This is a genomic window from Ruegeria sp. BF8, from assembly GCF_056538625.1.
Genome location: NZ_JBQFTL010000001.1, coordinates 1,008,611 through 1,063,746, shown reverse-complemented (window position 1 = coordinate 1,063,746; position 55,136 = coordinate 1,008,611). Strand labels below are relative to the sequence as shown.

Sequence of the window (55,136 nt, the reverse complement as noted above, 5' to 3'; positions counted from 1 at the left end):
GATCGGGCCCGTATTCAGGTCGGACGGATCTCGGGCTTTGGCCTGCTGGAGATGAGCCGCCAGCGCCTGCGCCCAGGAATGCTTGAGGCAACCACACAGCCTTGCCCGTCCTGCCATGGCACCGGTCTGATCCGCTCGGACGACAACATGGCTCTGTCGATCCTGCGTCAGATTGAAGAGGAAGGCACACGCCGCCGCTCGCGCGAGGTGCTGGTGCGGTGTCCGGTCAGCATTGCGAACTTCCTGATGAACCAGAAGCGCGAGCATATCGCGCAGATCGAAGCCCGCTATGGCCTGTCGGTTCGGATCGAAGGCGACATTCATCTGGTCAGCCCTGACTTCTCGATGGAAAAGTTCAAGACGGCCAGCCGGATCGTTCCCGAAGCGTCTGCGCCGGTGGTGTCCGCGACGGCATCGCTGATGGATCTGGTGGATTCCGAGGACGAGGTTGAAGACAGCGCCGTCGAGCCGGAACAGGCGGAAGAGGAAGCTAAGCCGAAGCGCAAGCGCCGCCGGCGTCGCCGCAAGAAGAACGGCGGTAACGGCGAGCAGGCCGAGGCAACCAGTTCTGACGAAGCTGCGGAAGACAAGGCGACCACCGAGGCGCAACCCGAGGAGTCCGGGACGGAAAAGACCGCAGAGTCTGAATCCGCTACGGCTGAGGCCGCAGAAGCTGGCGCCGAAAACGTGACCGAGGGTGAAGCGGAACAGGCCGAAGAAAAATCGGCCAAGCCCAAAAAACGTCGGGCACCGCGCCGCAAGAAGACGGTCGAAGTCGAAGGGGCGCCCGCGCCGGAACCCGAGGTGGCCGAAGAAGCGGTTCAGGCGGCCGCAGAAACGCCTGCTGATGAGGCTGCGGGTGCTGAGGACAATGCCCCCGAAGCGCAAGCCGAGGAGCCGGTCGAAGAGAGTGAGCCCGAGGTAACGGCAGAAGTCGAAACGCCAGATGCCGGGCCCGTGGCGGAAGCGCCGGAAGCCGCAACAGAAGACAAAGCCGAGGACACCGCAGAGCCGGTGCTTGAGACGGTAGCGGAAGAACCCGAGCCGTCCCCGGCCAAGCCCAAGCGGCGCGGTTGGTGGTCACTGGGCCAATAAGACAACAAAGGCGGACAGTATTGTCCGCCTTTTTTCTTTCAGGTCCCGCCGTTTTTCCGAATAAGATAGACGTGGTGATCCGCAGCTTCTTCCATCCCGATCAGCTCGTGCCCGGACTCCGAGCAGAAATGAGGCACATCGACGATTGCGGCCGGATCGTCGGCAAGGACCCTGAGAAGGGAGCCCGCAGGCATGGCCTTGAGCCGTTTGCGGGCTTTCAGGACGGGCAGGGGGCACAGCAGGCCCAATGCATCCAGTGTTTCGGCTTCTTGTGTCATGGCTCTCAGATATTTGCATGGCGCACAGCTGTCCAGCCGGCAACCACGAGGATGTGACCGAATGGCCCCGTGACGCGCCCCACTGGATATCCTATGTGCAGTGGCATGTTCGGAATCGATATCATCGACGCAGGGCTGCTGCCCGCCATGTTCATCGCGCTGGTCGGCGGGTTGATCAGTTTTCTGTCGCCCTGCGTGTTGCCGATCGTGCCGCCTTATCTGGCCTACATGAGCGGCGTGACCATTCACGAGATGCAGGATCAGGCGCAGGCTAGACGCAAGGCGACTCTGTCAGCGCTGTTCTTCGTTCTTGGACTGTCGACGGTGTTCCTGCTACTGGGCTTCACGGCCTCGGCCTTCGGCGCATTCGTGCTGCAGAACCAGGAACTATTCGCCAAGGCCTCGGGTCTGGTGGTGATCGTGTTCGGCCTGCATTTCCTGAACGTGTTCCGAATTCCGATCCTGGACCGCGAAGCGCGGCTCGAAACCGGGGACTCCGGCGGATCGGTCTTTGGGGCTTACATCCTGGGGTTGGCTTTCGCATTCGGCTGGACCCCTTGCATCGGCCCCCAGCTTGGCGCGATTCTGTCGCTGGCCGCGTCCGAGGCCTCGGTGGCGCGGGGCACGCTGTTGCTGGGCGTCTACGCGGCGGGTCTGGGCATACCGTTCCTGCTGGCTGCGATGTTCCTGAACCGTTCAATGGCGGTGATGAACAAGCTGAAACCGCATATGGGAACGATCGAAAAAGTCATGGGTGGCTTGTTGCTGGTCGTCGGCATCATGCTGGTGACGGGTCTGTTCACCGAGTTCAGCTGGTGGCTGCTTGAGACGTTCCCGGCATTGGCCACTCTGGGCTGACGCGGCGCCCGGTCGCGATGATCGGGCCTTACCTTGGCCACATCGCTGCGCTAACCTGCCCGCAACAAGGGCAAAGGCATGAGCAGTCAGGTTCCGCAATCTGGGGTACAACGACGCCGGGTGTTCTATATCCCCGGCTATGATCCGATCCATCCCCGCCGCTATCGCGAACTCTATCGGAAAGAGGGGCGCGCGCAGTCAGCGATTTCCGGGTATCGGTTGGAGGTCTCGGCCAAGACGGGCGATGGCCCCTATGGCTGGCACGTCCGGTCGGAGCAGGACGGGGCCGAAGTAGATACGGATGTCGAGGTTCTAGTCTGGTCCGACATCGTGCGCGACAGCATGGACAGCTCGATCCCGGCGACCTACTGGCAACTGCTGTGCACGGCCTCGATCTACATCTCGACTGGCACGCTGTGGCGGCTGATGCGGCTGCGCAAAGGACCGGTGATCGCCGCACTCTATCCGGTGGCGATGTTGCTGGGGCAGTTGGCGCTGGCGGGATTGGTCTTCTACGGTGTGGCAATGTTGTCCGAGTCCGCGATGCATTGGTTGGTTGAAGCTGTGGAAGGACCCGCGCTGTTCGGTCCCTATTTTGCGGCGCGGATGTATCTCAGCCTGGCTATTGGCGTGTTGGCGGGCTGGTGGGTCTTGCGCTGGTTCCGAAAGATCGACAACCGCCTGTTCGCCTATTACCTGATGCACGACTATGCCTATTCTGCGCGGCTGCGGGGAGAAACGCCGCCCGAGTTGCAGGCTCGGCTGGACGAATTCCGTGCCACTATTGCGGCAGCGCTACGGTCGCCCGTCGATGAGGTTCTGGTGGTGGGCCACAGTTCCGGCGCCCATCTGGGGGTTTCGGTTCTGGCCGACCTGCTGCGGCGGGGCGAGGTGCCACCGGATGGCCCGGTCCTGTCGTTCCTGACATTGGGGCAGGTGGTGCCGATGGTGTCATTCCTGCCGCGGGCCGGCCGGTTGCGGTCCGACCTGCAATTGCTGTCGCAGACCGAGCAGTTGACATGGGTCGATGTCTCGGCACCCGGGGATGGCTGCGCCTTTGCCCTATGTGATCCGGTTGCGGTCAGCGGGGTTGCCGGGCCGGGCAAGCGGTGGCCGCTGGTTCTGTCAGCCGCTTTTACGCAAACCCTGTCGCCCGAACGTTGGGCCGCGTTGCGCTGGCGGTTCTTCCGTTTGCATTTCCAGTATCTTTGCGCGTTCGACCGGCCTAGCGACTATGACTATTTCCGCATCACGGCCGGCCCGCTGACACTGGGCGCTCGGTTCGCCGGCCGGGCGCCGTCGAAATCGCGGATCGAGCGGGCGGTGTCCAAGTACCGGACGGTGCGCGCATGACCCCGCCCAAGCCGCCCGCCAGACCGGACAAGGTATCTCTGTGGCAATACCTGCGCATGTTCCGGCGTGACATCCTGTCGGCCCAGCCGCAACGCCTGTACCGCGCCTGGATGGCCGAGTTCCGCACCCCGTTCTTCCGGTCCTACCTGATCAACCAGCCCGAGCTGATCGACCGGGTTCTGAAACACCGTCCTCAGGATTTCCCGAAATCCGGCCGGATCAGCGAAGGCCTGCGGCCCCTGCTAGGCCAATCGGTATTCCTGACCAACGGCGCGACCTGGGAGCGCCAACGCCGCATCATCGATCCGGCCTTCGAGGGCGGGCGGCTGAAACAGACCTTTCCCGCGATGCTGGCCTCGGCCGAGGCTTGCGCCGATCGCCTGCGCGACAGGACGGGCGTGCCGGTCGAGATCGAAGAGGTCACCAGCCATGCCGCCGCCGACGTGATCTTTCGCACCTTGTTCTCGGTGCCTATCGAGCACGAAATCGCCGCACAGGTGTTCGAGAAATTCCGCGCCTATCAGCGGCAGCAACCTCTGCTGAACCTTGCGGCTTTCGTGCCGCTGCCCGGCTGGGTGCCTCGGTTCCACCCGCGCAAGACCCGCCGTGCGGCGGCTGAAATCCGCGCCTTGATCGCCCGCATGACCCGCGAGCGGGCCGCGCAGATCGCCGCCGGCGCCGCGCCCGACGATCTGGCCACCAAGATCATGACCACGTCCGACCCCCTGACCGGGCAGTGTTTCGATACCGATGAGATGATCGATCAGGTGGCCATCTTCTTTCTGGCCGGGCACGAGACCAGCGCCTCGGCCCTGGCATGGACGCTGTACCTGATGGCCGCCTATCCTGACTGGCAGGACCGCGTGGCCGAGGAAGCCCGCGCGCAGGATGAAATCAGTTTTGCCAGCATGTCCCGCCTCAAGCTCAGCCGGGATGTGTTCCGCGAGGCGCTGCGCCTCTATCCCCCGGTGCCGATGATGGTGCGCGAGGCCACATGCCCCGAACGTTTCCGCGACCGCGACGTGCCCAAGGGCGCTCAGATCGTGCTCAGCCCGTGGCACCTGCACCGACATGAACGGTTGTGGGAGGACCCCGACAGCTTTGACCCGTCCCGCTGGGCGACCGAAAACGGCAAAGCCTGCCAGCGGGCGGCCTTCATCCCGTTTTCGGCCGGGCCGCGCGTCTGTACCGGGGCGGGGTTTGCGATGGTCGAGGGGCCGTTGATCCTGTCGTCCCTGCTGCGCCGATACCGGTTCGAACCTGTCGAGGGCCGCTCCCCGGTCACGGTGGCGCATCTGACGGTCCGGTCCCGCGACGGAATTTGGCTGCGCGTGGTTGAGCGCTAACAAACTATCATCGCCCCGCGCCATGCTGTATGCGGTTGGAAAAGCGGAATCATTACTGAACGGGAAAGTGTTATGTCCAAGGCTGAACAGCGCGAACAGATGATCAACGGTGCGGGTTTTATCGCGGCTTTGGATCAGAGCGGCGGCTCGACGCCCAAGGCGCTGGCGTTGTACGGGGTGCAGCCGTCCGACTATGGCTCGGACGAGGAAATGTTTGCCGAGATCCAGAAGATGCGCGCCCGGATCATCCTGGCCGATGACTTCACCCGCGACAAAGTGATCGGCGCGATCCTGTTCGAACGCACGCTGAGCGAGGAAATCGACGGTCGCAAGGTGGCCGATTACCTGTGGTCGGTCAAAGGCATCGTGCCGTTCCTCAAGATCGACAAGGGGCTGGAGGACACCGCCAACGGCGTGCAGCTGATGAAGCCCATCCCGGGCCTGGCCGAGACGCTGGCCAAGGCCGAAGGTGTGTTCGGCACCAAGGAACGCTCGGTCATCCACGAGGCCAATGCCGAGGGCATTGCCGCCGTGGTGAAACAGCAATTCGACGTGGCCCGCGAGGTGATCGCCGCCGGCATGGTTCCGATCATCGAGCCCGAGGTGAACATCAAGTCGGACACCAAGGCCGAAGCGGAAGAGATCCTGAAAGCCGAAATCCTCAAGAATCTCGACGAGTTGGACGAGGGGCAGGACGTCATGCTGAAGCTGACCCTGCCCAGCAAGGCCAACCTGTATGACGAGGCCGCCGATCATCCGCGTGTTCTGCGGGTAGTGGCGCTGTCGGGCGGCTATTCGACCGACGAGGCCTGTGACCTGCTGGCGCAGAACGGCAAGATGATCGCCTCTTTCTCGCGCGCGCTGACCGAGGGGCTATCGAAACAGCAGTCGGATGCCGAGTTCAACGCGGCCCTGGGCAGCAATATCGACAAGATCTATCGCGCCTCGGTCTGAGGTCAGACCGGTTTGATGAACGAGCGGCGCATCTGCGCCGCTTTTTCGCGCATGGCGCAGCCGGTGGCGTGGTCATTCACCAGCCCCATCGCCTGCATGAAGGCAAACACCGTGGTGGGGCCGACAAATTTCCACCCGCGCTTTTTCAGATCCTTGGACATGGCAACCGACTCGGGCGAAGTCGAGGCCGTCTGCGGCGCAGGAGGGGTCTCGGGCTCGAACCGCCAGACATAGGCCGCCAGCGAGCCGGTTTCGGCCACCAGCTCCTGTGCGCGGCGGGCGTTGTTGATCACCGCCTCGATCTTGCCGCGATGGCGGATGATACCGGCATCTTGCAGCAGTCGTTCAACGTCCGCTTCAGAAAAACCGGCCATCACGTTGAAATCAAAATCGGAAAAGGCTTTGCGGAAATTCTCGCGCTTGGCCAGAATGGTGCGCCAGCTGAGGCCGGATTGAAAGCTTTCAAGGCAGAGTTTCTCGAACAGGCGCTGGTCGTCACCTACCGGATAGCCCCATTCATTGTCGTGATAGTCGAAGAATTCCGGCGCGGCCTGACACCAACCGCATCGCGGTTGGCCATCCGGCCCGGTCACGAGATCGCGCATCAAATGTACCCCTTTTGTTCACATCCAGCCTAGACACCGACGGGGATCAGATCAAGCGCTGCGATCGGGTGACCGGTACCAGTTCAGAACAAAGACACGAATGGCCGACGCCAATCCAGTCTCGGGGTCGCGCGCGACATCAATTTCCGAGGCCAAGACATTGACCGGCAAGCCTTTTGCCTTGGCGATGTCTCGGAACGCCTGCCAGAACTCATCCTCGAGCGAAACCGAAGTGCGGTGCCCCTTGAGCGTCAGCGAGCGTTTGACGGGCGGGCCGCTCATTCATCCAGCTCGTGATTGTCCAGATCGCGGCGGGCCTTATCGGCACGGGCCTCGTCCAGCTGCTTTTCCGCCTTGCTGCGCCCGAACGCCGCCGCGTTCCGGTCGGCGCGGGCCTTTTTCTCGGCCCGCGCCTTTTCCTTGCGATACCGGTTCAGATTGACCGGCTTGCCCATCAGTCCTTGGGCCCGATCATCTGCTCGGGGCGCACGACGGCGTCAAAGGTCGCCTCGTCGACGAAGCCCAGCTTGATGGCCTCTTCCTTCAGCGTGGTCCCGTTCTTGTGCGCAGTCTTGGCGACCGTGGTTGCGTTGTCATAGCCGATGGTGGGGGCCAGGGCGGTGACCAGCATCAGCGATTCCTTCATCAGCTTGTCGATGCGCGCCTCGTTGGCCTTGGTGCCCAGAAGCATGCGTTCGGTGAAGCTGTCCGTCGCGTCGCCCAGCAGCTGGATCGACTGCAGCAGATTGTAGGCCATCATCGGGTTGTAGACGTTCAGTTCGAAATGGCCCTGGCTGCCGGCGAACTTGATCGCAGCGTCATTGCCCATGACGTGGGCTGCGACCTGGGTCAGCGCCTCGGCCTGGGTCGGGTTGACTTTGCCCGGCATGATCGACGATCCGGGCTCGTTCTCCGGCAGGATCAGCTCGCCCAGACCCGAACGCGGCCCCGACCCGAGGAAGCGGATGTCGTTAGCGATCTTGTAGCAGCTGCCCGCGACGGTGGCCAAGGCGCCCGAGAGGAACACCATGGCGTCATGAGCGGCCAGCGACTCGAATTTGTTAGGCGCGGTGACGAAGGGCAGGCCGGTGATTTCGGCCATGTTGGCGGCGACGGCCTCGGCCCAGCCTTTCTGGGTGTTCAGCCCGGTACCGACGGCGGTGCCGCCCTGTGCCAACTCGTAGATGCCCGGCATGGCGGCGTTTACACGGGCGATGCCCTGACGGATCTGGTGGGCATAGCCGCTAAATTCCTGGCCCAGGGTCAGCGGGGTCGCGTCCTGCGTGTGAGTGCGGCCGATCTTGATGATGTCCTTGAATTCCGCCGACTTCTGCCCGAGCCCGGCGGCCAGCTTTTCCAGCCCCGGCAGCAGCACGTCACGCACGCTCATAGCGGTGGCGATATGCATGGCGGTGGGGAATGTGTCGTTCGATGATTGTCCCATGTTGCAGTGATCGTTCGGGTGCACCGGATCCTTCGAGCCGATCACGCCGCCCAGGATCTCGATCGCGCGGTTCGCGATGACCTCGTTGGCGTTCATGTTCGACTGGGTGCCTGATCCGGTCTGCCAGACGACCAGAGGGAAATTGTCGTCGAACTTGCCCTCGATCACCTCGCCGGCGGCCTGGATGATGGCGTCGGCGATGCGTGCGTCCAGCTTGCCCGTGGCCTTGTTCTGCATGGCGCAGGCCTTCTTGACCACGCCCAGCGCGCGCACGATGGCGACGGGCTGCTTCTCCCATCCGATGGGGAAGTTCATGATCGAGCGCTGCGTCTGCGCCCCCCAATACTTGTCGGCAGGAACCTCGAGCGGGCCAAAACTGTCGGATTCGGTGCGGGTCTGAGACATCTGTCACTCCGTCTGGTATGCAGTCGCATGCCGTTTAACCGCAGCTAGGCTATGGTTCAATCGGCCAGTTGCGCGCACCTTAGTCCGAAGGGCAAAAAAGGTATAGCCATGCGGTGTGCGTCACTTTTCTTGGTTGGTCACAGGTCCGTACCATTGTGCCCGTTCCCGGCTGAGCTAAGATATAGAAGGCAACCGCGGAGAAAGAACCATGAATCGCTCAGACCGGACCTCATTTTTCGCGCAAATGGCCCGATGGCTGTCGATACTGGCGTTTGGAGTTTTGTTGGCGTCTCCGGGATGGGCGCAGGACATTGGTCCCTTTGTCGGCGACTATGTCGGATCTGCCGACGTGGTCGATGCAGACGGATCGTCGACCCCGCGCGACATGAGCGTTTCCATCGCAGAGACCGGCGAAGGGTTCGTGGTCAAGTGGAAGACTACCACCTACAAAGCCGACGGCCGGGTGAAAGAACAAAGCTTTTCGGTCGAGTTCCGACCTTCTGATCGGAACAACATCTATTCCGCAGCCATGAAGCGGAATGTCTTCGGTCATGAGGTTCCGCTGGACCCGATGAAGGGGGAACCCTTTGTCTGGGGGCGGATCGAAGGGGAAACACTGACCGTCTTCTCGCTGTTCATAGACGAGGACGGCGGATACGAATTGCAGCAGTATGACCGGACACTGGCCGAGGGCGGGCTGAACCTGTCCTTTTCCCGGTTCAGAGATGGACAGAAGTCGCGTTCGGTCGAAACATTCCTGGAAAAACAATAGGCTCCGCCAAAAAAGCGAAGCCTCGTCCAATGGCCGCGAATTACTTGCGGAAGCTGTCCAGCGATACGATATCCGCATCGTGATGCGGCTCGTCGTCGGGTTCGACCTCGATCGACTCGGCCTCGATTTCCACCGGGTCCTCATCTTCTTCGTCCGAGCTTTCGAAGCGCAGCCCGAATTCGACCGACGGATCGACAAAGGTCTGGATGGCCGAATAGGGGATATACAACGGCTCCGGAGCGTCACCGAAATTGAGCGTGATGGCAAATCCGTCCTCGCCAACCTCGAGATTTTCGAACCAGTGCTGCACCACGATCGTCATCTCATCAGGGTAGCGTTCGCGCAGCCAGTCAGCGATTTCGACGCCGGGCTCACGGGTATCGAACGTGATGAAGAAATGGTGCGCGCCGGGCAGTCCGGTTTCAGAAACGCGCTTCAGAACAGTCTTGATCAGCCCGCGCATAGCGGTGTGCATCAAGTTGCCGTAGTCAATGCCTTGCGACATGTGTCATCCTCGAAAGTGGTTATCCCAAGCATAAGGGATTTGATCGGAAACGAAAGAGCGGGTTGCGTCTGATTGTTCAAACCAGATGCAGGATTGCGCCTGCACCTATCATGATGCCCAGCGTCGTTGCCAGACCGGTTTTTCTTATGAAAATCAAGACTCCGGCAAGGCATGTCAATCCAACGGCTGCGATGTCCAAGGTCGAAAAAACCGGAATGGGCAGTGAGATCGGACCAAACTCGACTTTTCCGATGGTTCCAAACAGGACGTGCAGTCCGAACCACACCGACAGGTTGAGAATCACACCGACGACCGCCGCGGTAATTGCGCGCAATGCTTCCGACAGTCTCGGTCTTTGCGCTATGACGTCCAGGTAAGGCGCGGCAACGAATATCCACAGGAAGCACGGAACGAAGGTCGCCCACAGCGCAACGACCCCAGCTGCCAGCGCAAGGGACATCCCGCCCGCCAATTGCCCGGCGAGCATGGCGACGAATTGTGTGACCAGTATCAATGGGCCGGGGGTGGTTTCTGCCAGTCCCAGCGCATCTATCATCTGATCGGTAGAGATCCATTGGTAGTTCTCGACGACCGTCTGGGTCATGTAGGCCAGCACCGCATAAGCCCCGCCGAAAGTGACTACGGCCAATCGTGCAAAGAACCAGCCCAGATCGCTTAGCAACGTTTGGCCGGAAAGGGTCAACAACACCAGCGGAGCTAACCATAGAACCAGCCAGAGCACGGCGGTCCGCACGGGTCGAGCCAATGCGGTATCGACATTCTGCGAAACTGAAGGCTGCTCTGAAGGCTTACGTGAAAAGCCCCAGACAGCCGCGGCCAGAATGATCAGGGGGAAAGGTAGATTCAGAGCGAAGATCGCCAAGAACGCCAGTATCGCAAGAATCCCGGGCTCTGCCCCAGATAGAGTTTTGCGAGAAAGATTGAGCACCGCCTGGAGAACGATCACGATAACCGTGGCCTTGATCCCGAGAAATGCAGCCTGGACCAGGGGAAGGTCTCCGTAGGCAGCATACAGGCCGACCAGCACGGCTATCACCAGCGCTCCGGGCAGAACGAACAGGCCGCCGGCAATCAGCCCGCCCGGCACGCCCCGCAGCCGCCAACCGGCATAGGTGACCAGTTGCATGGCTTCGGGGCCGGGCAGCAACATGCACAACGACAGCGCGCGCAGAAAGGTCTGCTCATCCAACCATGGCCGCCGTTCGACCAATTCCTGGTGCATCAATGAGATCTGTGCCGCTGGGCCACCAAATGAGAGGAGGCCAATGCGGCCGAACACCCGGACCAGTTCTGCCAGAGGGGGGTTCACTACCGGGGCTCCGCCCTGCATGCGCCGGTTTCGGCGGTCCTCGGTCGGCTCCATCCGATATTCGGAGCATAGGTGCTGATCCGACCACCAGCGATCATTGGAAACTGCGCAGCCATGGCATGTGCCCCTTTGGATTTGGAGACATGCGAACCCGGGCTGCCGCCGGGCAGGGCGTTCACATGCTGACCCCGTGTGCTCTTGCTACTCGGGGTCAGGTTGCGCGGTCAAGAACCGGTTCAGGCCCAGTCCAGCCGTTGCCCTGTCATGCAGACGGGCAAGGTATCCTGCGGGAACTGACCGAGCTGTTCAAACAGGGAAACGAAGTCGAACTGGTTGTAGGCTTCGACCATCTTGTCACCTTTGAAGCGCGCCATCACTTGGCCTGTGACCTCCAAGGGCGCGCCGTTGTCTGCCCGCGAGGTCCGCACATGCAGAACGGCTGACGCCCAATCGCCGTTTTCGATAATTTTGGGCAAGTCCACCTGAATTTCGCCCAGAACGTGCCGAAAGGCCATGACCAGGTCGCGAAAGTCGTCCGCGCCGACCTGCATTTCGGGTATCAGCCCCTCGGCCATCGTTTCCGGGGCAAAATACTGGTCGATCGCGTCAATATTGCCTTTTTCCCAAACCTCGGAATACCAGGCCCTGAGTATCTCTGAATGAGTCATCCCAACTCTCCTGTCTGTCTTCCGCTACTTTGAATGACAGGAGTGAACAGTTTCTGAATAGCGGCCAAATTCGGCGCAAAAACTCAGACAAAATCCAGGGAAATGCAGGTTTCTGTTGCCAGGTACCTGCGAACCCCGCCTTACGCGGCTAGGCGCAAGGACTTAAGTTTCGGTCTGGTTACTGCTTACGCAGCAACTGCAACCGGAGCACGATTGTCATTTGCAATTGTACTGTTTTCGCCGGTAACGGTGGCAGACAGCCGAGACAAAGCTAACCCCTTTAGACGTTCGTCGATCCTGTTTCGGCCCCATGATCCCCAAATGAAGGATGTATGGTGGAGCCGCCGGGTACCGCCCCCGGGTCCGATCCGCTTATTACGGGCGCGTTTATGTCCATAGTCCCGAAGGACAGGATTTATATAGGTGAGGATATTTGCGGATGCAAACCCTCAAAGCGCGGGATCATGGCGATTTTTCCAACCTTTCACGCGGGCCTGAAGAGGTTGGCTGCGATCAGCCAGATCGCCAGCACCAGCTCGATTCCGCCGAAGGTCAACGCTTTGGCCAATGGTGGATTGTCCAGCAGTACGGACACGAACCGACCCAGCGCCGCGCCGCCATAGACCACGCCCAACATCGCGTAGGCCATCGGGTGGTTCAGCCACAATACAGCTATGCCGGTCACGACAAACAGCCCGCCGACCGAGGCCCGCATCTCGCTGAGGCCCATCGTGCTGTTGGTGGGCGCAAGGTCCAGCGAGGCCGCCGTCCAGGCCGGAGCCAGAAAGCCGAACAGGCCAAAGCCGATGGTCAGAAGGGCTGCGATGATGTTGAGTGTTCCGGTCATGGGGGCCTCGCGTTTCAAATGCCTGCCCGTCGAACCTAATCTGTTTCGGGGCAGGGGGAAGACCTCAGATTGCGGCCCAGAGGCCGAGCACCCCCACAAGGATCAGGCTGAGCGCCCAGACCATTTCCAGGTTGAACCAGCTGCGAGACAGAAACTGCAGGCCCAGCCAGCGATAGACCGCGAAGGCCAGCGCACCGCCGCCCAGCATCATAGCGCCCGTATGGACCGCGGCCACAGCCAGAACCAGCAGGCCATTGGTGCCCATGATCTCTGACACGGCTCTGTGGCCGGTATCCAGCTCGTCCAGCCCGCACAGGCCCAGATAGATCGGGACCAGCATCAGCGCCGCACCATGCGCCAACGCCACCAGAAACGACCACAGCGCCAGCCGACTGGGCGGTACGCGCGCCAGAAACCGTGGGTGGCGCCGGGTGATCGCGATGTAGAGGCCCATAGCGATCACGATCAGCGCCGCTCCGATCCGGATTTCGCGCTGATAGTCTACAAGGATAGTCATCAGCGCGAAGGGCAGCAAAACACCCAGCATCGCCACAAAATGCCCGCCCGCCAGCGCTGCCAACGCGCGCCAGAGAGCGGATTGGCGTTGCTCCATCAATGCCGCCGACACGGCCAACGGCCAGCCCATACCGGGGTTCAACCCGTGATAGGCGCCGCTCAGCACAACGGCCAGCCAGAGGCCGGCCGTCGATGTCATCAAGACGTCCAATTCAGACCGAAGGGTAGCAGAAACTGTCGGTGGAGCAGTCTCCTCCCTCAAGCCGGATCTGGTGGCTGCGATACCCTTTCGGGAAGTCCACCCAGAAATCCTTGTCCAGTGTCAGGCCGCCTTTTTCGCCTACATCCGCCTTGACCATCGCAGCGCCGCGATCGCCGGGATAGAATTGGTCATCCCATGTGGAATAGAGCGAATTGGTCCAGTAGACGCGTTTGCCGTCACGGCTGATCTCGACCATCTGCGGACCATAACCAAAGTCCTTGCCGTTGGGATGCTTGGTTTTCTTGACGATTCCGCCGATCTCGACCTTGCCGGCCAGCTTGGGCTTCATCGGGTCCGAGACATCGTATTGGTGCATTTCACCGGTGCCCCAGCACGCGACATACAGGTATTTGTCGTCCAAGCTCAGGTCGATGTCGGTCACCAGCGGCGGCACCGCCGAGAACCCTTTGAGCAGATCGGGAAGATCATCCGGATCAGCGGGTTGCGGGTCGATCGTGATGGTCTTCTTGGCCTCGAAACTGCCATCCTTGTTGCGCCACCAGGTAAAGATTGCGCCCTGAAGATTGGTGGTGTCGACCACTACGCCGCAGAAACCGTATTGCTTGACCGGGTCATGCGCCGGCCGGATTTCCAGCGCCATCTGGTGGTTCTCGCCCAAGTCGATGGTCTGGATGTTGGTGCGGTCGCGCAGGTTCCAGAAATGGATCCGGTGGCCATATTTGTTCGACAGCAGATCTTCGGCCACGATCCCGTTTTCGAATTGCGGGGGCAGACCCCATTCGGAACTGACCATGTAGTCCCGCGGCAGGTTCCACCAGAAATCATAGTGCTTGTCTTGCACGCCGCGCTCGATCTCGTAACGCCCGATGATGTCGAAGGTCTCGCAATCCATGATGAAGATGCCCGGAGGTCCATCGGTGCCATCCGGTCCGCCACCGCCCAAGGTGCTGACATAGATACCTTCGGGTCCGCAATGGATCGTGTGGGGGCGGGAATACCCCGTCTTTGCAAAGACTTCTTCGGGCTCGATGATCTTGTGAATTTTGGCCTTCAGCGGCTCTTTCACGTCAATCACGTAGATCCGGCTGGAACGGATACCGGGGATGATCAGGTACCGGCGCTCAAGAAAAGCGTGGCCGGTCAGCGGAGACAGGGCCGAGGAGCAGGCGTTCCATCCGAAATGGTGAAACTCGTCGCCCTTGTTGGGCATCATCACCTTGTGAACGATCTTTCCGTAATCGCCCGAAGTTGGGTCGACATTCACAACCGCCAGGCCATCGGGCTGCGAAAAATCGGGGCTGAGCATCAGCGTGAAGGCCAAGGTCTCGGGCGGGGCCTCCATGGCCATCTTGGCGGATGGATAGAATGTTGGATCCGGTCTTTTGTTCATAACGTCCTCCCGTAAGTCATTGAAAATCAATTTTATTGAGAGTGCCGGTCTTCCCGCCGGATAATGGTCTGCCTGCTCGAGTGTCCTTTCCGTTGATGTGATGCGTCAAGGAGTATTCAGAATGTCTTCAGGCCGGTTTCCGCCGACGTTCGGCCACATCATGGGCCAGGCGGCGGGTGTAGGTTTCCAGTTCGACCAGCGCGGCGTCGACGGTCTCGGCGTCCTGCGCCTCCAGCGCGTCGGCGATCTTGCTGTGCAGGCGGATGATCTCCTCGCGCGAGCGGGCGGTGAAGGTGATCATGTTCATCAGGGGCTGCATCGCCTCGACCGCGCCGGCCAGTTGATAAGACAGGACAGGGTTGCCCGCACCATCGACCAGCGCCCGGTGAAAGGCCACGTCCGAGGCGCAGAAGGCCTCATCCGTCAGACCGGGCTGCGCCTGACGGAAGATTTCCGCGCGCATGGTGGCCAATTGATCGGCGGTGCGCCGCTGGGCCGACAGGCGCGCGCAGGCACGTTCCAACGCATAGCGGGCCTCGCAAGCGGTGTCGAAGCTGACCTCGTTCATCGACAGCAACAGCGTCGAAGTCGTGATCTGCTGAGAATAGGCGTCCTGGAAACTCAGCCGGTTGACGAAGGCACCCCCCGTCGCGCCGCGCTGGGTACGGATCAGCGATTGCGCCGCCAGCCGTTTCAGCGCCTCGCGCACGGTGGGGCGCGACACCTGGAACTGGTCCGCAAGCTCGGATTCCGAAGGCAGGCGCTCGTCCACGATCAGCTCTCCTGATACGATGGCATCACGGATGGCCTGGGCGATCTGTGCGGACAGGTCGGTGCTTTTCTGAGGATCGATTTTCATCTTCTGCAGGCCGCCGTGAAAAATTTATTTGTCTGACATTTAAAAGTCTGACATTTGAAAAGCAAGCACCGAGTCGGGAGGGAACATGAGTCGGGCACTTCTACGCAGCGGTTTGTGGCTGGGCTTTTTCGTCTTGATCCTGTGGGCCTGGTGGGTGATGTACACCATGAGCCGCGACATGGGCGTCGATTGGATTGGCCGACCCGGGCCAATGGCCGAGGCGATGCGTGCGATGAATCCCCGCATGGACATGTACATGCCGATGGCCGAGTTCGGCCCGCTGTTCGTGATGTGGGCGATCATGATGGCCGCGATGATGCTTCCAACGCTGGTTCCGACACTGAGAAGCTATGAGGATTTGATCCAGAGCGCCAATGGAACAAGGCTTGGGTGGGTCGGCGTTCTGTTGGGTTACTTCGTGGTTTGGGCCGGGTTCGCCGCGTTGATCACAGGTGTTCAGCTGGCTTTGTTGTTCGGGGGCGTGATCGACATGCTGGGCATTGCCAAGTCTCCGCTTTTTGCCGCCGGTCTTCTGATTGCCGTCGGTGCCTTTCAATTCACGCGCGCCAAGGAGGTGTGCCACGGGGTGTGTCATGCACCCATGACCTATTTCCTTGGACACTGGCGCACCGGCTTCTCTGGCGGTCTGCGCATGGGGCTGGGGTTGGGCGCCTTTTGTGTCGGCTGCTGCTGGGGGTTCATGGCGCTTGGCTTTGTCGGAGGCGTGATGAGCCTGCTGTGGATGGGTTTGGCGACCCTGTTCATGGTGTTGGAGAAATTGCCCCAGATCGGTCATGTTCTGACACGGCCGCTGGGTTTCGCTTTGATTGCAGGTGGCCTTGGGCTGCTGATCTACCCAATTGCATACGGAGGATAAGCCGATGGCAAAAAACAGAAAACCCGATGCCGACAAGCTGCCGGTCAGTCAGCGAATTGACAGCCGGATGCCAAATCCCAAGCGCCGCGAGATGAGCCCGACGGACTGGGCCATCAAGGGTGAGCTTATCCTGAACTGCTCCTGCGACGTGTTCTGCCCCTGCGTGGTTTCGCTGGGGGCGCACCCTCCGACCGAAGGGCATTGTCATGCGTGGATGGGTGTGATCATCGACGAGGGACACTATGAAGGTGAGGACCTGTCGGGTCTGAACGTTGGTCTGCTGGTAGATATTCCCGGCCGGATGGGCGAAGGCCAGTGGAAGGTCGCCGCGTACGTGGATGAGCGCGCAAGTGGCAAGGCGTACAACGGCCTGTTGCAGATTTTCAGCGGGCAGGCCGGTGGCACCACTGGGCTGTTCACGATGCTGGTGAGTGAAATCATCGGCGCCGAGCGTGCTCCGGTGCAGATCGAGCGCGACGGCAACAAACGCCGCATCGTCATCGGCCGCAAGATCCAGGGTGAGATCGAGATGCTGGCAGGCAAAGATCCCGAGCATCCGGTCATGGTGTCCAATTCCAAGTATTGGATGGGTCCGGACATCATCGTGGCGCGTGGCACCAAGTCGAAGGTGCGCGACTATGGTCGTGTCTGGGATTTCGGCGGCAAATCTGCCGAAATCTGCCCGATCGACTGGCACGGACCCAAGTGATGATCACCGGCGCCTATGCTCGGCAGATGGCCCGCTATAACCGCTGGCAGAACAGCCAGTTGGCGGGTTTTCTTCGAGAGCTTTCTCCCGAAGAGTTGACCCGGGAACGCGGCGCGTTTTTCGGGTCGATCCTGGGGACTGCCAACCATCTGCTGTGGGGCGACTGGATCTGGATGTCCCGGTTCGACAAAGGTCCGGGGCCTGAAAGCAATCCGCACCGCAAGGGCGGCGGTATTCACGAAAGCGTCCACCTGTGCCCGGATCTGGCGCACTGGCTTCCACTGCGCGAGACCATCGATGCCCGGATCGATGCTTGGGTTGATACTCTGGGCGACGAGCCAATCTCGGGCCCGTTCACATGGTATTCCGCAGCAAAAGAAGAAAACATTACATTACCTTACGCCGTGTGTGTGATGCATTTTTTCAATCATCAAACGCATCACCGGGGACAAATCCACAAAATGCTGACCGAGGCCGGGTCTGAGGCTCCGGTCAGTGATCTCGTTTTCTTGCCCGAGGAGGTCTAAGTGCCACAGATTTCTTTGTCGCGCCGGCTGCGGCGCACGCCGTTCTCCGACGGGGTCGAGGCGGCCGGTGTCAGAGGTTATACCGTGTACAACCGGATGTTACTGCCCACGGTATTTGAAAGCGTCGAGGCCGACTATCGGCATCTCAAAACCCACGTGCAGGTCTGGGACGTATCATGCGAGCGGCAGGTCGAACTGCGCGGTCCCGATGCGGCGCGGCTGATGCAGATGCTGACCCCGCGCGACCTGCGCGGCATGCTGCCGGGCCAGTGCTACTATGTGCCGATCGTGGACGAAACCGGGGGAATGCTGAACGATCCCGTGGCGGTGAAACTGGCGGATGACCGCTGGTGGATTTCGATCGCAGACAGCGATTTGCTGTTGTGGGTCAAAGGCTTGGCCAACGGATATCGGCTGGATGTTCTGGTGGATGAACCAGACGTGTCGCCCTTGGCGGTGCAGGGACCCAAGTCGGATGACCTGATGGCGCGGGTCTTTGGCGACCGGGTGCGTGATATCCGCTTCTTCAAGTTCGACATGTTCCAGTTCGAGGGGCGTGATCTGGCGATTGCGCGGTCGGGCTATTCCAAACAGGGCGGGTTCGAGATCTATGTCGAAGGCGGCGACGTCGGCATGCCCTTGTGGAATGCGCTTTTCGCCGCCGGAGAGGACCTGCAGGTTCGGGCGGGCTGCCCCAACCTGATCGAGCGGATCGAGGGCGGGTTGCTGTCTTACGGCAATGACATGACCGATGACAACACTCCCCATGAATGCGGGTTGGGCAAGTTCTGCAACACGCATACGGCCATTGGCTGCATCGGGCGGGATGCGCTGTTGCGGGTGGCCAAAGAGGGGCCGGTTCAGCAAATCCGCCCGATCGCGATCGAGGGCGACGCGGTGCCCCCCTGTGATCGGCCGTGGCCGGTCTATGGCGGCGGCAAGCGTGTGGGCCAGGTGACCTCGGCTACCTGGTCGCCGGATTTTCAAACCAACGTGTCGATCGGTATGCTGCGGCTGAGCCATTGGGATCCGGGAACGCAGGTCGAAGTCGAAACGCCGTCTGGAATGCGGACTGCAATCGTGCAGGACAAGTTCTGGATTTGAGCCGGGAAGGGCGCGCGGGACGCGCCCGGGAAGCATTTGGGCCAGATGAGAGATCGATCGGGCCACGGTCAATGAAAGGAATTGGAATATGTTCAACGCTTTGGTGATGGAAAAGGACGAGGAAAGCGGACTGGCCAGCCCGGTGATCAAGCAGATCTCGGAAGATGACTTGCCGCATGGTGAAGTACGTGTGGCCGTCGAGTTCTCGACCGTCAACTACAAGGATGGTTTGTGCATGTCGCCCAAGGGCGGCGGTCTGGTCCGAAATTACCCGCATGTGCCCGGGATCGACTATGCCGGAACTGTCGAAGAATCCTCAGACGACAGGTACAAGCCCGGCGACAAAGTGGTGTTGACCGGTTGGCGCGTGGGTGAGGCGCATTGGGGTGGATACGCCCAGAAGGCCAGCGCGCTGGCCGATTGGCTCGTCCCTCTGCCCGAGGGGTTGAGCACGCGCCGGGCCATGGCCGTGGGAACTGCCGGTTTTACCGCGATGCTGGCGGTGATGGTGCTGGAAGATCACGGTCTGACGCCCGACCGCGGGCCGGTTCTGGTAACCGGTGCAGCCGGGGGCGTCGGCTCGGTTGCCACGGCGATTTTGGCCAATCTGGGATACGAAGTTGCGGCAGTGACCGGGCGGCCTGAAACCGAAGGCTATCTGAAGGCGCTTGGTGCGACGTCGATCGTGCCGCGTGACGAATTGAACGAAACCACCAAACGTCCGCTGGAAAGCGAAACCTGGGCTGGCTGCGTTGATGCCGTCGGGGGCGCAATGCTGGCGCGCGTTCTGGGTCAGATGAAGTATGGCGCCTCAGTGGCAGCGGTCGGTCTGGCCGGTGGCGCGGGCTTGCCGGCGACCGTCATTCCGTTCCTGCTGCGCGGAGTCAACCTGTTGGGTATCGACAGCGTGATGCAGCCGTTCGACAACCGACTGCGGGCCTGGCAGCGGGTGGCTTCGGATCTGCCGATGGACAAGCTGGAAGCGATGATTCAGCCGGCCACTCTGAATGATCTTCCGAAGCTGGGTGCCGACATCCTCAACGGTCAGGTCAAGGGACGCGTGGTCGTTGACCTGAACGCCTGAGCCTTGGTTTTTTCTGTTCCAGACCGGCCCGCCACAGGGCCGGTCTTTTTTGTCCGGGGGATCGGGTTTTTCGCGGAAACAACTCTGGTCATTGCCACATTTCCCGACCATGATTGCTATACATCCCAGGTGCGATGGCGTAAGAGCCATTCCAACATCACCTGAAGACGGGGAGTGAGCAGCATGTCTGACGATTTTGAACTGGACACCGATGATTTGAAACGCCGCATGGATGGCGCGATGGCCAACCTCAGAACCGAATTCGCGTCGCTGCGCACCGGGCGTGCGTCGGCTTCGATGCTCGAGCCGGTTATGGTGGATGCGTATGGGTCGATGACACCGATTAACCAGGTCGGCACTGTAAACGTTCCCGAGCCGCGCATGGTCACCGTGAATGTTTGGGACAAGTCTTTGGTCGGCAAAGTGGAAAAGGCGATCCGGGAAAGCGGACTGGGCATCAACCCGCAGCTGAACGGAACGATCATCATGCTGCCGATCCCCGAGCTGAACGAAGAGCGCCGCCGCGAGCTGGGCAAAGTGGCCGGGCAATACGCCGAACACGCCCGCGTTGCCATTCGCAACGTGCGCCGCGATGGCATGGATCAGATCAAAAAAGCCAAGGCCGACGGCCTGTCGGAAGACGATCAGAAGTTCTGGGAAACCGAGGTACAGGAACTGACCGACCAGATGATCAAGGCCGTGGATGCGGCCCTTGAGGCCAAGCAGGCCGAAATCATGCAGGTTTGAGCGCAAGCCATGCCCGCTGATCCCCAAAACGAGCCCCCCTGTGGACCGCGTCACGTGGCCATCATCATGGATGGCAACGGTAGGTGGGCCCAGGCGCGCGGCCGGCCACGGCTGTACGGGCATCACGCCGGTGCCCGTCGGGTGCGCGAAGTGGTCGAAGCCTGCCCGGGGCTGGGGATCAAGTACCTGACGATTTTTGCCTTCTCGACGGAAAACTGGAAACGGACCCAGGTCGAGGTTGCCGGTTTGATGAGCCTGTTCAAGCGCTACATCATCAAGGAAACCCGAACCCTGGCCCAAAACGGTATCCGTGTCCGATTCATCGGCGACAGGGTGCGGCTGGATGCCAAACTGATCGAGTTGATGGACACGCTGGAGCGCGAGACGTCCGACAATGACCTTGTCCACCTGACCGTCGCTCTCAACTATGGTGGTCGGGACGAAGTGGCCCGGGCAACCAAGCGGCTGGCGCGGGACGTTGCCGCAGGCAACCTGCGGCCAGAAGATGTCGACGAGGAAACGCTGCCCAGATATCTGGACACGCGCGTCCTGCCTGACCCCGATCTGGTCATTCGCACCAGCGGCGAGGCGCGAATATCGAATTTCCTTCTCTGGCAATCCGCTTACTCGGAATACGAATTCATCGACACGCTCTGGCCCGACTTCACCGCGGCCGAGCTGGAACGGCTGTGCAAGAGCTTCGGGTCGCGCGAACGCCGGTTCGGAGCAGTTCCGGCATGACGGACGGCCGATGGTCCGACCTCACCACCCGGGTCTTGTCTGCCCTGGTACTGGTCGCTATTGGAGCGGTCGAGGTTTGGCTGGGCGGACTATGGTTCGAGACATTTGTTGCCGCAGCGTGCGGTCTGATGACCTGGGAACTGGTTCGCATGATCGATTCCGATCGGATGGGCGTCGCGGTTCAGTTGGGAATCCTGACCGGCGTTGCCGTCATGCTCAGCTATCATGTTCCGCCGCTCTACAAACTGCCCTTTCTGATCGCGCCCGCACTGGTCGGGGCAGGGCAGGTCTCGCACTCACGCGGGATCTACGTGCTGTTTGCCATATGGATTGCCTGTGCGGGTTACGGGTTTATCCAGATCCGCGAGACGATGGGGTTTGGCTGGATGGTCTGGTTGATCCTGGTCGTCGTTGCCACGGACGTAGCTGGGTACTTCGTGGGAAAGACGTTCGGTGGCCCGAAGTTCTGGCCGCGGGTCAGCCCCAAGAAAACCTGGTCGGGCACGGCGGGCGGCTGGGTGGCAGCCGCGCTGGTGGGCGCAGCCGTTGCCGCGTATGCCGGGTTTGGCTATCGGTTTGTTTTGGTTTCGGTCCTGGCCTCGATGGCCAGCCAGGCCGGTGATATCGTGGAAAGCGCCGTCAAGCGGCGGTTCGGGGTCAAAGACAGCTCGAACCTGGTGCCAGGACATGGCGGTTTTCTGGATCGATTTGACGGCATGATGGGTGCATCGCTGATGGTTCTGATCGCGTCGCTGGTCTATTCGCCCGGGGAAATCTGATGCGAAAGGTTTCGATATTCGGCGCGACCGGATCGATTGGCCAGAATACGATCGATCTGATTGCTCGGGCCCCGGAGGATTACAAGGTGGTCGCCGTCACCGGCGGGGCGAATGTCCGGCAGTTGGCGCAGGACGCCCGCCGGCTGGGCGCTGAAGTGGCAGTAACCGCCTTTGACCAGCATCTGGATGATCTTCGTGATGCATTGTCCGGCACAGGGATCGAGGCTGCCGCGGGCGCAACCGCGCTGATCGAAGCGGCCGCTCACCCGGCAGACTGGGTCATGTCCGCCATTGTTGGCTCGGCCGGTTTGGCGCCGGGGCTTGAGGCGTTGAAGCAGGGCGCGACCCTGGCCTTGGCAAACAAGGAAACGCTGGTGTGTGCCGGCCCGCTTGTTCTGGAAACTGCGGAACGCCATGGCGCGCGTCTGCTGCCTGTCGACAGCGAGCATTCGGCGGTCTTTCAGGCGCTTGTGGGTGAAGACATGGATGCGGTCGAGCGCATCATCATCACTGCCAGCGGCGGCGCCTTTCGCGACTGGCCGGTCGAGAAGCTGGCCGGCGCTACGGTCGAGCAAGCTTCGAGTCACCCCAATTGGGACATGGGGCAGCGGATAACGATCGACAGCGCCTCGATGTTCAACAAGGCGCTGGAAGTAATAGAGACCAAAGAGTTTTTCGGGATCAGCCCTGACAGGATCGAGGTTGTGGTTCACCCGGAATCCATCGTGCATGCTCTGGTCGGATTTCGCGATGGCGCAGTGATGGCGCATTTGGGCGCGCCTGATATGCGGCATGCGATCGGCTATGCACTGCATTGGCCCGAAAGGCGCGACCTGCCGGTGCCGCGCCTGGACCTGGCCAAGCTGGGTCAGCTGCGTTTTCGTGATCCGGACCCGGCGCGTTACCCGGCCCTGCGGCTGGCTCGCGAGGTCATGGAACGCGGTGGCCTGTCAGGCGCGATCTTCAACGCCGCCAAGGAGCGTGCGTTGGATCATTTCATCGGTCAACGCATCGGCTTTCTGGACATGACCGACGCCGTGGCCGCCGTTCTGGACCGTTTCGACGATGCAGGCGGCCTTATTGATGCCCCTTTGACCCTTGATAACGTCCTGAAAACGGACCATCTGGCACGTCAATGGGTGGACGACGCCGTACTACGAAGAGCAGGATAGAATTTTGGACATACTCTCGCTGATCCCGCAATTTGGTGGGCTGGTCTATACGATTGCCGCATTCGTCGTGGCGCTGTCCGTCATCGTGGCGGTGCATGAATACGGGCATTACATCGTTGGCCGCTGGTCCGGGATCCATGCCGAGGTGTTCTCGTTGGGGTTTGGTCCGGTGCTATGGAGCCGAATGGACAAACGCGGCACCAAATGGCAGATCGCTCTGCTGCCTTTTGGCGGCTACGTGAAATTCCTGGGCGATGCCAATGCGGCCTCGGGCAAGGACACTGAGACGATGGCCGAAATCACCACGCAAAGCCCCGAAGAATTGCGTCGGACGATGCATGGCGCACCGCTTTGGGCGCGGACTGCCACGGTTGCAGCCGGGCCGGTCTTCAATTTCGTTCTGTCGATCCTTGTCTTCGGTTTGATCTTCTGGTCGCAAGGCGTGACCCGCGAGCCACTGACGGTCGGATCGCTGAAACCTCTGCCGGGCACCGTGCAGGAGCTTCAGGAGGGGGACGAAATCGTTGCGATCGCCGGCATTCCCACGCCTGATTTCGATCAGGAGGGGGCTTGGACCGAGTTTACCGAGGCGCTGCCGGTGCAGCCGGTTCTCGAATACACTGTCATCCGCGACGGCCAGACTCTCGACGTGTCGGCACCGTGGCTATTCCCGCCCTTGATCCAGCAAGTCGCCCCGCGCAGTGCTGCGATGGATATCCAGTTGCAGGCGGGCGACGTCATCACCTCGGTTGATGGCGACCCGATTTTTGCCTTCGAACAGCTCAAGGAAAAGGTCGAAGGCTCGGACGGAAAGGTGCTTCTGCTGGACGTCTGGCGCGACGGCGCCGAGTTGGAATTTGCACTGGCGCCGCGTCGCACGGATGAACCGCAGGCGGACGGCGGCTTCAAAACCGAATGGCGGATTGGAATCGTCGGCGGCATGATGCTGGTCCCGGCGACCGAACCTGCGGGTCTAGTCGACTCGCTGCATGGCGGTGTCATCCAGACCGGCCGCATCATCGAGGGGTCGCTGTCCGGTATTTGGCACATGGTCACCGGTGCGATCAGCACCTGCAACATGTCCGGACCCATTGGTATCGCGGAAACCTCAGGCGCGATGGCGAGCCAAGGGGCGCAGAGCTTCATCTTCTTCATCGCGGTTCTGTCCACTGCTGTAGGCTTGCTGAACCTGTTCCCAATCCCGGCATTGGACGGGGGCCACCTTGTTTTCTATGCCTATGAAGCCGTCGCAGGGAAACCGCCCAGCGACCGAGCTTTGCAACTGTTGATGGCGGTGGGGATCACGTTAATTCTCAGCCTCATGATCTTCTCGGTAAGCAACGACCTGTTCTGCTGATTGTGGCGGCATTGACGCGTTACGGTCGCAAAATTGCCTCAATTCAAACCTAGTTTGTTTGGTGTAATTTTGCCGAGACGTGCAATCAAGCGGGCTGTAACCAATGACCAAGGCATTGCGAAATTCCTATCGGGGCTTCAGCTTCCTGTTTGTATTGAACTGGGACGCGTTGCTGAGCTTTGGGCTGACCGCTTTGGCACTGGCAGGCGCCGCATATCTGGCCGGTATGTGATTCCCCATACCCAGCTGAACGACTCGAGCGCGACCGATCCGGTCGCGTTTTTCGTTTGTGCTTTTGACAAGGCCCACCAGAGCGGCTACTCAACTTCTAAAGTCCGAAATTCTAGGTAGAGACAAAAATGGCTTACAGGAGAGGCGCGGGCACATCCTGCGGTACTGCGCAACCGCACGGCAACATTTTGTGGCGGGCACTAACGATTTTTTTCCTCTTTGCGGCAATGAGTTTTACGGCGGTACCGCAAGCCGCCCAGGCCCAGACCTACACGATTTCGTCGTTCGATGTTCAGGGCAACCGTCGCATTGAGACGTCCACCATCATCGCCCGGACAGGAATCACACCCGGTCAGACAGTCACTGCGGGCCAGTTGAATGACGCCTACCAGCGTTTGCTTGACAGTGGTGTTTTTGAGACAGTCGAATTGACCCCGCGCGGGAACACTCTGGTGATCGAGGTCGCCGAGTATCCGACGATCAACAAGATCAGCATCGAGGGCAATCGCCGCGTAAAGGATGACGTGTTGATCCAGGCAATCTCGTCGCAGCCTCGCCGGGTGTTCACCCCGCAGGTCGCGGAGTCCGACGCTGACAAGATCGCCGAAATCTACTCGGCGCAAGGGCGTGTGTCGGCCACTGTCATTCCGCGGATCATCCGCCGCAGCGACAACCGGGTGGATCTGGTTTTTGAAGTCGCCGAAGGCACCACGATTGAGATCGAGCGCGTCAGCTTTGTTGGAAACCGTGCATATTCCGACCGTCGTCTGCGCCGTGTCCTTGAATCCAAGCAGGCCAACATCCTGCGTACCTTCCTGCGCGGTGACACGTTCATTGCCGACCGCATCGAATTCGACAAACAGGTTCTGCGTGATTTCTACCTGTCGCGCGGCTATGTCGATTTTCGGATCAACAGCGCCAATGTCGAGTTCACGCGTGAGCGCGACGCCTTCTATCTGGTGATGAACATCACCGAAGGTCAGAAATTCTCGTTCGGCAACATCTCGACGGTCAGCGAAATCCCGGGCGTTGATGCGGCCGAGTATCAGAAGGCCCTCAAGATCAAACCTGGTGTTACGTATTCGCCAACTCTGATTGAGAATTCGATCGCTCGGCAGGAGCGTCTTGGCCTGAAGCAGGGCGTCGACTTTCTGCGCGTTGAGCCGCGCGTGACCCGCAACGACCGTGACCTGACGCTGGACGTTCAGTTCGTGCTGACCAGAGGCCCGCGCATTTTCGTCGAACGGATCGACATCGAGGGCAACACGACCACTCTGGACCGGGTCATCCGGCGCCAGTTCGACACGGTCGAGGGTGACCCCTTCAACCCGCGCGAAATCCGGCAGAGTGCCGAACGTATCCGGGCCTTGGGTTTCTTCTCGGTCGCGGATGTGGAAACTCGCGAAGGGTCCAGCCCCAGCCAGGTGATCGTGGACGTGGATGTCCAGGAGCAGCCGACCGGTTCGCTGGCGTTGGGCGGCAGCTACTCGGTTTCCGACGGTTTCGGGATCGCCATCCGGCTTGAGGAACGGAACTTCCTCGGGCGCGGACAGGAATTTGGCCTGACGCTGTCGACTGCGCAGGACTCTGAGCAGTACGTCATCAACTTTGCCGAACCGTACCTGTTGGGCCGGAAACTGCGTTTCGATCTGGGCTTTGGCCTTTCAAGGACCAATTCCAGCTTTGCCAGCTATGACACCAAGAGCGTGTTCATCAATCCGCAGCTCAGCTATGCGATTGGCGAACTGTCCTCGTTGCGGCTGCGTTACAACTGGAACAAGTCCGAGATGTCGCAGCAGGATGACGAGGTCAACGGGGCAGTCATCGCGTCGGAAATCGCGCAAGGCAAGCGTTCGACAAGCTCGCTGGGGCTGGCCTATGTCTATGACAGCCGGCTGGGCGGCCTGAACCCGAATGCAGGTGTTCTGTTCGAGGTCGGCGTGGACGCGGCTGGCCTTGGTGGCGACAACAAGTACTTCAAGACCTCGACCCGGGCGATTGCCCAGACAAAGGTTCTGAACGAGGAAATGACGCTGCGTGCGTCCTTCGAGGCCGGCGCGCTCCATTGGCAAGGTGACGACTTCAGTCGGGCAATTGACCGTTATGTTCTGGGTCCGACAACGTTCCGCGGCTTCGAGCCGGCCGGTATCGGCCCTCGTGACCTGTCGAACGGGCAGGATGATGCGATCGGCGGCAACTACTACTGGGTCGCCCGGTTCGAGTCGGACTTCCCATTGGGGCTGCCCGAGGAACTGGGGCTGCGCGGCGGTGTCTTCTATGACATCGGCAACCTGTACAACATCAACAATGTTGATACGACGGGTGCCAATATCGTCGGCGCAGACGGGTCGATCCGTCAGGTCATCGGCGTCTCGCTGCTGTGGGATACGCCGTTCGGTCCGCTGCGGTTCAACTTCTCGCAGGCCGTGAAGAAGGAAGACTTCGACAAAGAGCAGAACTTCGACTTTACCATTCAGGCACGGTTCTGACGTCCATGGTTAAAGCAATATCGAAGTTTGCACAGGGCCCGTCACGGGCCCTGTGTGTTTTGATCTTCCTGGTGGTGTCGTTCCCAGTGGCCGCCCAGCAGTTGGGTGTACCGCAATCCGGCGTGCTGACCATCTCCAGCGACCGAATATTTACCGAGTCCGCATTCGGGCGACGGGTTTTTGATGAGATCGAAGCAGAAAGTGCTGCGCTGGCCGCTGAAAATGAACGCATCGTTGCCGAGCTGAGCCGCGAGGAAAAAGAGCTGACGCAAAAGCGCGAAGTCCTGAGCCCCGAGGAGTTCCGCCCGCTTGCAGAAGCCTTCGACCGAAAGGTCCAGTCTCACCGCGAGGGGCAACGCGCGAAACTAGATGCTCTGGCCCACCGCAGTGACGAGGCGCGCAACCAGTTCTTTGAGATGGCGCAGCCCGTGCTCGTCGACCTGCTGCGTGAAACAGGCGCATCGCTGATCATCGAACGATCCAACGTATTTCTCAGCTCGGACGCCTCGGATGTTACGGCCATCGCCATCCGCAAGATCGACGCGGCCATCGGCGACGGATCGCAGCTGGAAGAGGGCGACAAGCCATAGCGTGGCTTGCCCTTGGGTACGGGTATTGCTAACCACGCGTGAACGAGACCTCGAGAACAGGACATCCTGAAAATGACCACGGAAACCAAGAGCGCCGACATTCAGCTGATCCAGCGGATCCTGCCGCATCGCTATCCGTTCCTGCTGGTTGACAAGGTGGAAGAGATTGACGGCTATCAGTCGGCGGTTGGTATCAAGAACGTCACCATGAACGAGCCACATTTCCAGGGCCATTTCCCCGGAACGCCGATCATGCCCGGCGTGACCATCGTCGAAGCGATGGCGCAAACCGCAGGTGTTATGCTGGGCGTCGGCATGGATGTCATCGACAGCGAGCTGCTGATCTATTTCATGAATATCGACAAGTGCAAATTCCGCCGCAAAGTGGTGCCGGGTGACGTGCTGAAAATGCATGTCGAAACCGTGCGCGGCAAGAAGGGCGGCAAGATCTTCAAGTTCAGCGGCCGTGCGACCGTGGACGGTGAAGTGGCGGCCGAGGCCGAGTTCTCGGCCTATGTCGATTGGGATATGGAAAAAACAGCATGAGCCGAATTCATCCCAGCGCGATCATCGAAGACGGCGCTCAGATCGGCCAGGACTGCGTAATCGGCCCGTTCTGCCATGTGGGGCCACAGGTGCGTTTGGGCGACCGCGTCGAATTGAAGTCGCATGTGGTTGTCACAGGGGAGACCTCGATCGGTGACGACTGCGTCATCTTCAACTTTTCGGTGATTGGTGAAATCCCGCAGGACCTCAAGTTCGGGGGCGAAAACACGCGGCTGGAAATTGGCAAGCGAAACCGCATCCGGGAACACGTTACGGTCAATACCGGCACCGAGGGTGGCGGCGGTGTGACCCGCATCGGCGATGACTGCCTGCTGATGGCCGGGGTCCATGTGGCCCATGACGTGCAGATCGGCAACCGGGTGATCATGGTGAACCATTCCGGCGCCGCCGGCCACTGCATCATCGAGGATGACGTGATCATCGGCGGCATTTCCGGTTTGCATCAATGGGTGCGCGTGGGCCGCGGCGCCATCATCGGTGCGCTGACCATGGTGCCCAACGATGTCATCCCTTACGGCCTGGTTCAGGCCTCGCGCGGCGAATTGGAGGGGCTGAACCTTGTCGGCCTGAAACGCCGTGGCGTTTCCCGCGCGGACATTTCGGCCCTGCGTGCGGCCTTTCGCGAACTGTCGGAAGGCGAGGGCACCTTCATGGACCGCGCCAAGCGTCTGGGCGACAGCACAGACAGCGACTATGTGCGTCAGATCGTGGAATTCGTGACGGGCGAAAGCGATCGTTCGTTCCTGACACCAAGGAAATAGGATCATGCTGGCTCTGATCGCGGGAACAGGGGTTTTGCCGGACGAACTGGTTGCGCACCTGCCGGAACGCCCCTTGGTTTGCGCGATGGAGGGATTTCAGCCCGACACTCTGACGCCAGACGTGACCTTCCCGCTCGAGCAGTTGGGCAGCTTTGTCGCCGAGCTCAAAGCGCGCGGAGTCACAGATGTATGCCTCGCAGGTGCGGTCCGCAGGCCAGACATAAACCCCGCCCGGATTGACGCGCAGACCATGCCCTTGGTTCCGATCATCCAGCAGGCGCTGGTGTCGGGTGACGACGGAGCCCTACGGGCGGTGATCGGCATTTTGGAGGGCGCCGGACTGCGCGTGCGGGCCGCACACGAGATCGCTCCGGACCTGTTGCCTCCTCTCGGGTGTCTGACTCAGGCACAGCCGACCGAGGCGGAGCTGGGCGATGCAAACCGGGCCGTGGGTGTCCTGCGGGCCATGGGCGCAGCAGATATCGGACAGGCTTGCGTTGTTCACAAAAGCCAAGTTCTGGTTGTCGAAGGGGCCTTCGGCACGACCTGGATGCTGCAATCTCTGGCCGCTCGCCCTGATGCGGGCGGTGGTATTCTGTTCAAGGGCCCCAAGCCGGGCCAAGACCGACGTGCCGATCTGCCTGCCATCGGCCCCGACACCGTATCCAGCGCCGTTGCGGCCGGTTTGTCCGGCATCGTCATCGAAAAGGGTGGGGTGATCGTGTTGGACCGGCCCCAAGTGATCGCGGAATGCGACCGCCTGGGCCTGTTCCTGCACGTACATGAGCGGGCCGTCTGATGCGCGTTTTTCTGGTCGCCGGTGAACCGTCGGGCGACCGTCTGGGCGGTGCGCTGATGGAGGGGTTGAAGACCCTTGTTCCGGATATCGAATTCGACGGGGTTGGCGGGCCGCTGATGCAGGCTCAGGGTCTGGTCAGCCGCTTCCCGATGTCCGAGCTCAGCGTGATGGGCCTGGTCGAGGTTCTGCCCAAGTTCTTTCACCTCAAACGTCGCATCGCCGAAACGGCGCAGGCCGTTCTTGATACCCAGCCCGACGTTCTGATTACCATCGACAGCCCCGACTTTTCGCTGCGCGTGGCCAAGCAGGTCAAGGCGCGCAGCAATATACGCACCGTGCACTACGTCGCGCCCAGCGTCTGGGCCTGGCGCCCCAAGAGGGCGGACAAAATGGCCAAAGTCATCGACCATGTTCTGGCCCTGCTGCCGTTCGAGCCACCCTATATGGAAAACGCCGGAATGGAGTGCGATTTCGTGGGCCACCCGGTGGCCAGCGAGCCGGTTGCAAACGACGCGCAGATCGCGCAGTTCCGCGCAGATCACGGTCTTGGCGACGCGCCGATCCTGCTGGCCTTGCCCGGCTCGCGCCGGGGCGAGGTCGATCGGCTGGCGCCGGTATTCGGAGCGGCGCTTGACCTGTACCTGAAAGACCGCCCCGACATGCGGGTGGTGGTTCCGGCGGTCGCGCATGTGGCCGATACCGTAGCTGCCCATGTCCGGTCCTGGCCGGGTCAGCCGGTCGTGGTGGACCCGCGCAACATCGACACGGATCACGCGGTTGCCAGCAAGCGTGCGGCCTTTGCCGCCGCCGAGATCGCCCTGGCCGCGTCCGGCACGGTCTCATTGGAGCTGGCGGCCCAGTCCACGCCGATGGTGATTGCCTACAAGCTGACCTGGCTGACCCAGAAGATCGCCGAGCGCATGGTCAAGCTGGATACGGTCACGCTGGTCAACCTGGTGTCCGAAACCCGGACAGTGCCGGAATGCCTGCTGGATGACTGCACGCCTGAAGCCATTTCCGCCGCGCTTGTCTCCGTGTCGGCCGCGCCGGACGCGCAGGAACAGGCTATGGCCATCACGATGGAACGTCTCGGCCGCGGTGGCGAAGCGCCCGGTCTTCGGGCCGCGCGCGCGGTGTTGGAGCGGATGACGCCGTGATGCTGGACTATGTGGTCTTTGCGGCCTCGGCCTTCATGGCGCAGGTGCTGACCAATCTCGACAACCTCATGGCGCTGGTCGCCCTGATGATCGTCACCGGTCCGCAACGCGCGGTTCTGGGGTTCCTGCTGGCACAGGGGCTTGTGATCGGCGCGGCTTTCCTGCTGGCGCTGGGGGTCGAAGATGTTGTGCCGCACTGGGCGGGCTACCTCGGCGCCATCCCTCTGGCCTTGGGGCTTTTCGGGGCCGCTCGACAGCTTCGCGGAACAAATGCGCAGGACGCGCCCGCAGTGCCGGGCAGCGCCTCGGCGCTTGTGACAATGTTGTTGTTCACAAGCCTTTCGATGGACACGTTTGCGGTCCTCGCCCCCTTGCTGGCGGACTCGACCCCCGATTTCCGGCTGGCAGGTGTGCTTGGGGCAGGACTAGCAGCGCTCTCCCTTGCGATCGTGGGGCTGATCGGCGGGCGCGCCCAGATCATGACGGGGCGCCTGGCGCAACGGCTGGAGTACCTCGTGCCTTATGTCATGGTCTGCGCCGGGCTTTATATCCTCAGCAATTCGTGGACCGACGCGGTTCAGTAACCGCGCCAGATCCAGCCGCCGCCGAAGATGCGGCTGCCCTCGGTTTCATAGAACACGCAGGCCTGCCCGGGCGAGACACCTTCTTCGGGCGTCAGCAACTCGACCTCGGCGGTGGTGTCGGTCAGCGGACGGATGATCGCCTCGCGCGGGGGGCGGGTCGAGCGGACCTTGACCGAAACATGCCATTCTTTCTGCGAGGTGAAGGGCTCATCGCCCAGCCAGTTGATCTCGCGCACGGGGATGGTGCGGGTGGCCAACAGTTCCTTGGGGCCGACGACGACCTGTTTGCGGTCCACGTCCAGTTTGACGACATAGAGCGGCTCGCTGAGCCCGCCGATGCCCAGACCGCGCCGCTGGCCGATCGTGTAGTGGATCACGCCCTCATGCTGGCCCAGAACACGGCCATCGGCGTTAACGATTTCGCCCGGTTCGGCCGCGCCGGGGCGCAGTTTCTCGATCACGCTGGCATAGTTGCCGTTGGGCACGAAGCAGATGTCCTGGCTGTCGGGCTTATCGGCTACGCTCAGCCCGTATTGCGCGGCCATCTCGCGGGTCGCGTCCTTGGACGGCAGATGCCCCAGCGGGAAGCGCAGGAACTTCAACTGCTCGGGCGTGGTTGAGAACAGGAAATAGGACTGGTCGCGGTTGGCATCCTCGGCGCAGTGCAATTCGGGGCCATTGGGACCCATTTTGCGCTGGATGTAATGGCCGGTCGCCATGCAGTCGGCCTCGAGATCCTTGGCGGTTTCCAACAAGTCCTTGAACTTGACGCGCTCGTTGCAGCGGATGCAGGGCACCGGAGTCGCGCCGGCCAGATAGCTGTCGGCGAACTCGTCGATCACGGCGTCCTTGAAGATGTTTTCATAATCCAGAACGTAGTGTGGAAAACCGCGCTCCTCGGCCACGCGACGGGCGTCGTGGATGTCGATCCCGGCACAGCACGCACCCTTCTTGGCCAGCGCCGCCCCGTGGTCATACAGCTGCAGGGTTACGCCAACAACGTCATAACCCAGATCCGCCAGATACGCCGCCACGACCGAGCTGTCGACACCGCCCGACATGGCGACGACCACCCGCGTTTCCGACGGGGGTTTGGCAAAGCCAAGCGAGTTCAGAGGGGTCTCGGTGTCGAGGGCCATGGGCTGTTCCAGTCCGGGTTAAGAAAGACCGGCAGAATATAGGAAAATTCTACGCACTCTCAAGAGGCGGTTTCACGCCGCATTAAGTAGACTGCCGTCAGCTTTGTGGCACCAGAAAAAGGGTCGAAAGATGTATTTGCACAAAGTTGAGGGACCAAGGTCAGTTACCCTGCCGGATGGGTCTGTTTTGTCCCGAGCGGATTTGCCGCCTGCGGATACGAAACGCTGGGTCGCATCAAGAAAGGCCATTGTCGTTCGAGGCGTGCTTTACGGATTGATCTCCTTGTCGGACGCCAAGAAACGATACGGCCTGAGTGACGAAGAGTTCAACACATGGGTGTCTGCGGTCGCCGAACACGGAATCGAGGCCTTGAAAGTGACGGCGCTAAAAAAATATAGACAACCTAAAGGCGAAAGCGAATAAATGATTCAACGGTAACGTCAGATTAACCATTTGTGATCAGGGTTAACCCGAACTGGAATAGTTGAGCTGAATTGGAGCAGTGCAATGCGAATTCTTCTTGTCGAGGATGATCCGACCACGTCAAAAAGCATCGAGCTGATGCTGACGCATGCCAACCTGAACGTGTATGCGACGGACCTGGGCGAAGAAGGCATAGATCTGGCCAAGCTGTATGACTACGATCTGATCCTGCTTGACCTGAACCTGCCGGACATGAACGGACATGAAGTCCTGCGTCAGTTGCGCATTGCAAGGGTTGAAACGCCGATCCTGATCCTGTCCGGAGCCGACGACACCGAAAGCAAGATCAAGGGCTTCGGTTTCGGGGCCGACGACTACCTGACCAAACCGTTCCACCGCGAGGAGTTGGTGGCGCGGATCCATGCGATCATCCGCCGATCCAAAGGTCATTCGCAATCGACTATCCGAACCGGACGAATCGCGGTCAATCTGGATGCCAAGACGGTCGAGGTCGACAATCAGGCGGTGCATCTGACCGGCAAGGAATACCAGATGCTGGAGCTTCTGAGCCTGCGCAAGGGCACGACCCTGACCAAGGAGATGTTCCTCAACCACCTTTACGGCGGCATGGACGAGCCGGAACTCAAGATCATCGACGTTTTCATCTGCAAGCTGCGCAAAAAGCTCAGCAACGCCACGGGCGGCGAGAACTACATCGAAACGGTGTGGGGCCGAGGATATGTATTGCGCGACCCCCAGACGGACACGGTGGAAAACACTCGCTTGGCCGTCGGCGCCTGAAAATCTGACCCATCTGCCACCGCGGTCCAGGGTGGCACTCGCACTCACGGCTCAGCACATCTGGACCTGACCATGACCTCGCCCTATCACTGGGGTCCAAGACGATGTGACAGGGCGAGGCCATGAGCAATTTGATTGCAGTAGAAGATCTGACCGAGGATCAGGCTCGAGAGGAGTTGGCACGTCTTGCGGAACTCCTGCAGCGGGCCAACGACCTTTATCACGGTCAGGACGCGCCCGAGATCTCGGATGCCGAATACGATGCCCTGAAACTACGGAATCTCGAAATCGAGTCGCGGTTTCCGCAGCTAAAGCGCACCGACAGCCCCAGCGATCAGGTTGGTGCGCGGCCGGTGGACGGTTTCGGCAAAGTGATCCATGCGGTCCGCATGATGTCGCTTGGCAACGCATTCGACGATGAGGATGTAGCAGACTTCGTTCGGTCCGTTCGAAACTATCTTGGGCTGAGCGAAGAGGCGCCCCTCGAATTCACGGCCGAACCAAAGATCGACGGTTTGTCGCTGTCTCTGCGTTATGTGGACGGCGAACTGGTGCAGGCGGCAACACGGGGCGATGGGGAAGTTGGCGAAAACGTCACGGCCAATGCGTTGACCTTTTCAGATATCCCTCAAAAGATCGCCGACGCGCCCGGGATCCTGGAGGTTCGCGGCGAAGTCTATATGTCTCATGACGATTTCGAGAAGCTGAATGCCAAGCAGGCAGAGGCGGGGGCGAAGTTGTTTGCGAATCCGAGAAATGCGGCCGCCGGTTCGCTACGCCAGCTTGACCCAGAAGTTACGCGCGCAAGGCCCCTGCGGTTCTTCGCCTATGCCTGGGGCGAACTGTCCGAGCCGTTGGGAACCACCCAGTCATCTGCGTTGGATCGATTGAAGTCCTTTGGCTTTTCCACCAACGACCTGACTACCGTTTGCAGCTCGACCGCGCAAATGCTGGAGCACTACCGCGCAATCGAAGAGCAGCGCTCTACGCTTGGCTATGACATCGACGGCGTCGTCTACAAAGTGAACGATTTGTCGTTGCAGGCCCGTCTTGGGTTTCGCTCGACCACACCAAGATGGGCGATCGCTCATAAATTTCCTGCCGAACTCGCCTGGACCCGGCTTGAGGCGATTGACATTCAAGTTGGCCGCACCGGCGCGCTTAGCCCGGTTGCGCGGCTGCACCCGGTGACGGTTGGCGGTGTGGTCGTGTCCAATGCAACCTTGCACAACGAAGACTACATCGCCGGTCGGGATTCGAAAGGCGAACAGATCCGCGACGGCAAAGATATACGTGTTGGCGATTGGGTGCAGGTGTACCGCGCCGGCGATGTGATCCCAAAAATAGCCGACGTCGACCTGAGCAAAAGGCCGGAACAAGCTGTCCCGTTTGAGTTTCCGACGAAATGTCCGGAATGCGGCAGCGACGCGATCCGCGAGGAAGGCGACTCGGTGCGCCGCTGTACCGGAGGGGTGATCTGCCCGGCGCAAGCGGTCGAGAAACTGAAGCACTTCGTTTCCCGCAAGGCGTTTGACATCGATGGGTTGGGGGCCAAGCAGATCGAAATGTTCTACAACGACCCGGATCTGCCGATCCGTACGCCGGCAGACATTTTCACATTGCAAAAGCGGGACGCTGCAAATCTGAACAAGCTGGCCAACCGAAAAGGCTGGGGCAGTCAGAGCGCCGCAAAACTCTTTGCCGCGATCGAGGAAAAGCGGACAATACCGCTGGGCCGCCTTCTGTTTGCGCTGGGTATTCGACACCTTGGTGAAGCCGCCTCGAACCTGATCGCCAATCACTACGGCACGTGGGACGCGTTCGAGCAGGCTGTCACGGCTGCCAGCCAATTCAGCGGACCCGAATGGGATGAACTGCTGAATATCGACGGCGTCGGTGAAGTCATGGCCCGGACCCTGGTTTCGACATTTGCTCAGGACGCAGAGCGCCAAAGCATCGATGCGCTGGTCGCCCAACTGAACGTACAAGAGGCCAAACGGCCGGATACATCGGGCAGCCCAGTCGCGGGAAAAACGGTTGTCTTTACGGGTACGCTCGAAAAAATGACCCGGGCCGAAGCAAAGGCCCGCGCGGAAGCCTTGGGGGCCAAAGTGGCTGGCTCAGTCAGCGCAAAAACGGACTATCTGGTGGCCGGCCCCGGCGCAGGTTCCAAGGCCAAGAAGGCGGCAGAGCTGGGGATCGAAACCTTGGATGAAGACAGCTGGCTGCAGTTGATCGGGGACGCATGAGCGGCCGTCCAGAGCAACTGTTCCCGCTTTTTGCAGGGCTCGAGACGCTGGATGGTATCGGTCCCAAGACCGCACGCCTGCTGGCGCAGACCGGGCTGGAAACGCCACGCGATCTGCTGTTTGCATTGCCATATGCAGTGGTTGACCGGCGGCGGCGTGATACGATCCGGGGCGTCGATCTGCCGAAAACACTCACGGTGGAAGTCACCGTCGGCGCCCACCGCCCGCCGCACAACAGGGGCGGAGCCTATCGGATTTTCGTGCAGGACAGTCAGACCGATTTCCAGCTGGTCTTCTTTCACGCCCGGGCCGACTACCTGAAAAAGGTCCTGCCTGAGGGGGCGAGACGGGTGGTGTCCGGCAAGCTCGAACTGTTTGACGGTACAGCGCAAATGGTTCACCCGGACCACATTCTGCCGGTCGAACAGGCGAACAGCATCCCCGAGTTTGAACCGGTCTATCACCTTACCCAAGGTGTCACCCAAAAGACGGCCTACAAGGCGGCGCAAAGCGCGCTGGCACGCCTGCCAGATTTGGCGGAATGGGCGGATCCTGCACAGGTTGCCCGCCAGAGCTGGCCGACCTGGGCCGATGCAGTCCGGGCGGCTCACACACCGCAAGGTGCCGATGACGTGGCAGCGTTTGCTCCCGCGCGCGAACGTCTGGCCTATGACGAACTGTTCGCCCATCAACTGACTCTGGCTCTGGCCCGACTGCGAGAACGCAAAACTCCTGGAACCGTAAGTGTCGCGACCGGGGCGTTGCAGACCCGTGTACTGGATGCGCTTCCGTACAAACCCACTGGGGCGCAGTTGCGTGCCATACGCGAGATAACCGAGGACATGGGTGCTCCGACCCGAATGAACCGCCTGCTGCAGGGGGACGTCGGATCCGGCAAGACACTGGTTGCGTTCATGGCGCTTCTGGTTGCGGTAGAGGCCGGTGCTCAGGGTGTCATGATGGCTCCGACCGAGATCCTCGCGCGCCAGCATCTGGAGGGCCTTCGCCCCCTGGCTGAGGACGCCGGCGTGGTTCTCGAAATCCTGACGGGACGGGACAAGGGGTCCGAGCGCAAGGCGAAGCTGGCCGCGCTCAAGGCGGGTGACATCCAAATTCTGGTGGGCACTCACGCGGTTTTCCAGAACGATGTGGCATTCCATGACTTGCGTCTGGCGATTGTCGACGAACAGCACAGGTTCGGTGTCCGCCAGCGGATGGAGCTCTCTGAGAAGGGACAGGGGGCCGATGTTCTGGTCATGACAGCCACACCGATCCCACGCAGCCTTGCGCTTGCACAATATGGGGATATGGACGTCTCGGTCCTGGATGAGAAACCGCCGGGACGCAAACCGGTCAAAACTGCGATTGTCAGCACGTCGCGCATGGAGGAGGTGGTCGATCATCTGCGCCGCGCGATCGAAGACGGAAAGCAGTGTTATTGGGTCTGTCCGCTGGTCGACGAATCCGAGGTCTCCGACCTCACCGCGGCCGAGGAACGGTTCAAACACTTGCGGGCCCAGCTGGGTGACGGAATCGTCGGCCTTGTGCACGGACAGATGCCCCCGGCCGAGAAAGATGCGGCAATGGCCGCCTTTCAGGACGGGCGGACCAAGGTTTTGGTTGCGACGACGGTCATTGAGGTGGGAGTAAACGTCCCCAACGCCACGATCATGGTCATTGAGCGGGCGGAAATCTTCGGGCTGGCCCAGTTGCACCAGCTACGCGGTCGGGTCGGACGCGGGCATGACGCGTCAACCTGTCTGTTGATGTATCAAGCGCCGCTCAGCGAAGGAGGCCGAAGACGGCTGGAAGTTCTGCGGGAAACCGAAGATGGATTCAGAATTGCCGAAACGGACCTCGAGATGCGCGGGGCAGGGGACCTGATCGGGACCGCTCAATCCGGTCTTCCCCGGTTCCAGATTGCCGACCTAGAACGGCAGGCTGGACTTATGGCTGTTGCACAATCTGACGCGCGTGCGCTGCTGGCTTCGGACCCGAAATTGACCTCGGAAAGAGGTCAGGCCGCGCGTGTTCTTCTTTGGTTGATGAAACAGGATCAGGCCATCCGTTTGATTTCAGTGGGTTAGCGGGTTGCGCGCAAAAAGTTCACAAATGTTCTCATAAAGTTCTTTACTGATCCCCGGAAATATGAGAACAAAAGGTCAACAAAGGATTAATCCCCGACCGGAGGTGAAACATGCTGACCCAGATCAAAAGCGCTTTCAGCCGTTCGCAAGCCACGCTTTTGCAGGATGCAGCCGGCGTAGCTTCGCTGGTTGTCATGCTGATGGTGGCGCTTCACGTGCCCGTCGGGTTCTAAGCCTTTCTGCCTGCGATCTCGTGCCGATCAACCCGCGTATGTCATCCCCATTTCAGTCAAGGGTGACCTGCCTGTCCCAAACCCCTTGAAGGGGCCGTGCCTCGGCCCCACGCGGTAATCCGGACCCCACGCGAGAAACGCATTGACTGCCGCCGCCCTTTCCGCCCGGAAGGAGCGGCGGTTTTTTTACAGTTGACCGGTTTTGAAGATCTCAAGCAGGGCTGACAGGACCGAGTTGACGGCCACCGAGGCCAGGATCATTCCCATGACCCGGCTGATGATTGCCGCCCCCGAATGACCGATCAGCCGGATGATTGGCTCGGCCAGCAACATCAACACAAAGGCGCAGGCCAGCACGGACAGCATGACCAGCGCAGTAATGCCCTGATCCGCCACGCTGTAGCGGTGGTTGTCCGTCAGAATGACGATGGCCAGCATAGCACCGGGTGAGGCCAATGACGGGACCGCCAAGGGGAAGATCGCCGGGTTGTGCCTGTGCAGCTTGTCTTCCATGTCTTCTTCGGCCTGGCGCTGTTCGATTTCCTGTTTGCTTTCACCAAAAATCATCGTCAGCGCGAACAGGAACAGGATGATCCCGCCGGCGACCTGAAACGAGTTGAGGCCGATATCCAGCGCCTCGATCAGCAATTGTCCAAAGACCAGAAAGAACAGAAGGATGCCGGCACTGATCAGTGCGGCCAGCAGGGCAGTGCGCCGGCGCGCGGCGGCTTCGATACCCGCAGTGACGGCAATGAAAACCGGGATGGTTCCGATCGGGTCGATGACGACCCACAAGGTTACAAAATGTTCCAGAAGGTTGTTCAATTGGCTTCTCCGTCAAATTGGTCAGGAGGTTAGCCGCCTTCGATTCAAAAGACCATGTTCAGGCGCAGTTGGATTGTTCGGCCTTCTCGAAAGCCTCGGCGGTCGCGTCCAGCGCAAGCATGATCGACGCGTGCCGGTTCTTGTAATCGCGGGCGGGCCGCAGAACTTCCAGTTCGTCAAACGGCGCATCCGGGGTGGGGCCGTCACTCTTCAGCATGGCCGCCAACTGGTCGCGCGCGGTTTCGATTTGGGGGCGGGTTGCTCCGATGACCGATGCACCGACCACTGCCGCTGCGGCCTGACCCAGTGCGCAGGCTTTCACGTCCTGGCCAAACTCGGCGATCCTTCCGTCCCGTACTTTGATGTCCACGGCAACCGTCGAGCCGCACAAGGGCGACCGTTTCTTGACGGTCGCATCCGGATCTTCCAACCGCTGCAGGTGCGGAATGTCGGCCGCCAGCGCCAGAATGCGCCCGGAGTAGAGCTTGATCAGGTCGGTTTCGCCGGACATGGGTTTCCCTCGGTGGATGTTCCCCATACATAGTGGCCATGTTCTGGGATGCAAAAGGTTTTTGCGATGTCGCGCTCTGCTACGTTCGACCCGTCGACGCTCAAGTTCAATGAGGCTGGGTTGGTCCCGGCCATCGCGCAAGAGGAGAGCACCGGCGAGGTTCTCATGATGGCTTGGATGAACGCCGAGGCGATCCGAAAGACGCTGGAAACTGGGCGCGTCACCTATTGGTCGCGCTCGCGCCAGTCCTTCTGGGTCAAGGGAGAAAGCTCGGGCCACGTGCAAGAGTTGGTGGATTTTCGCGTCGATTGCGATCGGGATTGCCTGTTGGTTCTGGTGCGACAAAGCGGCCCCGCTTGCCACACAAACCGCCGAAGCTGCTTCTACACCGCCGTCCGGGACGGGGAAGAGGTCGAATTGATGTCGCCGATGGCCTGAGGGCGCCTAGCGGGCCTAAAGACCGACCATTGCGCGGACGTCTTCGGGCGTCGCTCCTTCGGCCCGGTATTTCGCAATCGCCCTGGCGTCGTCTCGCTTGGCCAGCCGTTTTCCCGTTTCGTCCCGGATCAGTCGGTGATGGTGATAGATTGGCGTCTCCAACCCCAACAAGCGCTGCAGCACCACGTGAATCCCGGTTGCGTCAAACAGATCCTGACCGCGAACCACATGTGAGATGTTCTGGGCCGCATCATCCAGAACGACTGACAGGTGATAAGACGTGCCCATACCCCGTCGGGCGAGGACAACATCGCCGACGCCGTGCAGCATCTGTTCGTCCGACAATTCTATCCAGCCAGTCGCGCCATCCGGACCGGACCCGGTTTCGTGAAACCTCAACCCGGTGGCGTCCTTCGCGATCCGGCACAGCGCTTCGGACATATTGAGGCGCAGGGCCACATCCTCCGGGATCGCGGACTGCACCTGATATGTCCATTTTTCACGGCATGTTCCGGGATATATGACGCCGTCAGGTCCGTGCAGAGGATACCCTTCCTGCGGCGCACTGGCGGCGGCCGCGATATCCTTGCGATTGCAGGTGCACGGATATAGCAGCCCTTGGGACCACAGCCGGTTCAAGGCCCGCCGATAGAGCGGCATACGATCGGATTGCCGCAACACAGGGCGAGGCCACGTCAAACCCAACCACGTCAGATCGTCATAGATCTGATCCTCCCAATGCCGACGCGCCCGGGACTGATCGATATCCTCGATCCGCAGCAGGAACGTGCCGGAGTTTCGGGCAGCGAGGCCATACGCCAGCAATGCAGAATACGCATGACCAAGATGCAATGGCCCGGTTGGAGATGGGGCAAATCTTGTGGTGAATTTCACGTCTTTTCAACGATATATACGTCGGATTTCAAGTCCAGCCCTGGCAAGTGCGGTCCGTGTTCGCGAAACAGAAGGCGCGCCGCTCCCATGTCCAGCCATTCGTTCAGGCGCCCGGTATAGCCGGGATCATCCAATGTATGGTCGTTGAACGAAAACGCCAGCAGGCCACCTTTGGGCAAGACTTTCATAAGCATGTCGAATGTCTGGGGCGGCGCGGCGCCGGCGCCGATCACTCCGATCGCGGCGATTGCCTTGTATGCCCCCGTCTCCAACGGGTTGGGATCGGTGATGTCGATGGCAGCAAGGTTGCGGTAGACGCCCTTGGCAGCAGCACCTTTCAGCATCTCGGGTGTCGGATCGACGCCGTCGATTGCCCGGTATCCGACCTTGTGCAAGGCGACACCGGACAACCCGGTCCCGCAGCCATAGTCAAGGATAGGTGTGTCCGGTTGCGGCAACTTGGACCACAACGCCTCGGCCACGCGGCCCGGCGTGGCATACCCGTGCTCGGCCACCTCATCTTCGTAAGAGGCCGCCCATTTCTGGTAATGCGCCTGGGTTTCCTGCGGCGTGTTCAGATCATATGTGTTTTTGAGGAACTTCTCGCTCATGCCGTCAGTTTAGGCGCGTGGCCCGGTCTGCGTCCAGTCAGCTTTGCGTCAGCCACTGCTGCCATGCCTCCTTGGCGCGATCGGTATAGGCTTTGTAGCGATCCTTGCGGCCGCGCCGTCCGCCTTTCAACCCGTCGACCGGTCGGAACAAACCAAAATTCACGTTCATAGGCTGAAAGGTCTTGGCCTCTGCGCCGCCGGTGATGTGGTGGATCAGCGCGCCCATGGCGCTGTCCTGTGGAACCGGGGGCAGGGAGCGGCCAAGGATCTCTGCCGCTGCAAGACGACCTGCCAGCAGGCCCATCGCGGCGCTCTCGACATATCCTTCAACCCCGGTGATCTGCCCGGCAAATCGGATGTTTGGCTTGGATTTCAGGCGCATCTGTGCATCCAGCAAGGTGGGCGAGTTGATGAAGGTGTTGCGATGGATGCCGCCCAGTCGGGCAAAACTGGCATTCTCGAGCCCCGGGATCATCCGGAACACCTCGGTCTGGGCGCCATATTTCATCTTGGTCTGGAACCCAACGATGTTGAACAGCGTGCCCAAAGCGTTGTCGCGACGCAGTTGAACCACGGCATGGGGCTTTACGTCCGGCTGATGCGGATTGGTTAGGCCCACCGGTTTCATGGGCCCGTGGCGGAGGGTCTCGCGGCCCCGTTCGGCCATGACCTCGATCGGCAGGCAGCCATCAAAATAGCCGGCGGTTTCACCTTCGTGGAACTCGGTCTTGTCAGCGGCCAGCAGCGCGTCGATGAAGGCATCGTACTGGTCACGGTCCATCGGGCAGTTCAGATAGGCGGTGCGCTCTTCCTCGGTTTCACCCTTGTCATAGCGCGACTGCATCCAAGCCTTGCTCATGTCGATCGTGTCAGCGTAGACGATCGGGGCGATCGCGTCGAAAAAGGCCAGCGCCTCGGCCCCGGTCTCGCGCTGGATCGCTGCGCCCAACGCTGGCGAGGTCAGCGGACCGGTGGCAAAAATCCAAAGTCCATCGTCCGGAAGCGTGGTGACTTCCTCACCGGTGACGGTGACGCGTGGGTGCGTCTTCAGCTTGGCGGTCACCGTTTCGGCAAAAGGTTCACGGTCTACGGCAAGAGCGCCGCCCGCAGGAAGTCGGTGGGCGTCTGCCGTGGTCATGATCAACCCATTGGCCGCGCGCATTTCCCAATGCAGCAAACCAACGGCATTCTGCTCGTCATCATCAGACCGGAACGAGTTGGAACAGACCATCTCGCCCAGGTTGCCGGTTTGATGCGCAAAAGTGCCCACTTTGGGGCGCATTTCGTGAATCACGACGTCCACGCCCATTTCGGCGGCCTGCCATGCGGCCTCGGATCCGGCCATGCCGCCGCCAACGATATGCAATTTCTGTGTCATGTGCGTCCAAATAGGGCAGGTGGCCCGCGCGTGCAACGGCCATCGAAAACTGCCGCCAACAAGGCAGCAACGCTATGATTTTATTTGGAAGTCTTGGGGTCGCCGCTGCGGGAATGTCTGCGCCGGTGAGAGAAACCAGCTTGGAGGGACCTTCCGCCCACGGCGACCCAAAAGATAGTGAGGGCCTCAGCCCTGTCTCAGCTTTGCCACAGAGATGCCCTTTTGAAAAGTGCAAAAATGCGAACAGTCGATAATTTTAGCCATAACAATTGCGTCATTGGGTCCAATTTGGTGAGCGTTTTTCGATAAATGCGGAAATACCTTCCTCGGTATCCCGGTGCAGCATATTTTCGGCCATCACGCCGCCGGTAAAGGCATATGCCTGATCCAAAGGCATCTGAAGTTGCTGATAAAACGCCTGTTTCCCGATCTTTACCGCCGCGCCCAGTTTGGAGGCCAACTGCTCGGCCAACGACAGGGTCTCATGCTCCAACAGCGCTTCCGGAACGACACGATTGACCAGGCCCAGCTCGGCAGCCCGCTCCGCTGGTATGAAATCACCGGTGGTCAGCATCTCAAACGCCAGTTTTCGCGGAATGTTGCGGCTCAGCGCCACCATCGGCGTCGAGCAGAAGAGACCGATATTCACGCCATTGACGCCGAATCGCGTTCCTTCGGCTGCCACGGCCAGATCGCAGGTCGCCACCAGTTGGCAGCCGGCGGCCGTTGCAATGCCATGGACCTGCGCGATCACCGGTTGGGGCAGGGATTGGATCGACATCATCATTCGGGCGCAGCGATTGAACAGATCGGTGAAGTAGGCCTTGCCGCCATCTTCGGCCTGCCGGCCTGCGGTCATCTGCTTGAGGTCGTGACCGGCACAAAACGCCTTGCCTGCCCCAGACAGTATCACGGCGCGGATCGTACGATCATCGCGCAGGGTATCCAGTTCAGATTGCAGCGCCTCCAGCATTTCGTCGCTCAGCGCATTCAGCCGCTCGGGCGTATTCATTTTCAGATGAGCGATCGCGCCCGTGTCGTTACGTTCCAAAATTGCCATCTTGCCCTCCTGCCGGCTGTGGGGCCAACTCTAGGTCGGCAAATCGAGGAGGGGAAGCATGTCATTGGCTATGAACAAGGAAGAGCTGACGGAATATCTGGCGCAGGTCTTCCCGCAGGTGCACAAGGATTTCGTCGTCATGGATCTGACCGACGACTCGATCCGCATGCGCCTCGTTGTCGAAGATCGGCATCTGCGTCCGGGCGGAACCGTGTCCGGGCCCTCGATGTTCGCCCTGGCCGATGTCTGCGTCTATTCGATGGTTCTAGCGCGAAAGGGCCAGCAATCGCTGGCGGTGACCACCAGCAGTTCCATGGATTTTCTGCGCAAACCTGCCGGTGGGGCCGACATGATTGCCGAGTGCAGGTTGCTGAAACTGGGGCGTACGCTGGCTGTTGGTGACGTCCTGATGTACTCGGAAGGGCAGGAGGCGCCGGTGGCGCGCGCCAGCATGACCTACTCGCTGCCACCTGCCGGATCCGCCGCAGCTGCGTTCGGATAAAAAAATGCCGGGGACAAGCCCCGGCACAGGAAGAGGTCCCGTAATTGGGACTGGGGATATTCTAGCCAAGCCAGAATTGGCGGCGTGCTTCGCGGTCAGCCTCAAAGCGCGTCAGTCCGACATCCTTAAGCAGACGGTCGTCCAGCCTGCTCAGGTTGACGCGACTGCGGCGCCGGCGTTCCCATTGGGTGACAGTCGCCGCAAAACGCACGGCCAGCGCAGCGATCAGAGGCAGCCGGGGGCTGTCGTTCAGCAGCAAGAGGGCGGAGGTGTGCATTGCGCGTGTCATGGTAAGTATCCTTTCAAATTGTATTGACACAAAGCATAAATGTTCGGTACATTGTTGTGATACATTCGGGATTGTGTTGAACGCAAAGGAAGAATTGTAATGGATACAATTTGGCCGACAGATCTGCCAAAATCCAAGGGGCCAAAGTACACTCTGGTCGCCGATACAATTCGAAAAGCCATCGAAAACAAGCAGCTGGAAGTCGGGGTGAAACTTCCTCCGGTGCGGGAGCTGGCATATCGATTGCAAATCACACCAGGAACGGTCGCCCGGGCTTATTCCATTCTGACCGAGGAGGGGTTGCTGCAGGCCGAGGTCGGGCGTGGTACATTCGTGGCACCACCGAAAATGCCATTGCTGGACGATGTCTGGTCACGGCAGCTTCATCTTCGGGACGACAAGTATGACGCCAATGTCAGCCTGTTCAGCCCGCGACTGCCAGATGTCGGGCAGGTGTCCCTGATACGGTCATGCCTTGCCAAGGTGGCGCAGGGGGATCCGAAGATGTTCATGAACTATCCCACCCGTGACGCTTACCTGCCGGTGCGCCAGGCTGTTGTTGATTGGCTCTCCGACTTGCCGCTGGGTGCTTTGAACGCCGATGACATCGTTCTTACGCATGGCGGACAAAGCGGACTGTGCGTCGTGTTTCAGACCGTTCTGCGCGATCCGAAACCCGTTGTTCTGGTCGAAGACCTTTCTTATGCGGGGTTCCGTCGCGCCGGTGAGTTGATGCGCGCCGAAGTTGTCGGTGTGAAAATGGACAAATGGGGTATCAGCCCCGACGCGCTGGACCACATCCTTCGTCAAACTAGTGCGCAGGCGATCTGCGTGTCGCCCGAAGTTCAGAATCCGACCGGTGGCCATTCTCCTCTTGAACGCCGCAACGAGGTGATCGAGATCGCCCGCCGCCACGATCTGCAAATCATCGAGGACGATTGCTATCGTATGGGCGAGGCACGCGCACCCAGTTACAGGGCTCTTGCGCCTGAACGGGGCTGGCACGTGTCGTCGATTTCCAAGACCCTTACGCCGGCGTTGCGCGTGGGGTTCGCCATCGCTCCGCGGGAACGCAGCGGAGACCTGCGCCGATCGGCGGAATACGGGTACTTCGGGTTGGCGCAGCCATTGGCCGAACTGACCCGCTTGCTCCTCAGTCACCCTCAATCCCGGCAAATGGCGCGGGATGTTCGCGCGAAGATGGGTGAGTATGTACGGGTGGCCGTCAATGCACTGGGTGGCTTCAATCTGAACTGGGACGCCGACATTCCCTTTGTCTGGCTAAGCCTGCCCTCCGGCTGGCGTGCTGCAGCCTTCAGCAGAGCCGCCGAGCGGGAGGGCATTCAACTCCGATCGGCAGATGAATTCGCGCTGAGGGATGGACGAGCGCCAAATGCCGTGCGCATTGCCATGAACGGGCATGTCTCGCTGAAGCAGTTCGAATCCGCCATGCTGCGTCTGCGCGCCTTACTGGACAATCCGCCCGAACAAATCAGCGTTTGATTTGGGGTAAATAGATACCTATTTTATAAGCTAATGTTTTATAATAATTAATTGGACGCTACCATTCTTGACGTGCACTTACGGGCCGTCTAAATACCCATCCATCGAATTCGGGCCGGTCCACCTTTGGGGCGGCCTTTCACATCAAACAGGATTGTCCTGACATGAAAACCTTCTCTGCAACTCCTGCAGACATCGACAAGAAGTGGATCCTGATCGACGCCGAGGGCGTTGTTCTGGGCCGTCTTGCCTCGATCGTCGCCATGCGCCTGCGTGGCAAGCACAAGCCGTCGTTCACCCCGAACATGGACATGGGCGACAACGTCATCGTCATCAACGCCGACAAGATCCAGATGACCGGCAAGAAGCGCGACGAGCACTTCTACTGGCACACTGGCCACCCGGGCGGCATCAAGTCGCGCACCAAGCAACAGATCCTGGAAGGCGCGCACCCCGAGCGTGTGGTCTTTCAGGCCGTCAAGCGCATGCTGCCGGGCAACCGTCTGTCGCGTCAGCAGATGACCAATCTGCGCATCTATGCCGGTGCCGAGCACCCGCACGAAGCCCAGGCCCCCGAAGTTCTGGATGTCAAATCCATGAACAAGAAAAACACCCGGAGCTAAAGACCGATGGCTGATCAGATCAATACTCTCGAAGAGCTGAGCGCCGTCGCAGGCGTTGAAACCGTGGCCGAAGAAGTTGTTGTGCGCGAGCCCGTGCGTGACGAACTGGGTCGCTCCTATGCAACCGGCAAGCGTAAAGACGCTGTTGCCCGCGTTTGGATCAAGCCGGGTTCCGGCAAGGTCACCGTGAACGGCAAGGACCAGGACGTGTATTTCGCACGCCCCGTTCTGCAGCTGATCCTGCGCCAGCCGTTCCAGGTTGCCGGTGTCGAAGGTGAATTCGACGTTGTGGCAACCGTCAAGGGCGGTGGCCTGACCGGTCAGGCCGGTGCGGTCAAGCACGGCATCTCGAAAGCGCTGCAGCTGTACGATCCCAGCCTGCGCGGTGCCCTGAAAGCCGCGGGCTTCCTGACCCGCGACAGCCGCGTTGTGGAACGCAAGAAATACGGCAAGCGCAAAGCCCGCCGTTCGTTCCAGTTCTCGAAGCGTTAATCGCTACCGAGTTTTTCAAATGCAAAGGGCTCGCAACCGCGAGCCCTTTTTTCGTTGATTTTCTCCGGCCTTACTCTTCGTAGACCATTTTCCACGCGCCGTTTTCCACCACGTTGACGTAGACCGTATCGGCGCCCTGATGGTCATCGGGGCCAAATGTCATGTGGTTGCCGACCAGTTCATCCTGATAGTCCAGCGTCTCCATTGCCGCGATAAAGCTTTCCTGGGTCAGGTCGGGGCCTGCCGCCTCCAGCGCCTTGACCATCATTTCGGCCGCAGCATAGCCCAGCATCGAAAAGCCCACCGGGTCTTCGCCGGTGGCGGCCTTGTATTCCTCGATGAAGGCCTTGGGGGCCGGTTCATCCGCGCGGGCCCACAAGTCCTGCCACGAGGCGGCGGCGCAGAAGCCGTCGGTCACTCCACCCGGCACCTGTGCCACCACGGTCAGGAAGCTGGCCGAGGTGCCCAGGAATTTCATGTCGGTCAGGCCCATCTTCTTGGCGGTGCCGACCACGGTGATGGCCTGCCGCACGCCCAAGGCGATTGTGACGATGTCGCAGCCTTCTTCCTTCAGCTTGCTGAGCGAGCCCACGAAATCGGTTTCGTCAGGTTTATGAGTAGTTTCCGCGGCAAAGGTAATGCCGGCTTCCTTGGCGCCCTCCTGGCTGCCTTCCAGGATTTCCTTGCCGAAATCAGTCGGCAGATACATCGTGCAGACCTTGTCGCCACCGAATTCCTGCGCCAGATATTTCACGCCCACGCGCGCCTGGTCGTAATAGCTGGAAAACGAGGTGAACTTGTTCTTCATCGGCTCCTGCAGCATCTGCCGCGCGGCCGACAGGGGGGCGACGTTGGGGATGCCTTTGGGATCCAGCAGTTTGAACCCGGCCAGGTTCATCGGCGTGCCCAGCGATTGCAGCATCGCAAACACCTTGTCGCGGTTCAGCAGCTTGTTGTAGCCCTGCATCGCGCGCGGCATCTGGTATCCGTTGTCCTCGACCACATAGCGGATCTTGCGGCCATGCACGCCGCCATTGGCGTTGACCCGGTCGAACACCACGTTCGCGCCCTTGGTGGCCGGAACCCCCACGGCGGCGAAAATGCCGCTGAGGTCATTGACCGAGCCGATGACGATTTCGTCGTCGGTCACGCCTTGCGTTTCGGCCCAGCCCATCGAGGCCAGGGCGGACAGGGCGGTTGCAGCCGCCAGCCGTCTGATTGCTTTGGTCATGTGTCTTCCTCCCTTGGGATTGATCCCTGTTCTATTTGTACATGTCTTCAATGAGATGCGCGTGTTTCTTTTCCACCAGGCTGCGTTTCAGTTTCATCGTCGCGGTCAGTTCGTCGTCTTCGGCGGTCAAGAGCACGTTGATCAGGCGGAAATCCTTGATCTGCTCGACCCGCGCGAATTCCCTGTTCACAGCCGCAACCTCGGCACCGATCAGTTCGCGCACCTCGGCTGCAGCGCAGAGCGAGGCGAAGTTCGAGAACGGCACCTTGCGGTCCTGCGCGAACTTCTCGACGTTTTCCTGATCTATCATCACCAGCGCCGTCAGGTACTTGCGGCGGTCGCCGATGATCACCGCGTCCGAGATGTAATGCGAGAACTTCAACCGGCTTTCGATCTCGGCCGGGGTTATGTTCTTGCCGCCGGCGGTGATGATGATGTCCTTGAGGCGCCCGGTGATGGTGACATAGCCGTCCGCGTCCACGTGCCCCATATCGCCGGTGCGCAGCCAGCCGTCGGCGGTGAAGGTCTCGGCGGTCTTGGCATTGTTGCGCCAATAGCCCTGGAACACGTTCAGGCCGCGGATCTGGATTTCGCCCTCGTCCGAGATGCGCAGGTCGATCCCCGGTGCGGGATTGCCGATGGTACCGATGTGGTTGGCCTCGGGCGTGTTCAGCGTGGCGATGCCCGAGGTCTCGGTCATGCCGAAGCCCTCGACCAGCGGCACGCCGATGGCCCAGTACCATTTCAGCAGCTCGGGCGAGATCGGGGCCGCGCCCGACCCGCCGCGCCGCAGCCGGTCCATGCCCAGCATCCGGCGCAGGTTGCGTAGCGCCAGCCGATCCCACAGCCAGAAATTCGCGGCCACCGCCGGCGGCACCGGTCTGCCCTGCAGGATGTATTCGGCACGCTTCATCCCGGCCTTCAGCGCCATGCCAAAGGCGGCGCGCCCGGCCGGGGTGGCCTCTTGCGCCATGATCAGCACCTGCGAATAGATCTTTTCCCACACGCGCGGGACGGCGGTGAAGGTCGAGGGCGACACTTCCTGCAGGTTGGCAAAGACCGTCTCGGGGCTTTCGGCGAAATTCACTGTGCATTTCGAAGCAAGCGGGAAATAGATCGACACGTCGCGTTCAAGGATATGACACAGCGGCAAAAAGCAAAGCTGCTCGTCGGTTTCCAGCGCGGGCAGGCAGCGTGCGCCGCATTCGATCGCGGCCATGATGTTTTCGTTGCTCAGCATCGCGCCCTTGGGCATGCCGGTGGTGCCCGAGGTATAGATCAGCAGCGCCGTGTCCTGCGGCGTGGCCAGCGCGATTTCCGCCTCGAACCGGCCCGGTTCTTCGCGCTCGGCCGCGCGGCCGAGGGCATAGAGATCCTCGATCATCATGCAGCGGGGATGGGCCAGGTCGTGCAGGCCTTCGTCCTCGAGGATGATGACCTTCAACAGGCCGGGCACCTCGTCTTCGATGTCTAGGAATTTGTCCAGCTGCTCTTCGTCCTCGACGATCAGAAAGCGGCTGTCGCTGTCATTGACCAGGTATTTCAGCTGGCTGGCGGAATCGGTGGTGTAGACGCCCGACGCGATGCCGCCGACGCATTGGATGCCCAGATCGAACCACGCCCATTCCTTGCGGTCCTCGGACAGGATCGAGACGACCTCGCCGCGTTGCAGCCCCAGCTTGCGCAGCGCCAGCCCGATCCACTTGGCGTGCTGCCAGTAGTCGGCCCAGGAATAGGATTTCCAGATGCCCAGATCCTTTTCCCGATGCGCGGTGCGGTCGCCCAGGGCGGCGCAGCGTTTCTGGAACAGCTCGGGGATGGTTACGCAGCCATCGACCCGCACGGGGCGCTGGCCGGGGGTGGCGTTGAACTGGACGCCGTTGATGGTGGTCTGCGGGGGCAGGGTGGTCATGTTCATCCGGCTCACCTCCACGTCTTCTTGCGTTTCCAGCGGCGGTTTTCCCGCGCGCCTTCCTCCTGCACGCCCAGATAGAAGTTCTGGATGTCCTCGGACCGCATCAGCACGTCGGCGGGGCCGTCCATCACGATGCGCCCGACCTCCATGACATAGCCATGATCGGCCAGTTCCAGCGCGGCGTTGGCGTTCTGCTCGACCAGCATCATGGTCATGTTCTGCTCGTCATTCAAACGTCTGAGGATGCCGAAGATCTCTTGGACCAGCAGCGGCGACAGGCCCAGCGAGGGTTCATCCAGCAGCATGATGCGCGGGTTGGCCATCAAACCGCGTCCGATGGCCAGCATCTGCTGCTGCCCGCCCGACAGGGTGCCGGCCTCTTGATTTCGGCGTTCCTTCAGAACCGGGAAGTAGGAAAACACCAACTCGCGGTCGCGCTCGATCTGGGCCTTGTCATGCAGGGTATAGGCCCCCAGGCTGAGGTTCTCGTTCACCGTCAACAGCGGGAACACCTCGCGCCCCTCGGGCACATGCACGATGCCCTTTTGGACGATCTTGTGCGGCTCCAGCCCCTGGATTTCCTCGCCGTCGAAGGTGATCGTGCCCTTTTCCGGGTCCATCACACCCGAGACGGTCTTCATCAGCGTCGTCTTGCCCGCCCCGTTGGCGCCCAGGATCGAGACGATCTGGCCCGGGCGCACGTCCAGCGACACACCGCGGATCGCCATGATCGGGCCATAGAAGCTTTCGATGTTGCGGATGCTCAGGATCGGTGCGCTCATGAGGCTTTCCCCAGATAGGCTTCGACGACGGCGGGGTGCGATTGCACCTGCGCCGGTGTCCCAAGGGCCAGTTTCGCCCCATCGGCCATAGCCAGCACCCGGTCAGACACGCCCGAGACCAGCCCCATGTCATGTTCGACCATCAGCACCGTGATCCCCATCTGCCGCCGGATGTCGTCGATCCACCAGCGCATGTCGGTTGTTTCCTCGACCGACAGCCCCGAAGCCGGTTCATCCAGCAGCAGCAGCTTGGGGTCGGTGGCCAGCGCACGCGCGACCTCGACAACCTTGCGCACGCCGTAGGGAAGCCCGGCGATCATCTTGTCTCGATAGGCCTGCAGATCGAGGAAATCGATGATCTCTTCGACCTTCTCGCGGTTCTCCAGCTCTTGCCGGCGGGCCGAGGGGGTAAAGAACACCTCGGACAGCAGATTGGTCCGCCGGTGGCGGTGCCGCCCGACCAGCAGGTTCTGCAACACGGTTGCATGTTCGAACAGCTCGATGTTCTGGAAGGTCCGCGCAACTCCATAGGCGGCCACACCCGAGGGCTTGACCTGAAGCAGATCGTGCCCGTCGAACCGGATCTGGCCCGCGTATGGGTCGTAGAAACGCGAGATCAGGTTGAACACCGTGGATTTGCCCGCCCCGTTCGGGCCGACGATGGCAAAGACCTGGCCTTCTTCGACCGAAAAGGACAGATCGTTCACCGCCGTCAGGCCACCGAATTTCAGAGTGACGTTCTCGAATTCCAGCAGGCTCATCTCAGGCGCTCCGTCTTGAGATAGGATTTCTGCCGCTTGAACATGTCCTTGCGGTAGAAGGGGAACAGCTCGAACCAGGTGCGGATTTTCAGCCATCGGCCGTAGATGCCCATCGGCTCGAACAGGATAAACCCGATCAGGATCATGCCGAAGATGCCGAATTCCAGCCCCGGAATGGCGACGGTTCCGCCGCCGAACAGGGCGCCTGCATATTCCTTGGCGATCGACAGGAACTGCGGCAGAAACCCGATGACGATGGCGCCCAGAAACGCGCCGTGGATCGAACCCAGCCCGCCGATCACGATCATCATCAGCAGCTGGATCGAAATCACCACGCTGAAGGTTTCGTTGTTGAAGGCCCCGGCATAGAGGCCCATCAGCGCCCCTGCCCATCCGGTCACGGCGCAGGACAGGGCAAAGGACACGGTCTTGGCGCGCGCGATGTCGATGCCCATCGCCTGCGCGGACACTTCCGAGTCGCGCACCGCGATGAAGCTGCGCCCCAGCGGCGTACGCAGAAGGTTGATATAGCCCAGCGTGACCAGAACCGTGACGACCAGCACCAGCCAGTAGAACTGCTCGGGCGTGCCCCAGCGATCGACCAGATGGCCGAAAATCTCGACCCCGCCCATGTACTTGCCCGCCACGCCGCCGGTGATCGGTTCCGCCAGAACGATGAGGTCGTCCATCAGGATCGACAGGGCCAGGGTGAAGATCGCCAGATAGATTCCGTGTAGCCGCAGGGCAGGGATGGCGACCGTGACCCCGGCGATACCGGTCAGGATGCCGGCCAGCGGAAAGGCCACCAGAAACGGCACGCCTGACTCGATCAGGATCACGTTGGCATAGCAGCCAAAGGCCAGAAACGCCGCGTGGCCCAGGCTGGCCTGGCCGGTATGCCCGGTCAGGATCATCAGACCCAGCCCGGCGATGGCCCAGATCAGAACGTTCGTCAGCTCTCCCAGATAGAACGCGTCCAGCCACCACGGCGCGGCAAAGACCACCGTCAGCAGGATCAGGTAGAGTGACAACTGGTATCCGTCCTTCCACGGGCGGATGTCCTGCATGTAGTCGGTTTTGAAAACGATCCTCATGCGCTCAGACCTTCTTGACCCGGACCTGGCTGAACAGGCCGTGCGGACGGAAGATCAGCACCGCCAGCAACAGCGCATAGGGCGCGATCTGGCTGTAGCCCGCAGCGATGTAGCGGCTGGCGAAGGGTTCGATCACGCCGACGATCAGACCGCCCGCCAAGGCTCCGGGCAGGCTGCCAAACCCGCCGATGACCGCGGCCGCAAACGCCTTGATTCCCAGCAGCCCGGTGGTTGGATCGACCGAACCCTTGGCGGCGAACAGGATGCCCGCGATCCCGGCCACGACGCCGGCCAGACCCCAGATGAAACCCTGAACACGCTTGACCGGTACCCCCATGTAATAGGCCGCCAACTGGTTCTGCGAAGCGCCCTGCATCGCCAGCCCCAGCTTGGTCTTGCTGAAGAACACATAGAGCCCCCAGGTCAGCAGCACGGTCACGACGATGACCGCCACGTCCTCCATCCCCAGAACCAGGCCGCCAAAGCGGACCTCCTTGCCGGCAAGCGGGTTTTCCAGCGTCTGCGGCTCGTGACCCCAGATCAGCCCGGCGACAAAGCGGATCACGAAGCCCAAGGCGATGGTCAGGATGACCACGGCGGTCTGGCTTTCCCCGAACAGGCGGCGGATGATCAGCCTGTCCAGCAGGTACCCCAGCGCGCCCATGATCCCCAGCGAGATGGGCAGGGCCAGCCAGAAGGGCAGGCCCATATATTCGGTATTGGTCAGCCCGATGGTGACGAAGGCGCCCAGCATCATGAAATCGCCCTGGGCAAAGTTCACGGCCTCGGTCGCCTTGTAGATCAAAACGAAGCCAAGCGCGATCAGGCCGTAGACACAGCCATTCGCCAGCCCGCTGATCAGCAGCTGTGCGTTGTCCAAATTCTCCTCCCCATGCCGGTTTGCCCGGCGTCCTGACGCCCCGGATCTCCTCCAATCACCGGGGCGCCTGTTCTACTATGGCGTGATTATTACCTTACCGTCACTCTTTTTCAGTGCAACTGCCAGATCGGAAACGATTTTGTTCAGCGGGACATGCGCCGAGACATCCGTTTTCCACCGTCCGTCCGCAAAGCGGGCCTGCACCTCGGCAATCGCGCGCATCTGCTCTTCGGGCGGAGTGGACATCATCCATTTGGTCAGCCAGAAGCCCTCGATCCGTTTGCTCATAAAGATCAGCTGGCCCATCTGGGTCAGCTTCGGAGGCTCGCTGCTGAGTTTGCCATAAGACACCCAACGCGCGCCGTTGGGCATGGCGCAGAAGACCTGCTCGGACAGCTGATCCGAGACCGCATCCAAAAACACCCGCGGCTTGAGCTGTGCGCTGATGGCAGCAAACTTGGAGACGGCATCGTCTTCGGTGGTTACGATGATCTCGGCCGCTCCGTGGCTTTTGAGCAGTCCGACCGTTTCAGGGCGCCGCACCATCGCAATCGGCTTCAGGCCAAGGTCTCGGCCCAGCCCGCACATCAGCTTGCCCAACTGGCTGGTGGCCGCGGAAACGACAAAGGCCTCACCTTCGGACCGCGCGATCTCAACCATTGCCATCGCGGTCAGCGGATTGACGATCTGT

The 55,136-nt window shown here is 60.7% G+C and carries 61 protein-coding genes and 1 other RNA gene (2 of these 62 running past the window's edge); 34 read left to right on the top strand and 28 right to left on the bottom strand.

Features of this window, described 5'->3' with window-relative positions; translation table 11 throughout:
- A protein-coding gene (locus ACR0LD_RS05330) for a ribonuclease E/G (RefSeq protein ID WP_480635852.1) crosses the window boundary here: on the top strand, positions 1-1,095 show its 3' end. 1,608 nt of this gene lie to the left of the window's left edge; the window shows 1,095 of its 2,703 coding nt (coding positions 1,609-2,703); the start codon falls outside the window, past its left edge; the stop codon is at positions 1,093-1,095.
- A gap of 38 nt (positions 1,096-1,133) precedes the next feature.
- Here ACR0LD_RS05330 and ACR0LD_RS05325 read toward each other — a convergent pair whose 3' ends face one another.
- Complete coding sequence (locus tag ACR0LD_RS05325; RefSeq protein WP_093961985.1) at positions 1,134-1,373, bottom strand: sulfurtransferase TusA family protein; 240 nt, start codon at positions 1,371-1,373, stop codon at positions 1,134-1,136.
- Positions 1,374-1,478: 105 nt separating this feature from the next.
- On the opposite strand from ACR0LD_RS05325, the gene ACR0LD_RS05320 reads away from it, so the two are divergent.
- The 4 genes from ACR0LD_RS05320 (at position 1,479) to ACR0LD_RS05305 (ending at position 5,884) form a co-directional block, all read left to right on the top strand.
- Entirely contained in the window at positions 1,479-2,231 is a 753-nt protein-coding gene (locus tag ACR0LD_RS05320) for a cytochrome c biogenesis CcdA family protein (RefSeq protein ID WP_170338729.1), read from the top strand.
- Between the two features lie 78 nt (positions 2,232-2,309).
- A complete protein-coding gene (locus ACR0LD_RS05315) occupies positions 2,310-3,584 on the top strand; it encodes a hypothetical protein (RefSeq protein ID WP_170439316.1) in 1,275 nt (424 codons plus the stop codon).
- Positions 3,581-4,930, top strand: coding sequence for a cytochrome P450 (locus ACR0LD_RS05310; RefSeq protein WP_480635849.1), 1,350 nt, complete (start codon positions 3,581-3,583; stop codon positions 4,928-4,930). Before ACR0LD_RS05315 ends, ACR0LD_RS05310 begins: the two co-directional genes overlap by 4 nt.
- Before the next feature lie 72 nt (positions 4,931-5,002).
- Positions 5,003-5,884, top strand: a complete 882-nt coding sequence (locus tag ACR0LD_RS05305) for a fructose bisphosphate aldolase (protein ID WP_480635848.1) — start codon at positions 5,003-5,005, stop codon at positions 5,882-5,884.
- A 2-nt stretch (positions 5,885-5,886) separates the two neighbouring features.
- On the opposite strand, the gene ACR0LD_RS05300 is transcribed toward ACR0LD_RS05305, so the two are convergent.
- From ACR0LD_RS05300 to fumC, 4 genes are read right to left on the bottom strand one after another with little or no spacing between them, the layout of a single operon-like run.
- A complete protein-coding gene (locus ACR0LD_RS05300; protein ID WP_170367064.1) occupies positions 5,887-6,489 on the bottom strand; it encodes a DNA-3-methyladenine glycosylase I in 603 nt (200 codons plus the stop codon).
- A gap of 51 nt (positions 6,490-6,540) precedes the next feature.
- Positions 6,541-6,771, bottom strand: coding sequence for a ribbon-helix-helix domain-containing protein (locus tag ACR0LD_RS05295; RefSeq protein WP_480635846.1), 231 nt, complete (start codon positions 6,769-6,771; stop codon positions 6,541-6,543).
- Positions 6,768-6,944: a DUF4169 family protein gene (locus ACR0LD_RS05290; RefSeq protein WP_170403246.1), complete on the bottom strand. Its 177-nt coding sequence runs from the start codon at positions 6,942-6,944 to the stop codon at positions 6,768-6,770. The genes ACR0LD_RS05295 and ACR0LD_RS05290 overlap by 4 nt, the downstream gene beginning before the upstream one ends.
- Entirely contained in the window at positions 6,944-8,338 is a 1,395-nt protein-coding gene (gene fumC / locus ACR0LD_RS05285) for a class II fumarate hydratase (RefSeq protein WP_170357728.1), read from the bottom strand. Before fumC ends, ACR0LD_RS05290 begins: the two co-directional genes overlap by 1 nt.
- 244 nt (positions 8,339-8,582) lie before the next feature.
- On the opposite strand from fumC, the gene ACR0LD_RS05280 reads away from it, so the two are divergent.
- On the top strand, positions 8,583-9,110 hold the full coding sequence (locus tag ACR0LD_RS05280) for a hypothetical protein (protein ID WP_170432773.1): 528 nt from the start codon (positions 8,583-8,585) through the stop codon (positions 9,108-9,110).
- A gap of 40 nt (positions 9,111-9,150) precedes the next feature.
- Here the strand turns inward: ACR0LD_RS05280 and ACR0LD_RS05275 are convergent, their stop codons facing one another.
- From ACR0LD_RS05275 to ACR0LD_RS05240, 8 genes are all read right to left on the bottom strand, one after another.
- Entirely contained in the window at positions 9,151-9,615 is a 465-nt protein-coding gene (locus ACR0LD_RS05275) for an SspB family protein (RefSeq protein WP_170403236.1), read from the bottom strand.
- 76 nt (positions 9,616-9,691) lie between these two features.
- Complete coding sequence (gene chrA, locus ACR0LD_RS05270; RefSeq protein WP_480636281.1) at positions 9,692-10,966, bottom strand: chromate efflux transporter; 1,275 nt, start codon at positions 10,964-10,966, stop codon at positions 9,692-9,694.
- 215 nt (positions 10,967-11,181) lie between these two features.
- The gene (locus ACR0LD_RS05265) at positions 11,182-11,613 is read right to left on the bottom strand and encodes an ester cyclase (protein ID WP_093961996.1); all 432 of its coding nucleotides are present in this window, start codon (positions 11,611-11,613) and stop codon (positions 11,182-11,184) included.
- A 101-nt stretch (positions 11,614-11,714) separates the two neighbouring features.
- Positions 11,715-12,062: a transfer-messenger RNA gene (gene ssrA / locus ACR0LD_RS05260) on the bottom strand.
- 35 nt (positions 12,063-12,097) lie between these two features.
- Complete coding sequence (locus ACR0LD_RS05255; protein ID WP_480635844.1) at positions 12,098-12,460, bottom strand: DUF4345 family protein; 363 nt, start codon at positions 12,458-12,460, stop codon at positions 12,098-12,100.
- Positions 12,461-12,524: 64 nt separating this feature from the next.
- On the bottom strand, positions 12,525-13,175 hold the full coding sequence (locus ACR0LD_RS05250; protein WP_170339290.1) for a hypothetical protein: 651 nt from the start codon (positions 13,173-13,175) through the stop codon (positions 12,525-12,527).
- A 13-nt stretch (positions 13,176-13,188) separates the two neighbouring features.
- Positions 13,189-14,589, bottom strand: a complete 1,401-nt coding sequence (locus tag ACR0LD_RS05245) for a selenium-binding protein SBP56-related protein (protein ID WP_170363508.1) — start codon at positions 14,587-14,589, stop codon at positions 13,189-13,191.
- Positions 14,590-14,716: 127 nt separating this feature from the next.
- On the bottom strand, positions 14,717-15,448 hold the full coding sequence (locus tag ACR0LD_RS05240) for a FadR/GntR family transcriptional regulator (RefSeq protein WP_170339285.1): 732 nt from the start codon (positions 15,446-15,448) through the stop codon (positions 14,717-14,719).
- 85 nt (positions 15,449-15,533) lie between these two features.
- On the opposite strand from ACR0LD_RS05240, the gene ACR0LD_RS05235 reads away from it, so the two are divergent.
- The 18 genes from ACR0LD_RS05235 to ACR0LD_RS05150 all read left to right on the top strand — a co-directional run bounded on the left by ACR0LD_RS05235 (position 15,534) and on the right by ACR0LD_RS05150 (position 31,723).
- On the top strand, positions 15,534-16,325 hold the full coding sequence (locus ACR0LD_RS05235; protein ID WP_480635841.1) for a DUF2182 domain-containing protein: 792 nt from the start codon (positions 15,534-15,536) through the stop codon (positions 16,323-16,325).
- A gap of 4 nt (positions 16,326-16,329) precedes the next feature.
- Positions 16,330-17,034 (top strand): DUF1326 domain-containing protein, encoded by a 705-nt coding sequence (locus ACR0LD_RS05230; protein WP_093962001.1) that lies wholly within the window; start codon positions 16,330-16,332, stop codon positions 17,032-17,034.
- Positions 17,034-17,561, top strand: a complete 528-nt coding sequence (locus ACR0LD_RS05225; protein ID WP_260066034.1) for a DinB family protein — start codon at positions 17,034-17,036, stop codon at positions 17,559-17,561. Before ACR0LD_RS05230 ends, ACR0LD_RS05225 begins: the two co-directional genes overlap by 1 nt.
- Positions 17,562-18,665 (top strand): dimethylsulfoniopropionate demethylase, encoded by a 1,104-nt coding sequence (locus tag ACR0LD_RS05220; RefSeq protein ID WP_480635839.1) that lies wholly within the window; start codon positions 17,562-17,564, stop codon positions 18,663-18,665. It begins immediately after the preceding gene.
- Between the two features lie 88 nt (positions 18,666-18,753).
- A complete protein-coding gene (gene acuI / locus ACR0LD_RS05215; protein ID WP_480635837.1) occupies positions 18,754-19,749 on the top strand; it encodes an acryloyl-CoA reductase in 996 nt (331 codons plus the stop codon).
- 183 nt (positions 19,750-19,932) lie between these two features.
- Positions 19,933-20,496, top strand: a complete 564-nt coding sequence (gene frr / locus ACR0LD_RS05210; RefSeq protein WP_170338696.1) for a ribosome recycling factor — start codon at positions 19,933-19,935, stop codon at positions 20,494-20,496.
- A gap of 9 nt (positions 20,497-20,505) precedes the next feature.
- The gene (uppS, locus tag ACR0LD_RS05205; RefSeq protein ID WP_170357748.1) at positions 20,506-21,237 is read left to right on the top strand and encodes a polyprenyl diphosphate synthase; all 732 of its coding nucleotides are present in this window, start codon (positions 20,506-20,508) and stop codon (positions 21,235-21,237) included.
- The gene (locus ACR0LD_RS05200; RefSeq protein ID WP_170450045.1) at positions 21,234-22,016 is read left to right on the top strand and encodes a phosphatidate cytidylyltransferase; all 783 of its coding nucleotides are present in this window, start codon (positions 21,234-21,236) and stop codon (positions 22,014-22,016) included. The genes uppS and ACR0LD_RS05200 overlap by 4 nt, the downstream gene beginning before the upstream one ends.
- Positions 22,016-23,188: a 1-deoxy-D-xylulose-5-phosphate reductoisomerase gene (gene dxr, locus ACR0LD_RS05195; protein ID WP_480635834.1), complete on the top strand. Its 1,173-nt coding sequence runs from the start codon at positions 22,016-22,018 to the stop codon at positions 23,186-23,188. The genes ACR0LD_RS05200 and dxr overlap by 1 nt, the downstream gene beginning before the upstream one ends.
- A gap of 4 nt (positions 23,189-23,192) precedes the next feature.
- Entirely contained in the window at positions 23,193-24,545 is a 1,353-nt protein-coding gene (gene rseP, locus ACR0LD_RS05190; RefSeq protein ID WP_480635832.1) for an RIP metalloprotease RseP, read from the top strand.
- Positions 24,546-24,648: 103 nt separating this feature from the next.
- A complete protein-coding gene (locus ACR0LD_RS05185) occupies positions 24,649-24,777 on the top strand; it encodes a hypothetical protein (protein WP_254920122.1) in 129 nt (42 codons plus the stop codon).
- A gap of 127 nt (positions 24,778-24,904) precedes the next feature.
- Positions 24,905-27,265, top strand: coding sequence for an outer membrane protein assembly factor BamA (bamA, locus tag ACR0LD_RS05180; protein ID WP_170363502.1), 2,361 nt, complete (start codon positions 24,905-24,907; stop codon positions 27,263-27,265).
- 5 nt (positions 27,266-27,270) lie between these two features.
- The gene (locus ACR0LD_RS05175; protein ID WP_480635830.1) at positions 27,271-27,855 is read left to right on the top strand and encodes an OmpH/Skp family outer membrane protein; all 585 of its coding nucleotides are present in this window, start codon (positions 27,271-27,273) and stop codon (positions 27,853-27,855) included.
- 72 nt (positions 27,856-27,927) lie between these two features.
- Positions 27,928-28,401 (top strand): 3-hydroxyacyl-ACP dehydratase FabZ, encoded by a 474-nt coding sequence (gene fabZ / locus ACR0LD_RS05170; protein ID WP_170339263.1) that lies wholly within the window; start codon positions 27,928-27,930, stop codon positions 28,399-28,401.
- Positions 28,398-29,183 (top strand): acyl-ACP--UDP-N-acetylglucosamine O-acyltransferase, encoded by a 786-nt coding sequence (gene lpxA / locus ACR0LD_RS05165; protein ID WP_170339261.1) that lies wholly within the window; start codon positions 28,398-28,400, stop codon positions 29,181-29,183. Before fabZ ends, lpxA begins: the two co-directional genes overlap by 4 nt.
- Before the next feature lie 4 nt (positions 29,184-29,187).
- Positions 29,188-29,982, top strand: a complete 795-nt coding sequence (locus ACR0LD_RS05160) for an LpxI family protein (protein ID WP_170390048.1) — start codon at positions 29,188-29,190, stop codon at positions 29,980-29,982.
- Complete coding sequence (lpxB, locus tag ACR0LD_RS05155; protein ID WP_480635828.1) at positions 29,982-31,139, top strand: lipid-A-disaccharide synthase; 1,158 nt, start codon at positions 29,982-29,984, stop codon at positions 31,137-31,139. The genes ACR0LD_RS05160 and lpxB overlap by 1 nt, the downstream gene beginning before the upstream one ends.
- Entirely contained in the window at positions 31,139-31,723 is a 585-nt protein-coding gene (locus ACR0LD_RS05150; RefSeq protein WP_174820234.1) for a hypothetical protein, read from the top strand. The genes lpxB and ACR0LD_RS05150 overlap by 1 nt, the downstream gene beginning before the upstream one ends.
- On the opposite strand, the gene mnmA is transcribed toward ACR0LD_RS05150, so the two are convergent.
- Positions 31,717-32,862: a tRNA 2-thiouridine(34) synthase MnmA gene (gene mnmA, locus ACR0LD_RS05145; protein ID WP_480635825.1), complete on the bottom strand. Its 1,146-nt coding sequence runs from the start codon at positions 32,860-32,862 to the stop codon at positions 31,717-31,719. The two genes, ACR0LD_RS05150 and mnmA, sit on opposite strands and share 7 nt — an antisense overlap.
- Before the next feature lie 130 nt (positions 32,863-32,992).
- On the opposite strand from mnmA, the gene sciP reads away from it, so the two are divergent.
- From sciP to ACR0LD_RS05120, 5 genes are all read left to right on the top strand, one after another.
- Complete coding sequence (gene sciP, locus ACR0LD_RS05140; protein WP_170338674.1) at positions 32,993-33,286, top strand: CtrA inhibitor SciP; 294 nt, start codon at positions 32,993-32,995, stop codon at positions 33,284-33,286.
- Between the two features lie 84 nt (positions 33,287-33,370).
- On the top strand, positions 33,371-34,087 hold the full coding sequence (gene ctrA, locus ACR0LD_RS05135) for a response regulator transcription factor CtrA (RefSeq protein ID WP_480635823.1): 717 nt from the start codon (positions 33,371-33,373) through the stop codon (positions 34,085-34,087).
- A gap of 122 nt (positions 34,088-34,209) precedes the next feature.
- Positions 34,210-36,336, top strand: coding sequence for an NAD-dependent DNA ligase LigA (gene ligA / locus ACR0LD_RS05130; protein ID WP_480635822.1), 2,127 nt, complete (start codon positions 34,210-34,212; stop codon positions 36,334-36,336).
- Entirely contained in the window at positions 36,333-38,423 is a 2,091-nt protein-coding gene (gene recG, locus ACR0LD_RS05125) for an ATP-dependent DNA helicase RecG (protein ID WP_480635820.1), read from the top strand. The genes ligA and recG overlap by 4 nt, the downstream gene beginning before the upstream one ends.
- Before the next feature lie 110 nt (positions 38,424-38,533).
- Entirely contained in the window at positions 38,534-38,656 is a 123-nt protein-coding gene (locus ACR0LD_RS05120; protein ID WP_261391793.1) for a hypothetical protein, read from the top strand.
- Positions 38,657-38,842: 186 nt separating this feature from the next.
- Here the strand turns inward: ACR0LD_RS05120 and ACR0LD_RS05115 are convergent, their stop codons facing one another.
- On the bottom strand, positions 38,843-39,481 hold the full coding sequence (locus ACR0LD_RS05115; protein ID WP_093962021.1) for a MarC family protein: 639 nt from the start codon (positions 39,479-39,481) through the stop codon (positions 38,843-38,845).
- Between the two features lie 58 nt (positions 39,482-39,539).
- Complete coding sequence (locus ACR0LD_RS05110; protein ID WP_480635818.1) at positions 39,540-39,992, bottom strand: iron-sulfur cluster assembly scaffold protein; 453 nt, start codon at positions 39,990-39,992, stop codon at positions 39,540-39,542.
- Positions 39,993-40,040: 48 nt separating this feature from the next.
- Here ACR0LD_RS05110 and hisI point away from each other — a divergent pair, with 48 nt between their 5' ends.
- A complete protein-coding gene (hisI, locus tag ACR0LD_RS05105; RefSeq protein WP_170357778.1) occupies positions 40,041-40,430 on the top strand; it encodes a phosphoribosyl-AMP cyclohydrolase in 390 nt (129 codons plus the stop codon).
- A 15-nt stretch (positions 40,431-40,445) separates the two neighbouring features.
- Here hisI and gluQRS read toward each other — a convergent pair whose 3' ends face one another.
- From gluQRS to ACR0LD_RS05085, 4 genes are all read right to left on the bottom strand, one after another.
- Entirely contained in the window at positions 40,446-41,324 is an 879-nt protein-coding gene (gene gluQRS / locus ACR0LD_RS05100; protein ID WP_480635816.1) for a tRNA glutamyl-Q(34) synthetase GluQRS, read from the bottom strand.
- Positions 41,321-41,935, bottom strand: coding sequence for a class I SAM-dependent DNA methyltransferase (locus ACR0LD_RS05095; protein ID WP_170432707.1), 615 nt, complete (start codon positions 41,933-41,935; stop codon positions 41,321-41,323). Before ACR0LD_RS05095 ends, gluQRS begins: the two co-directional genes overlap by 4 nt.
- A gap of 37 nt (positions 41,936-41,972) precedes the next feature.
- Positions 41,973-43,313: a methylenetetrahydrofolate--tRNA-(uracil(54)-C(5))-methyltransferase (FADH(2)-oxidizing) TrmFO gene (trmFO, locus tag ACR0LD_RS05090; RefSeq protein WP_480635814.1), complete on the bottom strand. Its 1,341-nt coding sequence runs from the start codon at positions 43,311-43,313 to the stop codon at positions 41,973-41,975.
- A 274-nt stretch (positions 43,314-43,587) separates the two neighbouring features.
- On the bottom strand, positions 43,588-44,373 hold the full coding sequence (locus ACR0LD_RS05085; protein WP_480635813.1) for an enoyl-CoA hydratase: 786 nt from the start codon (positions 44,371-44,373) through the stop codon (positions 43,588-43,590).
- A gap of 58 nt (positions 44,374-44,431) precedes the next feature.
- Here ACR0LD_RS05085 and ACR0LD_RS05080 point away from each other — a divergent pair, with 58 nt between their 5' ends.
- Entirely contained in the window at positions 44,432-44,875 is a 444-nt protein-coding gene (locus tag ACR0LD_RS05080) for a PaaI family thioesterase (RefSeq protein WP_480635811.1), read from the top strand.
- A 61-nt stretch (positions 44,876-44,936) separates the two neighbouring features.
- Here the strand turns inward: ACR0LD_RS05080 and ACR0LD_RS05075 are convergent, their stop codons facing one another.
- Positions 44,937-45,164, bottom strand: a complete 228-nt coding sequence (locus ACR0LD_RS05075; protein ID WP_170367090.1) for a DUF1127 domain-containing protein — start codon at positions 45,162-45,164, stop codon at positions 44,937-44,939.
- Positions 45,165-45,263: 99 nt separating this feature from the next.
- On the opposite strand from ACR0LD_RS05075, the gene ACR0LD_RS05070 reads away from it, so the two are divergent.
- From ACR0LD_RS05070 to rpsI, 3 genes are all read left to right on the top strand, one after another.
- On the top strand, positions 45,264-46,667 hold the full coding sequence (locus tag ACR0LD_RS05070) for an aminotransferase-like domain-containing protein (RefSeq protein ID WP_480635809.1): 1,404 nt from the start codon (positions 45,264-45,266) through the stop codon (positions 46,665-46,667).
- A 164-nt stretch (positions 46,668-46,831) separates the two neighbouring features.
- The gene (gene rplM / locus ACR0LD_RS05065; protein WP_170339225.1) at positions 46,832-47,290 is read left to right on the top strand and encodes a 50S ribosomal protein L13; all 459 of its coding nucleotides are present in this window, start codon (positions 46,832-46,834) and stop codon (positions 47,288-47,290) included.
- A 6-nt stretch (positions 47,291-47,296) separates the two neighbouring features.
- Positions 47,297-47,782 carry a 30S ribosomal protein S9 gene (gene rpsI, locus ACR0LD_RS05060; protein WP_005983014.1) on the top strand — a complete coding sequence of 162 codons (486 nt, stop codon included), beginning with the start codon at positions 47,297-47,299 and terminating at the stop codon, positions 47,780-47,782.
- Positions 47,783-47,852: 70 nt separating this feature from the next.
- Here rpsI and ACR0LD_RS05055 read toward each other — a convergent pair whose 3' ends face one another.
- From ACR0LD_RS05055 to ACR0LD_RS05025, 7 genes are all read right to left on the bottom strand, one after another.
- Positions 47,853-49,013, bottom strand: coding sequence for an ABC transporter substrate-binding protein (locus tag ACR0LD_RS05055; RefSeq protein ID WP_480635806.1), 1,161 nt, complete (start codon positions 49,011-49,013; stop codon positions 47,853-47,855).
- A gap of 31 nt (positions 49,014-49,044) precedes the next feature.
- A complete protein-coding gene (locus ACR0LD_RS05050) occupies positions 49,045-50,931 on the bottom strand; it encodes an AMP-dependent synthetase/ligase (RefSeq protein ID WP_480635804.1) in 1,887 nt (628 codons plus the stop codon).
- Positions 50,932-50,936: 5 nt separating this feature from the next.
- A complete protein-coding gene (locus ACR0LD_RS05045) occupies positions 50,937-51,710 on the bottom strand; it encodes an ABC transporter ATP-binding protein (protein ID WP_170357796.1) in 774 nt (257 codons plus the stop codon).
- The gene (locus ACR0LD_RS05040) at positions 51,707-52,471 is read right to left on the bottom strand and encodes an ABC transporter ATP-binding protein (RefSeq protein WP_480635802.1); all 765 of its coding nucleotides are present in this window, start codon (positions 52,469-52,471) and stop codon (positions 51,707-51,709) included. Before ACR0LD_RS05040 ends, ACR0LD_RS05045 begins: the two co-directional genes overlap by 4 nt.
- Positions 52,468-53,565: a branched-chain amino acid ABC transporter permease gene (locus tag ACR0LD_RS05035; RefSeq protein WP_170367094.1), complete on the bottom strand. Its 1,098-nt coding sequence runs from the start codon at positions 53,563-53,565 to the stop codon at positions 52,468-52,470. Before ACR0LD_RS05035 ends, ACR0LD_RS05040 begins: the two co-directional genes overlap by 4 nt.
- Before the next feature lie 4 nt (positions 53,566-53,569).
- A complete protein-coding gene (locus ACR0LD_RS05030) occupies positions 53,570-54,445 on the bottom strand; it encodes a branched-chain amino acid ABC transporter permease (protein ID WP_005983028.1) in 876 nt (291 codons plus the stop codon).
- A 75-nt stretch (positions 54,446-54,520) separates the two neighbouring features.
- Positions 54,521-55,136, bottom strand: the 3' portion of a protein-coding gene (locus ACR0LD_RS05025) for a zinc-binding dehydrogenase (protein WP_170367095.1). It continues 413 nt past the right edge of the window; 616 of the gene's 1,029 nt are visible here — the last part of the coding sequence; the start codon falls outside the window, past its right edge; the stop codon is at positions 54,521-54,523.

Bases quoted from the DNA above. Each gene is read 5' to 3' on its own strand.
- frr (WP_170338696.1), top strand. From the start codon at position 19,933: ATGTCTGACGATTTTGAACTGGACACCGATGATTTGAAACGCCGCATG.
- ACR0LD_RS05110 (WP_480635818.1), bottom strand. From the start codon at position 39,992: ATGTCCGGCGAAACCGACCTGATCAAGCTCTACTCCGGGCGCATTCTG.
- ACR0LD_RS05310 (WP_480635849.1), top strand. From the start codon at position 3,581: ATGACCCCGCCCAAGCCGCCCGCCAGACCGGACAAGGTATCTCTGTGG.
- ACR0LD_RS05070 (WP_480635809.1), top strand. From the start codon at position 45,264: ATGGATACAATTTGGCCGACAGATCTGCCAAAATCCAAGGGGCCAAAG.
- ACR0LD_RS05250 (WP_170339290.1), bottom strand. From the start codon at position 13,175: ATGACATCGACGGCCGGCCTCTGGCTGGCCGTTGTGCTGAGCGGCGCC.
- ACR0LD_RS05235 (WP_480635841.1), top strand. From the start codon at position 15,534: ATGAGTCGGGCACTTCTACGCAGCGGTTTGTGGCTGGGCTTTTTCGTC.
- lpxA (WP_170339261.1), top strand. From the start codon at position 28,398: ATGAGCCGAATTCATCCCAGCGCGATCATCGAAGACGGCGCTCAGATC.
- ACR0LD_RS05095 (WP_170432707.1), bottom strand. From the start codon at position 41,935: ATGAGCGAGAAGTTCCTCAAAAACACATATGATCTGAACACGCCGCAG.
- chrA (WP_480636281.1), bottom strand. From the start codon at position 10,966: ATGCAGGGCGGAGCCCCGGTAGTGAACCCCCCTCTGGCAGAACTGGTC.
- ACR0LD_RS05240 (WP_170339285.1), bottom strand. From the start codon at position 15,448: ATGAAAATCGATCCTCAGAAAAGCACCGACCTGTCCGCACAGATCGCC.
- ACR0LD_RS05265 (WP_093961996.1), bottom strand. From the start codon at position 11,613: ATGACTCATTCAGAGATACTCAGGGCCTGGTATTCCGAGGTTTGGGAA.
- ACR0LD_RS05230 (WP_093962001.1), top strand. From the start codon at position 16,330: ATGGCAAAAAACAGAAAACCCGATGCCGACAAGCTGCCGGTCAGTCAG.
- uppS (WP_170357748.1), top strand. From the start codon at position 20,506: ATGCCCGCTGATCCCCAAAACGAGCCCCCCTGTGGACCGCGTCACGTG.
- ACR0LD_RS05175 (WP_480635830.1), top strand. From the start codon at position 27,271: ATGGTTAAAGCAATATCGAAGTTTGCACAGGGCCCGTCACGGGCCCTG.
- ACR0LD_RS05325 (WP_093961985.1), bottom strand. From the start codon at position 1,373: ATGACACAAGAAGCCGAAACACTGGATGCATTGGGCCTGCTGTGCCCC.
- ACR0LD_RS05035 (WP_170367094.1), bottom strand. From the start codon at position 53,565: ATGAGGATCGTTTTCAAAACCGACTACATGCAGGACATCCGCCCGTGG.
- ACR0LD_RS05295 (WP_480635846.1), bottom strand. From the start codon at position 6,771: ATGAGCGGCCCGCCCGTCAAACGCTCGCTGACGCTCAAGGGGCACCGC.
- ACR0LD_RS05040 (WP_480635802.1), bottom strand. From the start codon at position 52,471: ATGAGCCTGCTGGAATTCGAGAACGTCACTCTGAAATTCGGTGGCCTG.
- ACR0LD_RS05120 (WP_261391793.1), top strand. From the start codon at position 38,534: ATGCTGACCCAGATCAAAAGCGCTTTCAGCCGTTCGCAAGCCACGCTT.
- bamA (WP_170363502.1), top strand. From the start codon at position 24,905: ATGGCTTACAGGAGAGGCGCGGGCACATCCTGCGGTACTGCGCAACCG.
- ACR0LD_RS05160 (WP_170390048.1), top strand. From the start codon at position 29,188: ATGCTGGCTCTGATCGCGGGAACAGGGGTTTTGCCGGACGAACTGGTT.
- ACR0LD_RS05055 (WP_480635806.1), bottom strand. From the start codon at position 49,013: ATGACCAAAGCAATCAGACGGCTGGCGGCTGCAACCGCCCTGTCCGCC.
- ACR0LD_RS05305 (WP_480635848.1), top strand. From the start codon at position 5,003: ATGTCCAAGGCTGAACAGCGCGAACAGATGATCAACGGTGCGGGTTTT.
- rpsI (WP_005983014.1), top strand. From the start codon at position 47,297: ATGGCTGATCAGATCAATACTCTCGAAGAGCTGAGCGCCGTCGCAGGC.
- ctrA (WP_480635823.1), top strand. From the start codon at position 33,371: ATGCGAATTCTTCTTGTCGAGGATGATCCGACCACGTCAAAAAGCATC.
- ligA (WP_480635822.1), top strand. From the start codon at position 34,210: ATGAGCAATTTGATTGCAGTAGAAGATCTGACCGAGGATCAGGCTCGA.
- dxr (WP_480635834.1), top strand. From the start codon at position 22,016: ATGCGAAAGGTTTCGATATTCGGCGCGACCGGATCGATTGGCCAGAAT.
- ACR0LD_RS05085 (WP_480635813.1), bottom strand. From the start codon at position 44,373: ATGGCAATTTTGGAACGTAACGACACGGGCGCGATCGCTCATCTGAAA.
- acuI (WP_480635837.1), top strand. From the start codon at position 18,754: ATGTTCAACGCTTTGGTGATGGAAAAGGACGAGGAAAGCGGACTGGCC.
- ACR0LD_RS05150 (WP_174820234.1), top strand. From the start codon at position 31,139: ATGCTGGACTATGTGGTCTTTGCGGCCTCGGCCTTCATGGCGCAGGTG.
- trmFO (WP_480635814.1), bottom strand. From the start codon at position 43,313: ATGACACAGAAATTGCATATCGTTGGCGGCGGCATGGCCGGATCCGAG.
- ACR0LD_RS05080 (WP_480635811.1), top strand. From the start codon at position 44,432: ATGTCATTGGCTATGAACAAGGAAGAGCTGACGGAATATCTGGCGCAG.
- ACR0LD_RS05320 (WP_170338729.1), top strand. From the start codon at position 1,479: ATGTTCGGAATCGATATCATCGACGCAGGGCTGCTGCCCGCCATGTTC.
- ACR0LD_RS05185 (WP_254920122.1), top strand. From the start codon at position 24,649: ATGACCAAGGCATTGCGAAATTCCTATCGGGGCTTCAGCTTCCTGTTT.
- rplM (WP_170339225.1), top strand. From the start codon at position 46,832: ATGAAAACCTTCTCTGCAACTCCTGCAGACATCGACAAGAAGTGGATC.
- sciP (WP_170338674.1), top strand. From the start codon at position 32,993: ATGTATTTGCACAAAGTTGAGGGACCAAGGTCAGTTACCCTGCCGGAT.
- ACR0LD_RS05315 (WP_170439316.1), top strand. From the start codon at position 2,310: ATGAGCAGTCAGGTTCCGCAATCTGGGGTACAACGACGCCGGGTGTTC.
- ACR0LD_RS05045 (WP_170357796.1), bottom strand. From the start codon at position 51,710: ATGAGCGCACCGATCCTGAGCATCCGCAACATCGAAAGCTTCTATGGC.
- ACR0LD_RS05075 (WP_170367090.1), bottom strand. From the start codon at position 45,164: ATGACACGCGCAATGCACACCTCCGCCCTCTTGCTGCTGAACGACAGC.
- ACR0LD_RS05225 (WP_260066034.1), top strand. From the start codon at position 17,034: ATGATCACCGGCGCCTATGCTCGGCAGATGGCCCGCTATAACCGCTGG.
- hisI (WP_170357778.1), top strand. From the start codon at position 40,041: ATGCAAAAGGTTTTTGCGATGTCGCGCTCTGCTACGTTCGACCCGTCG.
- ACR0LD_RS05280 (WP_170432773.1), top strand. From the start codon at position 8,583: ATGGCCCGATGGCTGTCGATACTGGCGTTTGGAGTTTTGTTGGCGTCT.
- recG (WP_480635820.1), top strand. From the start codon at position 36,333: ATGAGCGGCCGTCCAGAGCAACTGTTCCCGCTTTTTGCAGGGCTCGAG.
- mnmA (WP_480635825.1), bottom strand. From the start codon at position 32,862: ATGGCCCTCGACACCGAGACCCCTCTGAACTCGCTTGGCTTTGCCAAA.
- ACR0LD_RS05200 (WP_170450045.1), top strand. From the start codon at position 21,234: ATGACGGACGGCCGATGGTCCGACCTCACCACCCGGGTCTTGTCTGCC.
- ACR0LD_RS05275 (WP_170403236.1), bottom strand. From the start codon at position 9,615: ATGTCGCAAGGCATTGACTACGGCAACTTGATGCACACCGCTATGCGC.
- fumC (WP_170357728.1), bottom strand. From the start codon at position 8,338: ATGTCTCAGACCCGCACCGAATCCGACAGTTTTGGCCCGCTCGAGGTT.
- lpxB (WP_480635828.1), top strand. From the start codon at position 29,982: ATGCGCGTTTTTCTGGTCGCCGGTGAACCGTCGGGCGACCGTCTGGGC.
- ACR0LD_RS05290 (WP_170403246.1), bottom strand. From the start codon at position 6,944: ATGGGCAAGCCGGTCAATCTGAACCGGTATCGCAAGGAAAAGGCGCGG.
- ACR0LD_RS05300 (WP_170367064.1), bottom strand. From the start codon at position 6,489: ATGCGCGATCTCGTGACCGGGCCGGATGGCCAACCGCGATGCGGTTGG.
- ACR0LD_RS05255 (WP_480635844.1), bottom strand. From the start codon at position 12,460: ATGACCGGAACACTCAACATCATCGCAGCCCTTCTGACCATCGGCTTT.
- ACR0LD_RS05050 (WP_480635804.1), bottom strand. From the start codon at position 50,931: ATGAACATGACCACCCTGCCCCCGCAGACCACCATCAACGGCGTCCAG.
- fabZ (WP_170339263.1), top strand. From the start codon at position 27,928: ATGACCACGGAAACCAAGAGCGCCGACATTCAGCTGATCCAGCGGATC.
- ACR0LD_RS05245 (WP_170363508.1), bottom strand. From the start codon at position 14,589: ATGAACAAAAGACCGGATCCAACATTCTATCCATCCGCCAAGATGGCC.